The sequence below is a fragment of the Mycobacterium sp. PS03-16 genome, assembly GCF_004570325.1.
Classification (GTDB): domain Bacteria; phylum Actinomycetota; class Actinomycetes; order Mycobacteriales; family Mycobacteriaceae; genus Mycobacterium.
The window spans coordinates 1-56,251 of sequence record NZ_SPQO01000022.1; the positions used below are offsets into that span (position 1 = coordinate 1).

The window sequence follows — 56,251 nt, forward strand, 5'->3', positions numbered from 1 at the left end:
GGCGCGGGCGGCGCGGGGGCCGGCGGCGGAGCGGGACGCGGCGCCGGTGCCGGACGCTCCTCGACTGACGGCGCCGCAGGGGCCGGCTCGGCGGGCGTCTCGACGCGCCGGCTCTTGCGGGTGAACGTCTTCGCCGGTTCGGCGGTGGCACGGGCGCCGTCCGACGCCGGGATCGACATGTCCAGCCGGGTCTCGATGCGCTCGATGCGCTGCAGCAGCGCCGACTCGGTGTCACTGGCCGACGGCAGCAGCAGCCGGGCGCACACCACCTCGAGCAGCAGGCGCGGCGCGGTCGCCCCGCGCATCTCGCCCAGCCCGGCGTGCACCACCTCGGCGTAGCGGGCCAGCGTGGCGGCGCCCAGCCGGTCGGCCTGCTCTCGCATCCGGTCCAGCACGTCGCCCGGCGCGTCGACCACACCGCGGGCCGCGGCGTCGGGCACCGCCTGCAGCACGATCAGGTCGCGGAAGCGTTCGAGCAGGTCGGTGGCGAAGCGGCGCGGGTCGTGGCCGGCGTCGATCACCGATTCGACCGCACCGAACAGGGCGGCGGCGTCCCCGGCGGCCAGCGCGTCGACCGCGTCGTCGATCAGCGCGACGTCGGTGGCGCCCAGCAGGGCCAGCGCCCGCCCGTACTCCACCCGGTTGTCCGCGGCGCCGGCGAGCAGCTGGTCGAGCACCGACAGGGTGTCGCGCGGCGACCCGCCGCCGGCCCGGATGACCAGCGGGTACACCGCGTCGTCCACGGTGACGCCCTCGTCGCCGCAGATCCGCTCCAGCAGCGTGCGCATGGTCTTGGGGGCCAGCAGCCGGAACGGATAGTGGTGGGTGCGCGACCGGATGGTCGGCAGCACCTTCTCCGGTTCGGTGGTGGCGAACACGAAGATCAGGTGGTCGGGCGGCTCCTCGACGATCTTGAGCAGCGCGTTGAATCCGGCCGTGGTGACCATGTGCGCTTCGTCGACGATGAAGATGCGGTAGCGCGACTGCGCGGGGGCGTAGAACGCGCGGTCACGCAGCTCGCGAGTGTCGTCCACACCGCCGTGGCTGGCCGCGTCGAGTTCGACGACGTCGACGTTGCCGGGCCCGTTCGGGGCCAGCGCCACACACGAGTCACACACCCCGCACGGCGCCGGCGTGGGGCCCTGCTCACAGTTCAGCGAGCGGGCCAGGATGCGCGCCGACGACGTCTTCCCGCAGCCGCGCGGGCCGGAGAACAGGTACGCGTGGTTGATGCGGCCTGCGGTCAGCGCGACCGACAGCGGTTCGGTGACGTGCTCCTGGCCGACCACCTCCGCGAAGGTCGCCGGTCGGTACTTGCGGTAGAGCGCCACGGTCAGCAGGCTACCGACGCGGACCGACGGAGTGGGGCCGGTCGCTCCGTCATTCCGCGAGCAGCGCCTCGGTCGCGGCCAGCAGCGCGCACGTGGCCAGACCGTCGATGGCCGCCCGCAGGTCCGGGGTCGAGGGGAACGTCGGCGCGATCCGGATGTTCCTGTCCTCCGGATCTTTTCGATACGGGAACGACGCCCCGGCTTCGGTCACCGCGATTCCGGCGTCCTTGGCCAGCGCGACCGTGCGCCGCGCCGTGCCCGGCCACACGTCCAGGCTGACGAAGTAGCCACCCTTGGGGTCGGTCCACGAGGCGATCTTGGCGTCGCCGAGCCGGTCCTCCAGAATCTCGGCGACCAGGGCGAACTTCGGCGCCAGCAGCTCGCGGTGGCGTTGCATGTGCAGCCGCACCCCGTCGGCGTCGCCGAAGAACTGCAGGTGCCGCAGCTGATTGACCTTGTCCGGGCCGATCGACTTCTTCCCCGCGTGCTGCAGGTACCAGGCGATGTTGCCCAGCGATCCGCCCAGGAAGCTCACGCCGGCGCCGGCGAAGGTGATCTTGCTGGTCGAGGCGAACACCAGCGGCCGGTTCTGGTTTCCCGCGGCGGCGGCCAGGCCCAGCACGTCGACCTGCCGGTCGAAGTCGGGGGTCAACGTGTGCACCGCGTAGGCGTTGTCCCAGAACAAGCGGAAGTCCGTTGCCGCCGTGCGCATCTGCACCAGCCGGCGGACCACCTCCCACGAGTAGGTGACGCCGGTCGGGTTGGCGAAGACCGGCACGCACCACATGCCCTTGATCGCCGGATCCGCGGCCACCAGTTCCTCGATGAGGTCGACGTCGGGGCCGTCCTCGTGCATCGGCACCGCGATCATCTCGATGCCGAGGCTCTCGGTGATCGCGAAGTGGCGGTCGTAGCCGGGGGCCGGGCACAGGAACTTCACGCCGGCGCCGTCGCGCAGCTCGTCGATCCACGGCCGCGGCGAGTCGACGCCACCGTGCAGCAGCGAGAACACCACGGCGTCGTGCATCAGCTCGAGGCTGGCGTTGTTCCCCGCGATCAGGTTGGGCACCGGGATGCCGAGCAGTTCGCCGAAGATCGCGCGCAGCTCGGGCAGGCCGTGCAGACCGCCGTAGTTGCGGACGTCGGTGCCGTCGCCGTCGCGGTAGGAGTCCCGCCCGGGCAGGTCGAGCAGGCCGTTGGACAGATCGAGCTGGGCGGGTGACGGCTTCCCGCGGGTCAGGTCCAGGCGTAGGCCCTGTTCCCGCAGCTCGGCGTAGTTGCGCTGTTGGCGCTCGTGCTCGGCGGTCAGCTCATCGCGGCCGAGGGATTGAAACGACACCGCGGGCCTTTCACTGTGCACGCCGGAAGCAGAAACGTAAGGGGACCCCGCGCACCCGCCAGAGCCCGTTGACCCTTGCTGCCTTCCGGCCCTGGGGGAGTTCACAGGATGGACGCCGCGCGGGGTCCGGGTCGAGTGTAATACCCCGCGATCGGACCCCATCTCGACGGGCGGACAGCGCCCGTCGGCTACCATGGCCCGCGGAGGATTCGCCTAGTGGCCTATGGCGCTCGCCTGGAACGCGGGTTGGGTTAACAGCCCTCGCGGGTTCAAATCCCGCATCCTCCGCACTCGGCCCGGGGGTGCGGTCAGCGACCGACGGTTCTGACCGCACCGCCGGCCCACCGATCTCGAGGAGGAGTATGCGGCGCTCGGTCGCGATCGTCTGGCACGCATCGTTCTCCGTCATCGCTGCTGTTCTGTACTTCTTCTTCGTCCTGCCCCGCTGGTTCGAGCTGATGGGGCAGACGTCGCCGACGCTCGGCACGGTGCTGCGCATCGTCACCGCCGCGCTGATCGGGCTGGCCGCCCTGCCCGTGGTGTTCACGCTGCTGCGCACCCGCCTCCCCGAATTCGGCACGCCGCTGCTGGCCCTGCGCCTGCGCACCACGTCGATCGCGCTGCACGCGCTGGCGGGTGCGCTGATCCTCGGCGCCGCGATCAGCGAGATCTGGCTGGACCTCGACAGCGCGGGCCCCTGGCTGTTCGGGATCTACGGCGCCGCCGCGGCGGTCGCACTGCTCGGCATCTTCGCCTTCTACCTGGCGTTCGTCGCCGAACTGCCGCCTCCGCCGCCCAAGCCGCTCAAGCCCAAGACCGCGACGCGCCGCCGTGGCCGCGGTCAGTCCGCCGCCGAGGCGAAGGCGGAGCAGCAGGACACCCCCGAAGCCGCAGACGAGGCCGACAAGCCTGACGCCGACGACACGGCGACCACGACCGCCGAGGGGTCCGGCACGGCCGACGAGGAGGCGGAGCCCGAGGTCGGCGACGAGCCGTCCGCGCAGGTCGAGGCCACCGACGAGACGGCCGACGACTCCGCCCCCGCCGACTCCGACGAACCGGCCCCCACCCGCGGTCGGTTGCGCAACCGTCGTCCGACCGGCAAGGGCGACGCAACGCGGCGCCGCCGCCTGCGTGGCGGCGTCGCCGTCGAAGACTGAGGTCAGCGGATTCCTTTCGACACCTCGGGCGCTGGTCAGCAAGATGTAAGAGAACCCGAGTTACAAAACTGCGTCGAAGGGCAATTCATGGGCATGCGTCGTACCCGTTGGCTGTCCGTGTGCTCGATCGTGCTGGCCGCCATGCTCGCGCTCGTCATGCCGGTGGCCCCGGCCACCACCGCACACGCGGCACCCGGTGACCCCATCGCCGCCGCGGCGGCCGTCGAACCGTCCGTGGCGCGGATCGACACCGAGATCGACTATCAGAGCGCGATCGGATCCGGAACCGGAATCGTGCTCGACCCGGGCGGTCAGGTGCTGACCAACTACCACGTCGTGCAGGGCGCGGACCGGATGAGCGCCACCGTGGGCGGTCAACGCTTCGCGGCCGAACTGCTCGGCTACGACCGCGGCCGCGACATCGCGGTCATCCAGCTGCTGGGCGCGGGCGGGCTGCCCGTCGCACCGATCGGCGACTCGGCGGCCCTGGTGGCGGGTGAGCCGGTGGTGGCGCTGGGCAACGCCGGCGGCAGCGCGGCGCCGCTGACCCGCGAGGTCGGCAGCGTCACGGCATTCGGGCGCACCGTCAACGCCGAGGACACCCTCACCGGCGCGTCCGACGAACTCACCGGGCTGATCGAGTTCGCCGCGCCCGTGCGCGCCGGCGACTCCGGCGGACCGGTGGTCAACGGCGCCGGACAGGTCGTCGGCATCACGGTCGCCGCGTCCGTCAGCTATCGCATGGGGCCCGGCGGGAAGGGCTTCGCGATCCCGATCAACGACGCGATCGCGATCGCGAACCAGATCCGGTCGCGGATTCCGTCCGACACCGTCCACATCGGTCCGCCGGCCCTGCTCGGCGTCGGTGTGCGCACCGCCCCGAGCGACGTGCCCGGCGTCATCATTCAGGAGGTGCTGCGCGGCGGTCCCGCCGAGGCGGCCGGACTGGCCGACGGCGACGTGCTGATCGCGGTGGACGGCACCCGGCTGGACTCCGCCACCGCGCTGACGTACACGCTGGACCGTCACTACCCCGGCGACGTCGTCGACGTCACCTGGATCGACCGGGCCGGCCAGCAGCGCACCGGCAAGGCCACGCTCGCCCCCGGACCGTGACGCTCAGATCCCGCGGAGCCGCCGCTCGAGGCCGCTGATCGCGAGGTCGAGCTCGAAGTCGAACTGCCCGTCGTCGGCGGAGGGCGCAGTGGCCAGCACCCGCCGCAGCGCCGGATACCGCCCGGCCGGCGACCGCTCGAGCGCGTCGCGCGTTGCCGCCTGATGGATGTCCCGCACCGGGTTGCGCAGCGCGTGCTGGGCGGCGGATTCGGCGATGTCGGCGACGGCGGTGACGCCGCGACGGGCGTCCTCGACGCCGAACCCGGCGGCGAGCAGTGCGTGCAGCACCCGCTCGGCGATGTCGAGCACCGCGACGGCACCCACCCCGTGGAACGGGGTGTTCTCGACGGCGACACCGACCTGGACGAGGCCGTCGCGGAACGCGTGGGCGTAGGCGCGCAGCACGGCACGCCAGTCGCCGTCCTCGGGTAGCTCCACGCGGCGCAGCTCGTCTTCGAAGCGGGCGGCGACCACCAGCGTGAGCAGGCCCTGACGGTCCCCCACGTAGTAGTGCAGCGCTTTGCGGCTCACGCCGAGCGCATCGGCGACGGCCTGCATGGTCAGGCCGCGCCCCGCGGTCGCCCGCGCGGCGGCCACGATCTCATCGCGGCTGATCCGCGGCGGCCGGCCCCGCGGCCTGCGCTGCGCCTGCGCCCGCGCCGGCCCGATGTCCACGCACCGCAGCCTACGGGGCGCGGATCGCTTTTTCGCCGATCGGTAAAAAACCCCCCGCCCGCGGGGCGGCGCGCCTATGTTGAGCGAGTGCCAAACACCTCGTATCGGGTCGTCCAGTGGACGACCGGCAACGTCGGCAAGAGCTCGGTGACCGCGATCGCCCGCCACCCGCACCTCGAGCTGGTCGGCTGCTTCGCGTGGTCGGCCGACAAGGTCGGCCGCGATGCCGGCGAGCTGGCCGGCATCGAGCCGATCGGCGTCGCCGCCACCGACGACGTCGACGCGCTCCTCGCGCTGAAGCCCGACGTCGTGGTCTACAACCCGATGTGGATCAACGTCGACGAACTGGTCCGCATCCTGGACGCCGGCGTCAACGTGGTGGCCTCCGCCTCGTTCATCACCGGCCACAACCTGGGCGACGGCCGCGCGCGCCTCGTCGAGGCGTGCGAGAGGGGTGGGGCGACGCTGTTCGGCTCCGGCGTCTCCCCGGGCTTCGCCGAGCTGCTGGCCATCGTCGCGGCCACCGCGTGCGACCGCGTCGACAAGATCACGATCGCCGAGTCGGCCGACACCACGCTCTATGACTCCCCCGACACCGAACGTCCCGTCGGGTTCGGCACCGCCATCGACGATCCGAACCTCGCGCCGATGGCCGCCAAGGGCACCGAGGTGTTCGCCGAAGCGGTGCAGTTGGTCGCCGACTCCCTCGGCATCGAGCTCGACGAGATCGTCTGCGAGCCGGAGTACGCGCAGACCACCGAGGACCTGCCGATGGCATCGTGGACGATCCCGGCCGGGCACGTCGCGGGAGTGGCCGCCAGCTGGCAGGGCCGCATCGGCGGGCGCACGATCATCGACATCAACGTGCGATGGAAGAAGGGGCAGACACTCGAGCCGGACTGGCCGCTCGACGGGGACGGCTGGAAGATCACCGTCGACGGCCGGCCGACGGTCAACATGGCTGTCGGCTTCCTGCCGCCGCAGGACATGATCGAGAACGCCAAGACGCTCGAGGACTTCTTCGTCCTCGGCCACATCATGACCGCGATGCCGCCGATCCACGCCATCCCGGCCGTGGTGGCCGCCGCGCCGGGCATCGCCACCTACGCCGACCTGCCGCTGCCGCAGGCGCGCGGCGTGGTGCCGCTCGGCTGAGGGCGAACCTCAGTCGTCGCCCCGCGGGGGCGGATCGACCGCCACCCCGCTGGACTGGTGCTCCGGTCCGGCGTCCGGGTGTTCGGCCGGCACCCGTTCGCGGAAACGGCTGGCTTCACTGGGCCCCTTCGGCCGCGCGCGGCCGTCCTCACTGCGGTACGGCCCGGGCTTCGGCCGCGGCGTCCCACCCGGTAACGCCAAGCGGAAGATGGTGCGGTGCACGGTGAACCACTGCTTGCCGAACCGTCCGGAGTTGTAGGGCAGCTCGTACCGCTCGCAGATGTCCTTGACCTTCGGCGCGATCTCCGAGTAGCGACTGCTGGGCATGTCCGGATAGAGGTGGTGCTCCACCTGGTAGCCGAGGTTGCCGCTGACGAGGTGGAACAGGGGGCTGCCCTCGATGTTGGCGGCGCCGATCAACTGGCGGACATACCAGCCGCCGCGGCTTTCGTTCTCCACCTCCTCCTCGCTGAACGTGTACGTCTGGTCGGGGAAGTGGCCGCAGAAGATGATGGCGTGGGCCCACACGTTGCGGATCAGGTTGGCCAGCGCGTCGGCGCCCAGGGTCCGCAGATAGGTGCTCTCGACGCCGGGCAGCACCTTGTCCAGGAAGGACGCCGCCGCGCCGGTGCGCCCCTTGCCCGGTAGCCGGCGCAGCCGACGGCCGATGCGGGAGTGCGCCGGTTGATCGATCCGGCCGCCCAACGCCAGCTTCGCCAGAGCGAACGCTCCCGCGCTGACCAGCGGCCACCCGAGATAGTCCTTGACGATCTGCTGGCGGGCCTTGCCGGCGATGCTCTTGAAGTCGTCCCTGAGGTCGGCCATCGTCTTCTGCCCGCGCCACAGCGCCTCGACGTCCGTGTCGTGCAGGGCCACGCCCCACTCGAACAGGATCATCAGCAGGAAGTTGTACAGCGGCTGGCCCAGGTTGGCGCGACGCCACTTCTGGTTGGGGTCGATGCGCATGATCTCGTAGCCGAGATCCTTGTCCTTGCCGCGGATGTTGGTGAAGGTGTGGTGGATGTAGTTGTGCGAGTGCTTCCACGCTTCCGCGCTCGACGCGGTGTCCCAGTCCCAGACCGACGAATGAATGTCGGGATCGTTCATCCAGTCCCACTGGCCGTGCAGGATGTTGTGGCCGAGTTCCATGTTCTCCAGGATCTTGGCCATGCTCAGGCACGCCGTCCCCAGCACCCAGCAGGTGCGTGAGCGCGAGGCCAACAGGAGCACCCGCCCGGCCACCACGATCTGGCGTTGAGCGGTGATGACGTTCTTGATGTACCGGCGGTCGCGATCGCCGAGTTCGGCGAAGACCTCGTCGTGGATCGCGTCGAACTCCTTGGCGAGCTTCTCCAGTTCCTGTTCGCTGAGCCGGGCGAGCGGGCTTGTGATCGATGCGGTCACGGCGGTCCTTTCGGTAGGTCAGAGGTCCAGTTCGAGGTCACCCTCGGCGGTGTGGATGCAGATCCGCACGTCCTGGCCGGTCGGCTCGGTGACCTCACCGGAGCGCAGGTCCCGCACCCGCCCCGATTTCACGGTGCCGACGCAGGTGTGGCAGATGCCGATCCGGCAGCCGAAGGCGAGGTTGAGGCCGGCCTGCTCACCGGCTTCCAGAATCGGTGTGCCACCGTCACATTCGACGGTGGTGTCGCTACCCAGGAACGTCACCTGGCCGCCCTCACCGGCGGCGGCGTCGGCGTCGATCTTGGGCTGGAACCGCTCGTAGTGCAGTCGTTCGCAGTCGCCGTGGCGCTCCCAGTGTTCGATGAGCGCGTCGAGGAGTTCGCCCGGCCCCGAGCAGAACGCTTCGCGCTCACGCCAGTCCGGGCACAGCTCGTCGAGCTGCTCGGGCGACATCCGGCCCCGCTCACTGGTGAGCCGGACGTCCAGCCGCATGCGCTCGGTGCGGCGCTCGAGATCTTCCAGGTCGGACAGGAACATGACCTGCTCGCGGTTGCGGTCGGAATGCAGCACCACCACGTCGTCGAGCCGGCCGCGGTGATCGAGGCTGCGCAGCATGCTGATGATCGGCGTGATGCCACTGCCGGCGCTGACGAACAGCAATTTGTCCGGCAGCGGGTCGGGCAGCGTGAAGACGCCTTCGATCTCGCCGAGCCGCACCAGCTCGCCCGGCTGGATCTTCTGGGTCAGGTACGGCGACACCACGCCGCTGGGCACCTTCTTCGGCGTGACGCTGATCAGGCCGTCCGGCGGCTCGGGATCCGAGGTCAGGGAGTAGGCACGCCAGTGATATCGGCCGTCGATGACCAACCCGAGCCGGATGTACTGTCCGGGTTTGTGCCCCGGCCAATCGTAGGCCGGCCGGATCAGCACACTCACCGCCTCGGAGCCCTGCGGCTCGATCCGCTCCACCCGCCCGCGCAACTCCTTGGTGGTCCACATCGGGTTGACCAGTTCCAGGTAGTCGTCGGGTCGCAACGGTTTGAACAGATGCCGGACCGCGCGCAGGAACATCCGGCGTCCGCGCGGCACCGCAGGCTCAGCGCCGCGTTCGGCCATCCTGCTCCCCTTTCTCGACGGCGGAGCTGTGACCGGGGCCACACCGCGCCACGCGTTGTGTTACCGATCTTGGGCGGCCTGAAACCTGGGTAGACCCTCGCTATAGCGATGTGTCAGCGAGGAACATCTATCGGTATGCCACGACGCAGGTCCCGGCGGGCGGATGCGGTGCCCTCGGAGGTCATCCAAGCCACCTTGCGATCGGCCGAGCGCCTGGGCCGAGATGTCGCCGATGTGCCCATCGTCGTCATCGCGCATGCGCTCGGCGTGTCCCGCAGCACGCTACTGCGGCAACTCGGCGGCTCCCGCCGGACACTGGACGATGCGGTGCGAGACATCGGGGTCGATCCGGGTGGGCGCCCACCGGTCCGCTTGCGCGCCGTCGAGGCCGCCGCGGAGATGATCGGCGTCCGCGGTGTCGCGTCGGCGACGCTGGAGGCCATCGCCGCCGAGGCCGACTGCTCGGTGCCCAGCCTGTACGCGACGTTCGGGGGGCGCGAGGGCCTCCTGCGCGCGGTCTATGACCGCTACCTCCCGACCATCGATGTCGAGGCACTCGTCGGCGGGGCACCGGACGGCGCGCTCACCGAGACCGTCGGCGCGGTCTATCGCACGCTGGCGCAGCTGTGCTCCCAGGAACCGCGGGTGCTCCCCGCGGTGCTCGCCGAAACCCTCGCCCGCCCGGCCGGCCCCGGGGCCGGCATCCTCACCGAATACGGTGCGGTGCGCACGATCGCCGTCCTGCGCCAGTGGCTGGACGGCGAAGTCGCCGCGGGGCGCATCCGCGACCTGCCCCGCACCCTGCTGATCCAGCAGCTGATCAGCCCGATCCTCGTCCATGCCGTCATGCGGCCCGGGCTTTCGGAGTTCCCACGGGTCGACCTGCCCGACCTGCCGACGGCTTGCGACCTCCTGGCCGAGGCGTTCGTCCGCGCAGTCGCCACACCCGAGCAGCCGCGCTGAGCGGTCAGACGCGGTTGCCGTCGTCGTCCCAGTGCGCGGCGACCTTCTTGGACGGCTGCACCCGCGGCGGCTCCCCCGGCATCTTGGGATAGTTCGGCGGGTACGGCAGGTCGCCGAGCCCGCGTTCCTCGTCGGCGGCCACCATGTCGAGCAGCATCTGCAGCGACTGGGCGTTCGCGTCGATGTCCGCCCACGGGTCGGTACGGCCGGCGACGAGGCCGGGCACGGTGCCGATCGTGTAGTCGTCGGGGTCGGCGTCGGCCAGTTCGCCCCAGGTCAGCGGCGTCGACACGGTGGCGATCGGGGTCTTGCGCACCGAGTACGCCGAGGCGAACGTGCGGTCACGGGCGTTCTGGTTGTAGTCGATGAACACCCGCTGCCCGCGCTCCTCCTTCCACCACGATGTGGTGACCGCGTCGGGCGCCCGGCGCTCCACCTCACGGGCCAGCGCGATCCCGGCCCGGCGCACCGCGATGAAATCCCAGTCCGTCGCGATGCGCAGGAAGATGTGCACCCCGCGCCCACCCGAGGTCTTCGGATAGCCGACCAGCCCCAATTCGTCGAGCAGCGGTTTGAGCACGTCGACGGCGATCGCCGCGGCCTCGGCGAACCCGGTACCCGGCTGTGGGTCCAGGTCGATGCGCAGCTCGTCGGGGTGCTCGACGTCCGGGCAGCGCACCTGCCACGGGTGCAGCGTCACCGTGCCCATCTGCGCGGCCCAGGCCAGTGCCGACGGATGCGTGACCTTCAGCGCGTCGGCGGTGCGTCCCGAGGGGAACGTCACCTCGCAGGTCTCGAGGTAGTCGGGGTGCTTCTGCGGCACCCGCTTCTGGTAGATCTCCTCGCCCTCGATCCCGTCGGGGAAGCGCTGCAGATGCACCGGCCGGTCGCGCAGCACCGCGACCATCGGCCCGGCGACGGACAGGTAGTACTCGACCAGTGTGCGTTTGGTGCCTTTGGCGCCGAGCTTCGGGAAGTACACCTTGTCGGGGTTGGTCAGCCGGACCTTGACCCCGTCGACGTCGAGTTCCTCTGCGGGGGTGGCCATGTCAGGATCCCTCCAGGACGTCGTAGAGGTCGTAGTTGAGCGGGACGTCGAGCTGGTCGAACGTGCAGCTGCGCGGTTCCCGGTCGGGCCGCCACCGCCGGAACTTCACCGCGTGCCGAAAACGCCTGCCGTCCTCGGTGTTTCCCTCCATCTGGTCGTAGGCCACCTCGCACACCTTCTCGGGCCGCACGGGAATCCAGCGCTTGTCGGCCGCGGAGTTCCAGCGGCTCGGATCACCCTCGCGCATCTCGTCGCCTTCCCGCAGCGGTTCCAGGTCGGCGAGCATCTTGAGCCGGTCGCGGGCCGTGAACGACGCTGCGCCGCCGACCATCTGCAGTTCGCCGTCGCTGCGGTAGAGGCCGAGCAGCACCGAGCCGACGCCCTCGCCGCTCTTGTGGATCCGGTAGCCGATCGCCACACAGTCCGCGTCGCGGGCGTGTTTGACCTTCACCATCTCGCGCTTCCCCGGCAGGTACGGCCCGTCGAGCCGTTTGGCGATCACCCCGTCGAGGCCGGCGCCCTCGAACGTGTCGAGCCACTGCGCACCCAGAGCGGGATCCTCGGTGGTGCGGGTGACGTGGCACCACGTCTGCTCGGTGATCGCCTCGGCGAGCGCCTCGCGCCGCACCCGGAACGGTTCGTTGAGCAGCGACCGGTCATCGGTGGCCAGCGCGTCGAAACCGATGAAGTGCGACGGGGTCTGCGCGGCGAGCATCTTGATGCGGCTCGCGGCCGGATGCACGCGCTGGCTGAGCGACTCCCAGTCCAGGCGGATGCGCCCGCCGATCTCGCGAGGCACCACGATCTCGCCGTCGAGGACGCACCGCGGCGCGATCTCGTCGCGGAGCGCGTCGAGCAGTTCGGGGAAGTAGCGGCCGAGGTCCTTGCCGTTGCGCGACTGCAGCATGACGTCGTCGCCGTCGCGGAACACCAGCGCCCGGAAGCCGTCCCACTTCGGTTCGAATGACCACACCCCCGCGTCGTCGGGCACCTTCGCCTGCGCCTTGGCCAGCATCGGTTCCACGGGTGGCTGCACGGGGAGTCGCATGAGTTCCATACTCACGTAGACCGCTGACCCCCGGCAATGTCGCCGTAGTTGTCGTGCAGACGCCACCATTCATAGACGGGGCCTTGCGGTCGGCCGGCGGGGACGTCCTGCCAGTCTTCCTGGCGACCCAGTGGCGTGATGTCGAGGAACGACCACACCGGCCCGATCTCTTCGATGCCGCGTCCGTTGACGAAGTAGGAGCGATGGACGCGATTGTCGTCGTCGCGGACAAAGACGTTGAGCCCGAACATCTCCTCGACGCCGAAGTCCTCGGAGAATTCGTCCCCCACCAGGGTGAAGAACGGGAGTTCCGCCCAACCCGTCCGAGCCTTGAGCTGGGTGACGCGCTCCTGCGTGGCCGCGGTGACGAAGACCAGAGTCGTGTCGCGAGCAGCGAGATGTGCCGGGTGGATCACGGTGTCGGCGAACAGCGAACAGCCGGAGCAGGCCCCGTCCGGCCAGTTCTCGACGTCGGGGGCATAGAAGAACCGGTAGACGATGAGTTGGCGCCGCCCGGCGAACAAGCCCACCAGGTCCACCTCACCGTCTGGGCCGATGAATCGGTAGTCGCTCCGCACGCGGGTCATCGGCAGCCGCCGGCGTTTGGCGGCAAGCGCATCTCGCGCCTTCATCAGGGCCTTCTCTTCGGCCAACAACTCGGCTCGGGCGGCCTGCCAGTCCTCAGGCGGCACGACGTCGGGCAGCACGAGCTGCTTCGGCCCCCTCGACGGTGGCGCAATGGCGGGACCTTCCTGGTTCGTCATGCTTGCTCCCATCTCTTCTCGGCCTTACCCGGTTAGACCTCCGGCACCGGGCGATGTCATCGCTGGAACAATCACAGGGGTGTCGATCTCCGCGCTGCACGACCCCGGTTGGCGGACCTTCGCCAGCGACAACTACGCCGGCGTGCATCCCGAGGTGCTCGCCGCGATCGCCGCGGCCAACGGCGGCCACCAGCCCGCCTACGGGCAGGACCACTACACCGCCCGCCTGCGGGAGGTCATCGGCGAGCACTTCGGCACACGGGCCGAGGTGTTCCCCGTCCTCAACGGCACCGGGGCCAACGTCATCTCCCTGACCAGCGTGCTGCCGCGCTGGGGTGCGGTCGTCACCGCGGAGACCGCGCACATCCACACCGACGAGGCCGGCGCGCCCGAACGGATGACCGGCATCAAACTGCTGACGGTGCCCACCCCCGACGGCAAGCTCACCCCTGACCTGATCGCCCGGCAGGCGTGGGGCTGGGGTGACGAGCACCGCGCCCAGCCCCTGGCCGTCAGCATCACCCAGACCACCGAGCTGGGCACCCTCTACACCGCCGACGAGGTGGCCGCGATCTGCCGGTACGCCCACGACCACGGCATGGCCGTGCACATGGACGGGTCCCGGCTGTGGAACGCCGCCGCGGCCCTGGACGCGCCGTTCCGGGCGTTCACCACCGACGCCGGCCTGGACGTGCTGAGCCTCGGCGGCACCAAGAACGGCCTGCTCGGCACCGAGGCCGTGGTGGTGCTGGACCCCGACCGCGCCACCGGCCTGACCTACCTGCGCAAGCTCACCATGCAGCTGACCAGCAAGATGCGGTTCGCCTCGGCGCAACTGCTCGCGCTGTTCGACGACGATCTCGGGCTGCGCAGCGCCGCCCACGCCAACGCGATGACCCGGCGACTGCGCACCGCGCTCGAGGCCGGTATCACCGACGGCACGCTGCCCGGGCTGGCGCTCACCCAGGCCGGCCCGGCGAACGCGACCTTCGCGACGCTGCCCGTCGAGGCGACCGACCGGATCCGCGAGCAGGTGCGTTTCTACGACTGGGATCGCGCCCGCGGCGAGGTCCGGTGGATGACGGCGTGGGACACCACCGAGGACGACGTCGACCGGTTCGTCGCCGTCATCGCCGAAGAGCTCTCCCGCTGATGGAGCTGCCGGTCACCCCGCCGGTATCGCCGATGCTGGCCAAGTCGGTCCGCACCATCCCCGCGGACGCCAGCTACGAGCCGAAATGGGACGGCTTCCGGTCGATCTGCTTCCGCGACCGCGACGAGGTCGAGTTCGGTAGCCGCAACGAACGGCCGCTCACCCGCTACTTCCCCGAACTGGTCGCAGCGGCCCTGGCCGAACTGCCCGAGCGGTGCGTGATCGACGGGGAGGTCGTCGTCGCCACCGGGGACGGCCTCGACTTCGAGTCGCTACAGCAGCGCATCCATCCGGCCCAGTCCCGGGTGCGGCTGCTCTCGACGCAGACCCCGGCCGCGTTCATCGCCTTCGACCTGCTCGCCCTCGGCGGCGACGACTACACCGCCCGGCCGTTTCACGAGCGCCGCGCGGCCCTGGTCGACGCGTTGGCCAGCGCGGGACCGTCCTTCCACGTCACCCCGGCGACCACCGACCTCGCCACCGCGCAGCGCTGGTTCGACGAGTTCGAGGGCGCCGGGCTCGACGGGGTGATCGCCAAACCGCTGGCGCTCACCTACCAACCGGACAAGCGGGTGATGTTCAAGGTCAAGCACGAGCGCACCGCCGACTGCGTGGTGGCCGGCTACCGCCTGCACAAGTCCGGTGACGACGCGATCGGCTCGCTGCTGCTGGGCCTGTACAAGGCGGACGGTCAGCTCGCCTCGGTCGGCGTCATCGGCGCCTTCCCGATGGCCCGGCGCCGCGACCTGTTCTCCGAATTGCAACCGCTGATCACGTCTTTCGACGAGCATCCGTGGAATTGGGCGGCGCACCTGGCCGATGACCGGACACCGCGGCGCAACGAGGGCTCCCGGTGGAACGCGGGTAAGGATCTGTCGTTCGTCCCGCTGCGGCCGGAGCTCGTCGTCGAGGTGCGCTACGACCACATGGAAGGCGAACGGTTCCGCCACACCGCGCAGTTCAACCGCTGGCGGCCCGACCGCGATCCTCGGTCCTGCACCTACGAGCAGCTCGACCAGCCGGTCACCTTCGCGCTGCGCGACATCATTCCGGGGCTCTGACGGCACTCGGCGAATTTCGAGGAACGGCGCCCTCACGGCGAGTTCGCCAGGACGCAGCCGCACGGGTGCCTCGCGGTTGCTGGTCACGCCGCTCGATGCTCGGCATCTCCCCCGCCTATTGACGCCCCTGTCAGCGACTCTTCGGCGCGGTGCGGTGTGGGGCAAAGTCGCGCGACACCACGGCAGCCCCCTGGACGGAGGCGTTGAGTTATTTGCCAACGACCACACTTTCGCGCGAGGAACGTTGCGCACGAAAGTACTTGCAAGTCCTTGACCTGCAATGTCGCGACAAGGGGCGACTCCGGTGCCCATAGTGTGACGGTCGCCGGTATCGGCGACGGGCAGCGCGGCTCGGGGGGATCCATGGCGTCAGACACTGCAACTCCGCAATCCAGCAGGCGCGCGGCCGCCACCGGCGCGTACGCCAGTGGGGTCGCACGCGTCGGCGCGCTGGCCTTCGCGCTCGGCCTCGGCGGGACCTTCGCCAGCTCCCCCGGCCTCGCGTGGGCCGACGACGGCTCCCCCACGCCCGCCAGCGCGGCGTCCGGGGCCGCCGATACCGAGGCCGCCGATCGGGACGACGCCGGCGATGATGCCGCGAACGACGCCGGGGACGGCGAGGCGCAGGAGCCGGTCGCCGAAGAGGAACCGGTCGACGAGCCGGCCGACGAGCCCGTCGAGGAACCGGTCGACGAGCCGCTCGACGTCGAGGAGCCCGTCGAGGAACCGGTCGACGAGCCGCTCGACGTCGAGGAGCCCGTCGAGGAGCCGGCCGCCCCCGCCGGCTCCGACGCGCCCGGGCCCGTCACCCCGCCCGCGACGGTGACCGAACAGCCGCAGGAGGAACCCGAGGCCGACGAACCGGCACCGGACGCCGCCACCGAGGACGCGGCAATCGAGGGCGCCGCGCTGACCGTCGCGGTCGAGGAGACCGAACCGGACACCACATCGACGCGCACCGCCGAGGATCTCGTCACCGCACTCACCGTGCCGGCCGCACCGTTCACCGGGCTCTCACCGCGAGGCGCGTTGCGGGACCTCCAGACCCAGGTGACCACGTGCATGTGCCACCTCGCCCGGCGGGTGGTCGAGACGGTGGCCGCCGTCGTCACCGCGGTGGCCGGCGCCTTCGGCATCGTCCCCGGCACACCGGGCGCCACCTCGGGTGAGCCGGCGGCGCCGGCCGATTCGCCGGCAATGTGGGGACTGCTGGCCTGGGTCCGCCGCCAGGTCGACGACTTCCTCGCCACGCCCCAGGTGAGGGCGTTCATCGCCACCGTGTCCGCGGAGACCCAGCGCATCTGGTTCCGCCTCACGACCTGCGGGCAGACGCTGGCCATCGAGGACGGCTTCGAACGCACGACCGTCGTCTCCGGACTCAACGCGCCGACCGACTTCCGCTTCACCCCGGACGGCACCCAGATCTGGATCACCGAGAAGGGCGGCGCGATCCGGGTAGTCGACGACGGTGTGCTGCGACCCGATCCGCTGGTCGTGCTGCCGACGCTGGCCGACGTGGGCGAACGCGGGCTGTCGGGCATCGAGTTCCACCCGGACTTCGACGGGCAGAACGGGTACGTCTACGTCGCCTACACGAATCTGCGCAACCACGACGTGCTGACGCGGCTGACCATCACCGACGGCGAGTACGCCGGTGAGACCGTCCTCGTCGAGTCGACGCTGCCGACCGGGCAGATCCACCACGGCGGCGAGATCAAGTTCGGCCCCGACGGACTGCTGTACTGGTCGGTCGGCGACAACGGCAGGAGCACCAACGCTCAGGATCTGACCAACATCCACGGCAAGGTGCTGCGCATGGATCCGATGACCGGCGCGGCACCGGATCCCCGGTTCCACGATCCCAATCCGACCTTCGACCAACCGGGTGCGATCGAGCAGATCTACGCCTACGGGCTGCGCAACCCGTACCGCTTCACGTTCACCCCGGACGGTCAGATGCTGCTCGCCGACGTGGGCGAAAGAAGCTGGGAGGAGATCAATCTCATCACTTCCGGTGGCAACTACGGATGGCCGGGCGCCGAGGGCGACTGCACCGTCAACTGTGACGGGTTCATCGATCCGGTCTATGCCTATCCGCACACGCCGGAGCCGATCCGTCAAGGCGCGATCACCGCGGTCACGTTGTTCACCAGCGACAACTTCGGTTCGGAGTACGAGAACACCGTCTTCGTCGCCGACTACTCGCTCAAATGGATTCGGGTGCTGCGGTTCAACGAGGACTACTCCGCGGTCATCGGCGAGGATTCGTTCGACAACAACGCGGGCACCACCGTGCGCCTGGCCGAGGGACCGGACGGCGACCTGTACCAGTTGACGATCTATCCTGGTGTGCTGTCGCGCATCAGCGTCTCCGACGGCAACCGCGCGCCGACCGCGGTGGCCACGGCCACCCCGGCCAACGGCCTGTCCCCGCTGACCGTCCAGTTCTCCTCGGCGGGCTCCATCGACCCGGAGCGCGAAACCCTGACCTATCACTGGGATTTCGGCGACGGCACCAGCTCCACCGAACAGAACCCCACCAAGACCTACGCGACGGCCGAGTCGACCACCTACACCGTCACGCTGACCGTCAGCGACGGCGACAAGACCGGCAAGACCACCACTGCCGTCACGGTCGGAAACCGGGCGCCGGTGATCGCCCAGATCCGTACCGACGCCGAAGGCGGTCGCTACGACGCCGGCGACACCATCAGCTTCAACGCCGTCGTCACCGACCCGGACGCCGATCCGCTCAGCTACCGGTGGCGCGTGATCTTCCACCACGCCGACCACATCCACCCGTACCTGGAGAACGTCACCACCGAGTCGGGCAGCGTCCTCATCACCCGGGACCCGCACAACGGTGCCGACACCTACTACGAGATCGAGCTGACCGTCACCGACCGGGGCGGATTGTCGACCACGGAGTCGGTCGAGGTGCGGCCCAACCTCGTCGACCTCACCTTTGAGGCCACCCCGGGCAACGCCGTCTTCACCGTTGACGGCCGCCCGGTCACCGGTACGGTCACCGAGAAGGCCGTGGTGGGTGTGGCGCGCGAACTCGGCGCCCCGGCGTCACAGATCGTCGACGGGCAGGAACTCGTCTTCGCCGGATGGTCCGACGGCGGGGAGCGGACGCACACGATCATCACGCCCGGAACCGCCGCCACCTACAGCGTCGACTACGCACCCCGCACCGCCGTGTTCGAGATCGTGTCCGCCTTGGTGTGACAGCTAGATTGCGGACGTGACCCGCACCCCCGCGGGCCGGTTCGCCCCGAGCCCGTCGGCCGATCTGCACATCGGCAACCTGCGCACCGCCGTGCTGGCGTGGCTGTTCGCCCGCTCGACCGGCCGCCGGTTCCTGATGCGCGTCGAGGACCTCGACTACCGCACCGACTCCGACATCGCCGCCCGCCAGCTGCGGGACCTGGCCGCGCTCGGCCTGACCTGGGACGACGGGACCGACTACCAGTCCGGGCACCGGGACCGCTACGACGCCGTGATCTCGGGCCTGGTCGACGCCGGCCTGGTCTACGAGTGCTTCTGCAGCCGCAAGGACATCCTGCAGGCGCCGCGCGCGCCGCACGCCCCGCAGGGCGCCTACCCCGGCATCTGCCGCGAGCTGACCCCCGCCGAACGCGACGCCCGCCGCGCCGAGACCGGCCGCCCGCCCGCGCTGCGGCTGCGCACCGACGTCCTCACCCACACCGTCACCGATGTGCTGCACGGCAGCTACACCGGCATCGTCGACGACTTCGTGGTCCGCCGCGGCGACGGCGTGCCCGCCTACAACCTGGCCGTCGTGGTCGACGATGCGGCCGCCGGCATCGACCAGGTGGTGCGCGGGGACGACCTGCTGAGCTCGTCGCCACGGCAGGCGTATCTGGCCCGGCTGCTCGGCCACCCGGAGCCGGTGTACGCCCACGTGCCGCTGGTGCTCAACGAGGACGGTGCCCGGCTGGCCAAACGCGACGGCGCCGTGACGCTGGCCGAGATCGGCGTCGAGCATGCCGTCGCACAGATCGCCGAGTCCCTGGGCTGGCGGGCGGCCACGCTCGACGACATGGTGGCGCGGTTCGATCCCGCAAGGCTGCCACGCCAGCCGTGGATCTACCGCCCCCAGCCGCCGAGTGGCCACTCGATACCGTCCCGGTGAGCGGAAGTCTTCTGCCACCCCCGTGACAGTTGCTAGCGTCCGTCGGTGAGGTTTCTGCGAATCGTCGCGCTGCTGCTGGCGATGCTGACCGTGGCCGCGTGCGGATCCGCCGCCGACCGATCCGACGAACCCATCAAGGCGGCCGGGGTGCTGCGGGTGGGCACCGAAGGTGTGTACGCCCCGTTCAGCTACCACGACGCGGCGACCGGGCAGCTGGTCGGCTACGACGTCGACGTGGCCCGCGCTGTGGCCGACAAGATCGGCGTGCCGGTCGAATTCGTCGAGACGCCGTGGGACTCGATCTTCGCCGCGCTCGAGGCCAACCGGTTCGACGTGGTCGCCAACGAGGTGACCATCACACCCGAACGGCAAGCCAAATACGATCTGTCCGAACCGTACTCGGTCGGCGAGGGCGTCATCGTCACCCGGGCCGACGACAATTCGATCACCAGCCTGCAGGATCTGGCGGGTAAGGTCGCCGCCGAGAACGCCACCAGCAACTGGTCACAGGTCGCGCGCGACGCAGGCGCCCGGGTCGAGGCGGTGGAGGGGTTCACCCAGGCGATCACCCTGCTCAGCCAGGGCCGGGTCGACGTCGTGGTCAACGACAGCATCGCGGTGTACGCCTACCTCGCCGAGACCGGGGACACGTCGGTCAAGATCTCGGGAACGGTCGGCGAGAAGAGTGAACAGGGCTTCGCCGCCCGCAAGGACAGCGGCATGCTGCCCGAACTGAACCGGGCGCTCGAGGAGCTGCGCGCCGACGGCACCCTGGCCGAGATCTCGCAGCGCTACCTCAACGCCAACGCCTCCGGTGCGCCGGCTCCGGCGGAGACTGCCGCTCCCAGATCCACGTGGCAGCTGATCGCCGACAACCTCTGGCCGCTGGCGCGCGCCGCGCTGACCATGACGATTCCGCTGACCGTGATCAGCTTCGCGATCGGGCTGGTGCTGGCGCTGGCCGTCGCGCTGGCGCGGCTGTCGTCGAATGTGGTGCTCAGCAACGTCGCCCGGTTCTACATCTCGGTGATCCGCGGGACGCCGCTGCTGGTGCAGCTGTTCATCGTGTTCTTCGCACTGCCGGAGTTCGGCGTGCGCATCGACCCGTTCCCCGCGGCCGTGATCGCGTTTTCGCTCAACGTCGGCGGGTACGCGGCCGAGATCATCCGCTCGGCGATCCTGTCGATCCCCAAGGGGCAGTGGGAGGCCGCCGAGACCATCGGGATGGGCTATCCGACCTCGCTGCGGCGCATCGTGTTGCCGCAGGCCGCGCGGGTGGCCGTGCCGCCGTTGTCGAACACACTCATCTCACTGGTCAAGGACACCTCGTTGGCGTCGACGATCCTGGTCACCGAACTGCTGCGCCAGGCGCAGATCGTGGCCGCGCCGACGTTCGAGTTCTTCGCGCTCTACGGCACGGCCGCGGTGTACTACTGGGTGATCTGCCTGGTGTTGTCGTTCGGCCAGGGCCGCATCGAACGCCGACTGGAAAGGTACGTGGCGAGATGACCGAAGACCGCGTTGTCGCCGACGGTCTGCACAAGTCGTTCGGCGACAATGAAGTGCTCAAAGGCGTGTCGTTCCGCGTCGTGGCCGGGTCGGTGACCACGATCATCGGACCGTCCGGATCGGGGAAGACGACGCTGCTGCGCGCGCTCAACGCCCTCGACGTCCCCGACTCCGGGACGGTGTGCATCGGCGACGTGTCGATCGACTTCTCGAAACCGGTGCCGAAGGACCAGTTACGGCGCTACCGGGCCCAGAGCGGCTTCGTGTTCCAGTCGCACAACCTGTTCCCGCACAAGACGGTGCTGCAGAACGTCACCGAGGGCCCGATCGTCGTGCAGAAACAGCCGAGGGAGCAGGCGGAGGCCGCCGCCCTGGAGCTGCTCGGCCAGGTGGGCCTCGCCGACAAACGTGACCAGTATCCGTACCAGCTCTCCGGCGGTCAGCAGCAGCGCGTCGGGATCGCCCGGGCGCTCGCGCTGCGGCCGAAAGTCGTGCTGTTCGACGAGCCGACCTCGGCGCTGGACCCCGAACTGGTCGGCGAAGTGCTCTCGGTGATCCGGGATCTCGCGCAGGAGGGGTGGACGCTGATCGTCGTCACTCACGAGATCCAGTTCGCCCGGCAGGTGTCGAACCAGGTGCTGTTCACCGACCGCGGGGTGATCCTCGAACAGGGCCCACCCGAGGCGGTGCTCGGCAACCCGACCGAGGAGCGCACCCGGGCGTTCCTGCAGCGCATCCTCAACCCACTGTAGACGTCGGCTTCATGGCGCGAGCAGTCGCAAAAGTGCCCGAAAACACGCGGTAGACAGGCACTTTACGTCTGCTCGGCGGGTAACTCCTTGACTCCCCAGGGTGAGCCGTAGGCCGTCAGCAGCTCGAGGAACGGCACCGCGTCGAACGCCTCCGGGCCGAGCACCCCGACCCCGCTCCACGTTCCGCCGGCCAGGAGTTCCAGCGCGACAACGGGGTTGATCGCCGTCTGCCACACCACGCACTGGTGGCCGTACTCGCCCATCGACCATTCGTTGTCGACGACGTGGTACAGGTACGTCGAACGCGGGTCACCGTCCTTACCGGTGCCGGTGACCCACAACCCCGCACACGTCTTACCCGTCATCATCGGGCCGAGCGTGGCGGGGTTGGGCAGGCAGGCGGCCACCACGTCGCGGGGACTGACCTGCACCCCACCGACGGTCACCTTGTTCGTGCGGTCCAGCCCGAGCTTGTGCAGCGTCTTGAGGACGTCGATGAACTCCTCGCCGAGCCCGTACTTGAAGGTGGCGCGCCTGCACTTCACCCAGCGCGGCATCAACAGCACCTCTTCGTGCTCGACGTTGACGCACTCGACCGGTCCGATGCCGTCGGGGAAGTCGAAAACCTCCGGCTCGCTGAACGGTTCGGTGACGAACCAGCCGCGGTCGGCCTCCCAGATCACCGGCGGATTCAGGCATTCCTCGATGCTGGTCCAGATCGAGAACGACGGCGCGAACTCGTACCCCGCCACGGTCAGGTTCGATCCGTCGCGGGTGCCGAGTTCGTCGATCTCGGAGAACAGATGATCGGCGGCGTACCGGGCGAACACGTCGGACAGGCCGGGCTCCACGCCGATGCCGACCAGCGCCAGCCGGCCCGCGTCGGTCCACCGCTGTTCGGCGGCGAACTGCTCGTCGCCGAGTTTCACGCCGGTCAGCGCGTAGGGCTGCTCGGGATGGCGCTGCGACAGGCTCATCGCCATGTCGAGATAGTCGGCGCCGCCGGCCAGCGCGCCGTCGAAGATCGGCATCACGAATCGCGGGTCCACCGCATTCATGACGTGGGTGATCCGGTGTTCGCGCACCAGCGCGGCGACGGCATCGGCCGAGGAGGCATCGACGCGCGCGGCGGTGAACCGCGGGTCCCCCACCGCGCCGGCGGACTCGCGCGCCCGCGCCTCGTCGTAGTCGCAGACCACGATCTGCTCGAAGAAGTCCCGGCGCGCGGCGATCGCGCAGAACGCCGATCCGACACCGCCCGCACCGACCAACAGGATTCGCATGCCCGCACCCTAATACGGATTCCGCCGTATCAGCGGGTGTTCACGACGGTTCCCGCATCCAAAGCGCTATATGGCGACGTAAAGCGTCTCCATCCCGCGCAGCGTGAGGTTCGGCTTGTAGACCGGGTCGCCGGCCAGCCGGGCCGACGGGAAGCGCTCGGTCAGCTTCGCCAGCGCGACTGCGGCTTCCAGCCGCGCCAACGGCGCCCCGAGGCAGAAGTGCGGGCCCTTGCCGAAGCCGAGGTGGCGGATTCCGGCGCGGTCGGGGTCGAAGACATCCGGTCGCTCGAACGCCGCGCCGTCGCGGTGTGCGGCCGCGAGCAGCAACAGCGTGCTGTCCCCCTTCGGCACGGTCACATTTCCAATGGCCATGTCCTCGGCGGCGATCCGGCCGACCAGCTGCACCGGTGGGTCGTAGCGCAGCGTCTCCTCGGCCACCGCGGCCACGCGCTGCGGGTCGCCCGCCACCGCCGCCCACTGGCCGGGATTGCGCAGCAGCGCCAGGATCGCGTTGGCGATCAGGTTGACCGTGGTCTCGTGTCCCGCCACCAGCAGCAGATTGCAGGTGGCGACGATCTCGTCCTCGGTGAGCTGGTCACCGGATTCCTCGGCGGCGATCAGGCCGGAGATCAGGTCGTCGCGTGGCTCGGACCGCCTGCGGTCGATGAGCCCGCGCAGGTAGTCGCGCAGCCACAGCCCGGCCTGCAACCGCTCGTCGTATCCGTCGGCCGCCTGACCGGTGACGGTGATGAACGGGTCCAGCGACTGCGCCAGCAGCGCCGAGGCCCGGCTGAACTGCGGCTCGTCCTCCAACGGGACGCCGAGCAGGCGGCAGATCACCGCCACCGGAAGCGGATACGCCAGATCGGCGATGGCCTCGAACTCGCCCTTGGCCGCCACCGCGTCGAGCAGACCGTCCACCAGCGCGACGATCTCGGGCTCGAGCGCCTTGACCACCTTCGGCACGAACGCCTTGCTGACCAGCCGGCGCAGTCGGGTGTGGTCGGGCGGATCGAGGAACAGGAAACCCGGTGAGCCCAGCGGGCGGGCCACCGCACCGGACGCGATCTCCCGTTGCGCGACAGTGGATTTGAGCCGGTCGCTGGCCGCGGCGGGGTGGCGCAGCACCTCGTCGCAGTCGGCGAACGACGAGAACACCACGAGGTTCGCCTCGGGCACCGCGATCGGGCCGGCGGCGCGGAAGTCCGCGTACAGCGGGTAGGGGTCGGCGCGGTTCGACGGGTCGAGCAGGCGGCCCAGCAGCGCGTGGGTGTCCGCGGTCGTCGTCATGGCCCTATTGTGCACGCGTCGAAGAACCCTGCAGGTCAGGAGCCGTAATAGCGACCCAGGACCTCCTCGCGCAGCGCATCGAAGTCACCGGCGAGCATCGACTCGCGGATCCGGTCGACCAGCCGGACGACGAACCGCTCGTTGTGGATGGTGGCCAGCGTGGCGGACAGCATCTCCTTGGCCTTGAACAGGTGATGCAGGTAGGCGCGGGTGTAGTGCGCGCAGGTGTAGCAGTCGCATTCGGGATCCAGCGGCGTGTAGTCCCGCCGGTAGCGGGCCCCGGTGATGTTGTAGCGCCCGGTTGCCGAGTACACCGCCGCATTGCGCGCCACCCGCGACGGCGACACGCAGTCGAAGGTGTCGGCGCCCGCCGCGACCGCGGCGAACAGATCGTCGGGTTCGCTGATCCCGAGCAGGTGGCGCGGTTTGTCGGCGGGCAGTTCGCTGCTCACCCACCCGACGATCGTCGCCAGGTTCTGCTTCTCCAACGCACCACCGATGCCGTAGCCGTCGAAGCTCAACCCCTCGGCCGGCCCTGCGTGACAACCGATCTCGGCCAGCCCGCGGGCGGCCTGGCGGCGCAGGTCTTCGTACTGTGCGCCCTGTACGACCCCGAACAGCGCCTGCGGTGGTTTGCCGGCGCGCTCGATCTCGAGCCTGCGGTGCTCGACCAGGCAGCGCACCGCCCATTCGTGGGTGCGCCGCACCGACTGTTCCTGGTAGGCCCGGGTGTTGACCAGCGTGGTCAGCTCGTCGAACGCGAAGATGATGTCGGCGCCCAGCTGATGCTGGATGCCGATCGAGACCTCCGGGGTGAAGCGGTGGATGCTGCCGTTGAGGTGGGAGCGGAAGGTCACGCCGTCGTTGTCGACGTGAGCGAGCCGCTCCTTGCCCGCGGCGATGACGTCGTCGGCCTGCACCCGCTCGGTGTCCATGGCCAGCACCTTCTTGAAACCCACCCCCAGCGACATCACCTGAAAGCCGCCGCTGTCGGTGAACGTGGGTCCGGGCCAGTTCATGAAGGCGCCGAGCCCGCCCGCAGCGTCGACGATGTCCGGCCCGGGCTGCAGGAAGAGATGGTAGGCGTTGGCCAGCACAGCTTGAGCGCCAAGCTCTTTCATCGTCTCGGGCAGCACCGCCTTGACGGTGGCCTGGGTGCCGACCGGGATGAACGCCGGGGTGTGGATGTCGCCGTGCGGGGTGTGGATCACCCCGACCCGGCCGAGGCGGTCGGGCAGTTCGGCCTCGACGGTGAAGTAGTCGCCGGTCACGTCGCCCTAACGGCGCAGGAAATCGACGATCGCGGTGGCGAGGTCCTCGCCCGCATCCTCCTGCAGGAAGTGCGCGGCCTCGGCGATCACCGGATGGTCGATCCCCTGTGCGCCCCGCATCTGGCGGCGCAGGATCGGACCCATCGCCCCGGTGATCGGATCGCTGTCGCTGAAGGCGACGAGCATCGGAGTCTCACTCTGCGACAACACTTCCCACGCCGACCGGTTCGCGGCGGACGCCGGGTCGTCCGGGCTCGTCGGCACCAGACCGGGCATCGCCCGGGGTCCCGCGCAGAAGGAGTCGTCGGGAAAAGGCGCGTCGTAGCCGGCGCGCACCTCGGGCGGCATCGGCCGGCGGCAGCCGCCCTCGACGAACCGTCCGACGTCGACGTTGGGCGCCTTCTGGATCGCCTCGCGGAACTTCCACCAGATATCGGGCATGGGGACGTCGCCGGTCGGCAGACCGGTGTTGGCGACCACGATGCCCGTGAAGCGGCCGGGATGTTCGGCGGCCAGCCGCAATCCGATCAACCCGCCCCAGTCCTGCCCCACCAGCGTCACCCGCTGTAGATCCAGTACGTCGAATGCGAGCGCGCGCATCCACTCGACGTGCCGGGCGTAGGTGTGGTCCTCGATGCGGGTGGGTTTGTCGGAGCGGCCGAACCCGACCAGGTCGGGGCACACCACGCGGTGACCCGCGGCGGCCAGGATCGGGATCATCTTGCGGTACAGGAATGACCACGACGGTTCGCCGTGCAGCATCAGCACCGGGTCCGCGTCGGCCGGACCGGCCTCGATCCACGCCACTCGCAGCCGGCCACCCTCGTCGTCGTCGATTTCGCCGTAGTGCGGCTGGTAGTCGAAGTCGGGCAGGTCCGCGAACCGGTCGTCGGGCGTGCGCAAGGTCTGCATGAGGGCGAACCTACCGGGTGCGCCGGCACGGTTTTCCATCAAACCCGTGAGCACCGCGAGGCCGCCCACCATACTGCTTCCCGACGGTCCGACCGCGTGGACGGACCGCGACGACAAAAGGAGAACTGTGGTGAAGCGTGGTTTCCTGGTGAGTGTGGGCGGTGCGGCGATCGTCATCGCCGGCCTGGCGGGCTGTTCCTCGGACAGCGGATCGTCCGAATCCACCACCTCTGCGGAGTCGAGTGACACCGCCACCGCGAGCGTGTCGGCCAGCGCGACGTCGGCGCCCGGCGGGGCGAAGGTCACGATCGACGGGCAGGACCAGGACATCCAGGGGACCGTCGCGTGCACCGCGATGGGCGGCAACCTCAACATCGCGATCGGCCAGGCCACCACCGGCATCGGCGCGGTGGTCACCGAGGGTGACGAGCCGACGGTGCAGTCGGTCGGGCTGGGCAACGTCAACGGCGTGACGCTGGGATTCCAGCAGGGCACCGGCCAGGGCAACGCCGAGGTCGAGAAGGACGACAAGACCTACAACATCAAGGGCAACGCCACCGGCGTGGACATGGCCAACCCGCTGCAGCCGGTCACCAAGCCGTTCGAGATCGAGGTCACCTGCCCCTGACGGCACATCGACACAGCGGCGGCGGCGTCTTCGGACGCCGCCGCCGTCTGCGTCTATCGAGGCCGAACCCGAGTGCAGTACTGTCCGAGGAGTCGGCGCGACGGGGCGCCAAGACACCTGGGAGAAAGATCTTGGCAAAGCACAGCAGGCCACGCCGCAGCCGTAGCGCGTTCGCGCGTGCCGCACTCGCCACGACCGGGATGTCGGTGGCGCTCACACTGAGCCAGGCGGCCACCGCGACCGCCGCGACGATTCCCACCGCGGACACCGTGGTCGGCGTCGGCGGCTTCCGCAATCCCACCAGTGACCGCATTCCGCGCAAGTTCGAGGGTGAGCTGGTCCCACCCGGTCAGCGATTCGTCGGTGTGCGGTATCCGGCGCAACTCCCCGTCGATCCGAGCGTCGCGGAAGGTCAGCAGCCGCTGCGGGACGCGGTGGCGCTCGCCCTCGACGACGGCACCGTCCTGGTGGCCGGCTACTCGGAGGGCTCACTGGTCGCCGAGCGCTACAAGCGTGCGCTGGTCGCCGCCGGGTCGCCCGACCGCGACGACATCCGATTCCTCTTCATCGCCGCACCGATCGTCCCCAACGGCGGGATCTACGCCCGCTTCCCCGGCCTGCGCATCCTGGGCTTCACCAGCACCGGTGCGGCGGCGCCGTCGCCGTACGACGAAACCTTCGTCACCCTCGAATACGACCTGATCGGCGACTTCCCCGCCTACGCCAACCCGTTGTCGCTCGCGAACGCGGTGGCCGGGCTGGTGTACGTCCACGGCGACCAGGGACCAGACAACGTCGACCTGCAGACCGCCCCACAGTCGGTGAAGGTGGTCGACACCGAAGCCGGCGGCCGGGACACCTACATCCTGATCCACGCCGCGCACCTGCCGCTGCTGCGGCCCGTGCGCGACGTCTCGGCCGTGTTGCGGACCACCGCACTCACCGAACCGCTGCTGGCCGCCGTCGAACCGACCCTGCGCCTGCTGGTCGACATGGGCTACACCGACCGCGACTACCGCAACGCCGACGAGCCGACGCCGTTCTCGTTGTTCACGCCGCCCGAGCGGATCGTCGAGACCGTCACCGAGCTGCCCCGCGCGCTGCGGGAGAGCGCCGACGGCTTCGTCGACGCGGTCACCCCACCCGGCCGGCAGCAGCGCGACCACGAGACTCCGGCCGGCGGCCGGGCGCTGTCCACGGGCGAGGACGACGCCGAGGTGTCGTCCGAACCCGACGAGCCGGCGGAGCCGAAGCGCTCCGCGCCGCAGCGCGGACGCCACAGCGCGCCGGAGGACGACGAGCCGGACGTCGCGGACCTCACGAGCGACTCCACCGACACCGCACCCGAGGACGCTGACGACACCGCCGGCGACGACACCGCCGGCGACGACACCGCCGGCGACGACACCGCCGGCGACGACGCCGCGGAGACCGCCGACGACCCGTCCCCGGCAACCGCCGCCTGAGCCAGGCGTTCCTCGCCGCCTGGCGCGGTCGGCTGTGAGATAGTTTGCCCGTCCTCGCCCGCCGCACGGGAGTACCGCCATGGCCAGACACCGCGCATCCCGCCGGACGCTGCTGAGTACCGTCGCGGCCGCCGGACTCACGACCGTCCTGGCGCTGGGCCCGTCCGTGGACGCCGCCACGGCCGCCCCGCGCGACATCGTGGTCGGCGTCGGCGGCGCCAACAACCCGACCAGCGACCGGGTTCGGGACAAGTTCCGCGGCGACCTCGTCGGCGCACTCGAGGACGACGGCTACACGTTCGAGGGGCTGCGCTACCCGGCCGCACTGCCGCTGGGGCCCAGCATCCGCGACGGGGTGCCGAAACTGCACGCCGTGATCGACAGCGCCGCCGGCGGGCGCGTCGTCGTCGTCGGGTATTCCGAGGGCGCGCTGGTCGCCGAACAGGTCCGGCGCGACCTGGCGAGGGATCCGCACCGCCCGCCGACCGACCGGATCGAATTCGCGCTCATCGGTTCCCCCTTCGTTCCCAACGGCGGGATCTACGCCCGCTTCCCCGATCTGCGCATACCGGGGCTGACCAACATGGGGCCGACGCAGCCGTCGCCGTACGCGACCACGTTCTACTCCATGGAATACGACCTCGTCGCCGACTTTCCCGCCTACGGCAATCCGCTGACGTTCGCCAACGCCGTCGTCGGGTTCCTGTACTTCCACGGCGACCACGGTCCCGACGCCGTCGACCTCGACACCCATCCGACGTCGGTGCTGGTGGTCGACAACGCCGCAGGCGGAACCGACACCTATGTGCTGATCCGCGCCCGTCATCTGCCGCTGCTGCAACCGATCCGGGACATCGCCGCCGCCACCGGAAGCACCGTGCTGACCGAACCGGTGCTGGGCGCGATCGAACCCACCCTGCGCCTGCTCGTCGACATGGGCTACACCGACCGTCACTACCGCACCATCGGCTCCGACGACGACCCCGCCTACCAGCACGCCGACGAACCGACCCGGTTCTCCCTGGCAACGCCGCACGACCGCATCAGGGAGACGATGGCCGCGCTTCCCGAGGCCCTGCGCGACGGCGCCGAGAACTTCGTCGACGCCATCACCCCGCCGGCGCGGAAGGTCAAGAAACCGGCCGAGGGCACCGACGACGACGCGCTGACCGACGACCGGGAAGCCGAGTCCGACGCCACGTCGCGGCGCACGCCGAAGCCCGGGAAAGACGAGGAATCCGAACCGATTTCAGAGGATCAAGACGAGGTCGCGGGCGACGAGGGCAGCACCGACACCGACACCGACGTTTCGGCCGGCACGTCCGAGGCGGACGCACCCGCCGCCGCCTGACGTCCGTCAGGCGCGCTGTGCGGCGCCCACCCGCTCGGCGGCCGACAGGTGCACCAGCCCGGAGGCCACCGCGAACCGCGGCCCGTGCACCCCGCCGATGTCGGCGCGGCCGACCACCACCCGTGCGGGTCGCAGCGATTCGCCGACCGTGCGCAGCAGTTCGTCGTCGAGCGCACCGCCGCCGGCCAGGACCAGCGCACGCGGCGGCCGGTCCAGCGCCGCCAGGCAGCGCGCGATGTTGGCCGCCACGGTCTCCTGTTTGATCGCCAGCCGCAGGCTGCGCCACTCCTCGGCGGCCAGCCGGTGGGAGAACGGCACCAGCCCGGCACTGCCGCGGGTGCACAGCCGCCCGATCGCCTCGGCCGCCGCGGGACGGTCGAGGAACACCCGGCGGCCGTCCTCCTCGTGGGCGACGTGCGGCCCCTCGACGCGCAGCGCCGGGGTCCGCTTGACCCGCTCGGCCAGCGCGCGGGGGATGTTGAGCACGGCGGCCACCGCGGTGGTGATCGCCTCACCCGCCCCCGCGGCGGTGACCGTGCGGCCCTCGGCGATCAGATCGACGGTGCCGCCGCCGATGTCGCAGACCACCGCACCGGGCGGCAGACCCGGCGTGGTCAGCGCACCGCGCGCCGCGGCGGCGGGTTCGGTGGCGATGGTGCGGGCGGGGCGGCCCGTCAACTCGGACAGCGTTGCGGCCGCGTCGGTCAGCGCGTCGGTGGCCAGCAGCGCGACCACGGTGCCGCGGGCGTCAGCGACCCCGCGCCGCAGCCACGCACCGTTGTCGATCGCCGCGAGATCGGTGAAGTACGCGTCGTCGACCGCGAGGCCGTCGCCGGTGGCGGCCAGCGCCCGCAGCCGCACCCGTACCGCGCAGCCCGGCGGTTCGAGGCGCAGCAGACCGTAGGCCGCGGCCGGTGCGTGCCGCACCACCTCACCGCCGACCCGGCAGTCCACGAAGTCGTCGTCCACCGTGGGCGGATCCGGTGGCACTGTGCGGGCGGTGACCGCGATCGCCGGGGCGTCGGCGAGTTCCCGGGTGAACTCGGCGACGTCGGGCAACCGGTCGTGGCCGAGCCGCAGCGCCGCCGACAGCGCGATCGGATCGGCCATCGCGCGGTAGGCCCGGCCCTCGGCCACCACCTCGACCGCGACGAGCGCACCCCGCGCCAGCCCGTCGAGATCCACCTCGTCGACCACGGGCACGTCGATCGGGATGCGGTTGCGGATCAGCACCGCATCGTCCTGGACGGCGAGCACACCGGCGATCCGCCAGCCGCGCCGCACAGCCTCACCTATCGCGTCGGCGGCCACCTCGAAATCCGTTGCGCCGTCCACGCTCACGATCACCGGTCCGTCGTCGACGGGACCGGACAGGTCGGCCAGCGGGACGTGCCTGCCGACACCGAATCCGGTGCCCGCCGGGGTGGAGGCGTCCGCGCGGCGCAGGCTGCGCACCGGGGCGCGCGGGGAGGTGGCCGGTGGCATCGGCGCGGTGGCCGTGTCGACCGGACGGATCGTGGCGAGCACCACCTCGTCGACGTCGGCCTGCGCGTCGACCTCGAGGCGGTGCAACAGCGCCGCCGCGCCCTCGAGCGACTCCCTCGACCCCTTGCGCCCGCGCGTCGGCGCCTGCCCGTGGGTCAGCGCCTCGACCGCCCCGTCGTGGATGCGCGCCAGCACGATCTCGGTGGTGTGGTTGCCGACGTCCACTCCGGCGACCACCGCGGCGCCGCGGGTCACCGAAGCAGGCCCCGGCGGGCGTAGACGTCGGCCGCCTGGCGCACGAGTTCCGCGCAGCGGGATGCGCCGCGGGTCTCCAGCGAGGTGCGCAGCGTCTCGAGTTCCGCGGCGGTGGAGCGGTGCGGGCGCAGCGCCTCGTACAGACCCATCACCTCCTCGTCGTCGATGACGGCGAGTTCGGCTGCGCGCAGGAAGTTCTCGGCCAGCTGCGGGTTGCCGTGCTCCTCGGCGACGACGGCCTGGTAGGCCAGCGTGGCGGGATCCATCCGCAGATCGGCCAACGTCAGCTTGCCGTCGACGGCGGACTGCACGGTGAACTTGTCGGTGCCAGCGGTCATGCGCGCTTCGCCTCCACGGTGATCGGGGCCTGTCCGGGTTCGCAGGCCTGGCGTTCGAGGGCCACCAGCGCGACGGCGCGCGCGTGGTAGCGGGCGGAGATGGATTCGTCGGTGCCGCCGGTGAAGATCGGCACCGGGGCCATCCCCTTGGCGTGCCGGGCGGCGTTGCGGCCCAGCTCGCGGTACATGCGGCCGGTCAGCAGCGGGGCCACGCTGAACAGTTCGAGGTTGGCCAGCGGCGCCAGGTCGCGGCGGTGGATCAGCGCGGTGCCCTTGCCCTGCAACCCGATTCCGATCCCGGATCCGGACAGCCGGGCCGCGGTCAGCCCGATCAGCCCGACGTCGATGGTCGAGCGGACCCGCACCAGCCGCGGCACGCAGCCCTCCTCCTCCAGACCGGCCGAGATCTGGCGCAGCACCTCCCCGACGGTCAGGCCGCACAGCGTCAGCCACACCGAACGGCCCAGCGCGGGCGACAGTCCGATGCAGACCTCCCGCGGATCGCTGCCCTGGCGGGCCGGTTCCACGTCGGTGACGATGAGGTGACCCTCGTGCTCGGCCTGGTCGGCGGTCAGCTCCGCCGCGGTGCGCGCCTGGCGGATACCGTCGATCTCGGCGCGGCGCGCCTCGGTCAGCGCGTAGCCGGTGCCGGGGCCGGAGTAGTCGTTCGGATCGGTGATCTTCGACAGCACCCGGAACTGGTCGTCGAAGATCGCCGAGGTCTGTAATTGGTCGCCGCGCAACCGCTCCCGCGTCAGCCGCATGATCGCCTCGGCCTCCTCGGCGTAGCCGGTGCGGTGCAGCGAGGCGATCACGTCGAACACGGTCAGCTGTTTGGCCTCGATCGCGACGGCCGCCTCGGCGACGGCCTTCGGATCACCGGCGGGCAGGTCGCGCGACCCGTTGGCCACCACCACGGCGTCGATGCGGTCGTCGTCGAAGTCGGCCAGGCCGAGGTCGCGGTAGACCGCCTGCACCGCGGTCGCGGCATGCCGGCGGACTCTGGCCAGGTGTTCGGGCGACACCGTGCGCAGCCCGCCGTCGGCGCCCCAGTCCCGTTGCAGCACGAGGAAGTCGTCCATGTCGTCGGCGTTGAAGTTCGACAGCGCGAACGCGTTGTCGTACCGCGGGATCGATCCGAAGCCGGAGAAGATGAAGTCGGCGCCGGCCAGCAGCACGGGCAGGGTGTGGGCGCTGCGGCGGATGTCGGATTCGGAGATCAGGTTGTCGTTGCCCGCACACGATTCCAGGTCGCGCATCATCACCATGAGGTTCTCGGCGAGCAGTTCCTTCATGCCCTCGGGGACCGACGCCACCACGCCGACGCCGTCGATGCCGCCGTTCTGCACGCCCTGGCTGCCCAGCGCGCGGGCCAGTGAGACGCACCGCGATTCGAGGTAGAGGATCGAGCACTTCTCGGCGGCGCCCATCAGCACCTCGGCGCCGCCGCCACTGGTGACCCGCATCTTGAGCCCGCGCGACGCGTAGGCCGACGTCAGGATCGCCTTGGAGAACGGCGTGTCGTCCCCGTCGACGAACACCTGCTCCGTGCCGTAGATCGAGATGGTCTCGGCGTAACTGGTCAGCCCGCGCAGCCCCAGCCGCAGCTCCATGGCCTCTTCGATCGAGCACTGCGCCATCGCCCCCGGAATGCCCACCTGGCTGCCGATCAGCAGCGCGATCGCATTCGACGGGGCGTCGCCGAACACCGGCACCGTCGTCTCCACCTCGCGGAACCCGTAGGCGACGGCGCTGGCCGCGTCCGCGGCGATCAGCAGCGGGTCGTCGAGTTGGTTGGTGACGTGGGCCTGGTTGCTCGGCGTGCGGCGGGCGCGCATCTTGCTCATCGCCATCTGCATCTCGACCGGCGTCATCACCGCGACCACCCGGGCCAGCTTCGCCGGGGTGGTGCCGCCGATCAGCCGCACCACCTCGGTACGCGGCACCCCCGGATCCACCGCGAGGCGGGCCAGCTCGACGTCGGAGCACGCCATCGCCTCATCGGCGACCGACAGGTCGATGCCGTAGCGGGCGATGAACTCGTCGATCACGTCGAAGTCGGCGGCGGCTTTGCCGTCCATCTCCGCGACCACCCCGTCCGCGACCACCAGCGACGGCGCCGGATCGTGCGGGCTGTGCATCGCAGCGAGTCCGAGGTCGGGATCGACGACACTGAATCCGTCGAGATTGACCGGTTTCGCGTCCAGAATCCGCATTCGACCCTGGTCGAGGTCGTTGTTTTCCGCCATGGCGAAGATCCTGCCGTGTCGACCCCCGCGGCGCCACGGCGTTCGCGCATCCGGCTGACACCATGTCTTCATGACGCGACGACTCCTCGCGCCGGTGTTGGCGTGCGTGCTGTTGCTGGCGATGGCGGGCTGTTCGTCCGCCGAACCTTCGGACGCCTTCCGGGCCTTCGCCGACGCCGTGCAGCGGCGGGACGCGGCGGCCGCCGCCCAGCAGACCGACGACCCCGCCGCGGCCGAACCGGTCATCGCGGCGATGTTCGCGGGTATGGGCAAGGACGCCGCGGTACGCGTGGACACCGCACCGATCGAAGGCGAGGAGGCCGGCGAGACGCTGACCTACCACTGGACCCTGGCCCCCGGCCGCGAGTTCGAGTACGAGGTCACCGGCGCCGCAGCGGCCCAGGACGACGCGTGGCGGCTGCAGTGGTCCCCGGCGCTGCTGCACCCGGACCTCGCGCCGGGCCTGAAATTCCAGTACAGCCAGGACAGCGATCTGCAGACCCCGGTGCTCGACCGGACCGGCCAGCCGCTGATGATGTGGCAGACCGTCGGCCTGGTGACGCTCGAGCGGGCGCGGCTGGACTCGGCGGCCGCGCTGGCCGCGGTGCTCGCGCCGATCGAGCCGACGATCACCGCCCAGACCATCGCCGCCCAGTTCGACGGGAACGACAACCCGGTGATCACGGTGATCCGGTTGCGGGAAGCCGACCTGAACCCGGTGCGTGAACAGCTGCTCGCCATCGCCGGCGTGGGAATCACCGAACAGGGCGACCTGCTCACCGCCGACCGGGCGCTGTCGTCCCCGGCGATGGCCGATCTGCCGGAGATGTGGCACGACCGCATCACGAGGAACGCCGGCTGGTCGGTGTACCTGGTCGACGGCACCGGGGCGCCGGCCCAGCAGCTGACCGCCACCCCGCCGAAGCCGACCGACCCGCTGCGCACCACCCTCGACCTACGCCTGCAGCTGCTGGCGCAGAGCGCCGTGGCCGCCGAGCCACGGCCCTCGGTGCTGGTGGCGATGTCGCCGTCGGACGGCGGCATCCTGGCCGCGGCGCAGAACGCGGCCGCCGACGCCCAGGGCGCGATCGCGTTCTCCGGGCTCTATCCGCCGGGGTCGACGTTCAAGACGATCACCACCGCGGCGGCGCTGGAGGCCGGGCTGGTCACCCCGGATTCGCCGGTGACGTGCCCGGGCCGGCTCACCATCGAGAACCGCACGATCCCCAACGACGACGACTTCGACCTCGGTACCGTGCCGATGACCACGGCGTTCGCCCGCTCCTGCAACACCACGATGGGGGCGCTGGCCGACCGGTTACCTCCCGATGCGCTCCCCACGACCGCGCGGGCCTTCGGCATCGGCGTCGACTATGTGATACCCGGCCTGACCACCGTCACCGGCCGGGTTCCGGAGGCCGAGACGGCGGCGCTGCGGGTGGAGAACGGGATCGGGCAGGGCACCGTGACGGTCAGCCCGTTCGGTCTGGCGCTCGCCGAGGCCAGCCTGGCGCACGGAGCGACGGTGACGCCGACGCTCGTGCAGGGCGCGACCACCGAAGCCGACACCCCATCCGAACCGCTGCCCGCCGACGTCACCGCCGCGCTGCGCGCGATGATGCGCGCCACGGTCACCGAGGGCACCGCGTCGGCGCTGGCCGACATCCCGGGCCTGGGCGGTAAGACCGGCACCGCGGAGTTCGGCGACAACACTCATTCGCACGGCTGGTTCGCCGGCATCGCGGGCGACATCGCGTTCGCGACACTGGTGGTGGGCGGCGACTCGTCGGCGCCGGCGATCACCGTGTCCGGCGAGTTCCTGCGCCCGGCGGTGACGGGCTGATCGGGGGCGTCACGCGTCGGCGCGGCGCGACCCCGGGCGCGTCACGCGTCCAGACTGAAGCCACGCAGAGAAAGTGCGAGAGCGGCCCTGCGTAGCTTCAGTCTCGGCGTCAGCGACGCTGCCACTCGAGCTGCGGTGACGGGCTGATCGGGGCGAACCCGTCCGCCGGCGGTACAGCGGAATCTAAGCTGTGCTCATGAAGTTGGTGGCTGCACTCGCCCTGGCCGGTGGCGCGCTCGCGGCTCCGCTGCTCATCGCCGCCCCGGCCGCGGCGGACCGGTGTGACGACGCGGGGTGTGTGCCCTACGTCGACCGCAACATCAATCCCGCCGATGCCTGTGTGCCCGGCGGCAGCCGGTACCTGTTCGGCATGGACGCCTCGGGCAACAACTACCTGTGCACCACGCAGAGCCGGTGGGTCAGCCAGCCGCCGCTGGTCGGTGTGCGTACCAACAGTGCGCCGTGTGACGGCAGCCCCGGCGTCGCGCAGTCACCGGACGGTCTGGTGCTGGTGTGCAAGAACGGTGGCTGGCGGCCGGACTTCACGGCCTTCTACTACTGAGCCGCTACAGGCCGGCCAGGTCGTCGGGGACGTCGACCGCGTACCGGTGCAGGACGTCGAGCGGCACCACGTCGAGAGTGCGCTCATGGGTCGCGGCCAGCACCACGGGCGCGGCGTAGCCGTCGCGGTGCGCGCGCAGCCAGTTCGCCGCCGTCACACACCAGCGGTCGCCCGGCGCCAGCCCGGGGAACCGGTACTCCGGGCGCGGCGTGGACAGGTCGTTGCCGATGGAGCGCTGATGGTCGAGGAACTCCGCGGTCATCACCGCGCAGATGGTGTGGGCGCCCAGATCCTCCGGGCCGGTGGAACAGCAGCCGTCGCGGTAGAAGCCGGTCAGTGGGTCGGTGCCGCACTCCTGCAGGGGGCCACCGAGGACGTTGCGATCAGGCACTCCGCCAGTATCGCGCCAGCCGGGCTCCGAGCCGGGTACATCGCTCGGGCGTTGCTCCCGCGAGATCGACACCATGGTGGTGGATTGCGAGGTTCGCAAGGCGAACGACAGCCGTGGTGTCGATCTCGCCGTAGGACCGTTGCAGCGAAGGGTCCGGAAAGAGTCCGCACGCAAAAAACCGCCCTTATCTGCATAGACAGGCGGGCGGTTTATGGCGGTGGCGGAGGGATTTGAACCCTCGGACGGGGGTTACCCGTCACACGCTTTCGAGGCGTGCTCCTTAGGCCGCTCGGACACGCCACCGTGTGGCAGCTTACCGAACCGGCGGCGCAGCCCCTAATCGCGCCGGTGGCCCGCGAAGAAGCCTTCGAGCAGCGCCGCGCACTCGGCCGCCAGCACCCCGCCGCGGACCTCGGGGCGGTGGTTGAGCCTGCGGTCGCGCACCACATCCCACAGCGATCCGACGGCCCCGGTCTTCGGTTCCCACGCCCCGAACACCAGCCGGCTCACCCGCGCGAGCACCAGCGCCCCGGCGCACATCGTGCACGGCTCCACCGTCACCGCCAGCGTCGTGCCCTCCAGCCGCCACCCGTCGTGCACCACCGCGGTGGCCGCCCGCAGCGCCAGCACCTCGGCGTGCGCGGTCGGATCGCCCAGCGCCTCGCGGGCATTGGCGGCGCGGGCCAGCTCGGTGCCGTCGGCGGCGAACACCACCGCGCCGATCGGCACGTCGGCCGGCCCGGCCAGCGCGGCGGCGTCGAGTGCGGCGCGGATCAGCTGCTCGTCGGAGGTCACCGATTGAGACGGTCGAGCACCGCGGAGAGTTCGTCGGCGAACCCCATCTCGCGGGCGATGCGGCCGAGCTGTTCGTCGGCGTACAGATCCGTCTCGTCGAGGATCACGCTGAGCACGGCTTCGGGCAGCCCGATGTCGGAGAGCAGGCCGAGGTCGCCCTCCTCGAACGGATCGACGTCGTCGAGGTCGTCGGGTTCGATGTCGGCGTCGAGCTGTTCGAGCACCTCGGCGGCGATGTCGTAGTCGAGTGCGGCGGTGGCGTCCGAGAGCAGCAGCCGGGTTCCCGACGGCGCGGGCCGGATGATCACGAAGAATTCGTCGTCGATGTCGAGCAGCCCGAACACGGCTCCGGCGCTGCGGATCTCACACAGCTCCTTCTGCGCGACGGCCAGGCTGTCGAGCGCGGCCCGGCGCATCGGCGCGCACCGCCACCGGCCCTCCTCGCGGACCACGGCCACGCCGAACCCGTCGGGCGTGTCCTGCGCCGGCGCGCTCTGTGCTCCCATGCCGCAGTACGGTAGTCCTCCACCAGCGGCTTTGACCAGGTGTGCCGATCCGGCCCGGCCGGGGTGTGCCAACCTGGAACGGTGACGAAGCCTCCGGTGTGCGTGCTGGGTCTGGGCCTCATCGGCGGGTCGGTGATGCGTGCGCTCGCCCCGACCGGACGTGAGGTGTTCGGCTACAACCGGTCGGTCGAGGGAGCGGCGGCGGCCCGGTTCGACGGGTTCGACGCGAGCGAACACCTCGACCAGGTGCTGCGCCGGGCCGCGGCCGCCGAGGCGCTGATCGTGCTGGCGGTCCCGATGCCCGCCCTGGGGTTGCTGCTCGGCCACATCCGCGACACCGCGCCGCACTGCGCGCTGACCGACGTGACCAGTGTCAAAGGTGCTGTGCTGCAGGAGGTCGAGGCGTTCGGCCTGCGGGACCGGTTCGTCGGTGGGCATCCCATGGCCGGAACCGCACACTCCGGCTGGGCGGCCGGCGATGCCCGCCTGTTCACCGGCGCCCCCTGGGTCATCAGCGTCGACGACGGCGTCGACCCGCAGGTGTGGGCACAGGTGATGGATCTGGCGCTGGACTGCCACGCCGTGGTCGTGCCCGCCCGCTCCGACGAACACGACGCCGCCGCGGCCACCATCTCGCACCTGCCGCACCTGCTGGCCGAGGCGCTGGCCGCCACCGCGGGCGAGGTGCCGCTGGCGTTCGCGCTCGCCGCCGGCTCGTTCCGGGACGGCACCCGGGTGGCCGCCAGCGCGCCCGACCTGGTGCGCGCGATGTGCGAGGCCAATTCCACGCAGCTCTTACCCGCGCTGGACCACGCGCTGGCGCTGCTCGCCACCGCCCGCGACGCGCTCGCCCGGCACGGATCGGTGGCCGACCTGGTCGAGCAGGGGCACGCCGCGCGGATCCGCTACGACAGCTTCAGCCGCCCGCAGATCATCACCACGGTGATCGGCGCCGACAACTGGCGTGAGGAACTGGCCGCCGCCGGCCGCGCCGGCGGGGTGATCAGAACCGCTCTGCCAGTCCGGGGTAGTCGAGGATGAAGCCGTTGGGGTCCACCGACAGCGTGGTGTCGGCGACCGGGGACTCCAGCTTGATGCCGTCCGGCGCGCTGCTGTAGGTGACGGTGGCCTGCTCGACGGAGAAGTCGGGGATGCGCACGTAGACCACCGGCAGCGTGACCGTATCGCTGCGCTCGTGGATGCCGGTGCGCCGGATCGGCAGCGCGTTGAAGAACGGGCTGAGCACCACGTCGACGTCGAGGGCCCCCTCGAACGACGACCGCGTGATCTGGTTCTGGTGGTCCTGCACCAGCCACATGTTCTCTTCGTCGCGGGCGATCGAATACTGGCGTTCCCGCTCGGCCAGCGTGACCGTCAACGACAGCCGCTTGGTGCCGCCGCTCTCGTCGGTCACCAGGTCATACGACGCGGAGAACGCCGGATGGGCATCGGTGGCCGCGGCGACGATCCGGCCGTAGGCCTTGATCCGCCGGCCCGCCACCTGGACCCGCGCCGATTCCATCTGCGCACAGTCGTGCGCACGCCAGGTCAACACCGTCGGCCAGGTGGTTGCATTCGCATCAGAGCGGCCTGCTTCACTCACGTCTCTACCGTATGCGACGAGCGCGTCCGTTCGTAGTCCGCTCCCGAAGTCCGCGCGGATATGCCCCGCCCACCCGACTCCAGGGCCACCTCGTCGGACAGGAACGGCTGGGGCATCCGGCCGCTCAGCCGGAACCGGCCGGTCCCGGGCACCGACGCCCACACCGCCAGCGCCAGCAGGCCGTCGAGGATCAGCGCGAGCGCCGTCACCATCAGCGCCCCCACCAGCGCGAGGTAGAACTCGCGGACCTTGATCCCGTCGATCAGGTACCGGCCCAGCCCGCCGAGGCTGGCGTAGGCGGCGACGGTCGCGGTGGCCACGATCTGCAGGGTGGCGGTCCGCAGCCCGCCCAGGATCAGCGGCGCGGCGTTGGGCACCTCGACGCGCAGCAGCACCCGCAGCTCGGTCATGCCCATCGACCGGGCGGCGTCGACGACGGTCGGGTCGACGTTCGCGATGCCGGAGTAGGTGCCGGCCAGCAGCGGTGGGATGCCCAGCAGCATCAGCGCCACGGTCGGCGGGATCAGGCCCAGACCCCACAGCAGCACACCCAGGAGCAGGATGCCCAGCGTCGGCAGCGCGCGCAGCGCGTTCACCCCCGTGACGACCAGGAAGGTGCCCTTGCGCGTGTGGCCGATCACCATCCCGAGCGGAACGGCGATCAGCGCCGAGAACACCACCGCGATCGCCGTGTACTCGAGGTGTTCGACGATGCGGGCGGTCAGGCCGGCCGGGCCGGACCAGTTGGCGGCGGTGAAGATGTAGGACAGCGCATCGGAGAGGAAGTTCACGCGGCCGCCCCCGCCTTCTGCCGGGGCGCGCCGGCGCCCGACGCTCCGATCCACGGCGTCAGGGCCCGGCCGATCAGCATGATGATCGTGTCGATCACGACCGCCAGCACGAAGATCGCGATGATGCCGGCGACGATCTGATCGCTCTTGTTGGCCTGGTACCCCTCGGTGAACCAGGTGCCCAGCCCGCCGATGCCGATCACCGAACCGACCGACACCATCGAGATGTTGGTCACCGCCACCACGCGCAGGCTGGCGATCAGCACCGGAACCGCCAGCGGCAGTTCCACTTTCAGCATCCGCATCAGCGGTGTGTAGCCGACGGCGGTGGCGGCGTCGAGCACCGCGGGCGACACCGCGTCCAGCGCCTCGGGTACCGCACGGACGAGCAGCGCCACGGTGTAGAGGGTGAGCGCGACGATGACGTTCGCCTCGTCGAGGATGCGGGTCGGGATGACCAGCGGCAGCACGACGAACAGTGCCAGCGACGGGATCGTGAAGACGATGCTCGCGGTGATCGTGGTGAGCCGCCGCAGGGCGGTGGTCCGCTGCACCAGCGCGCCGACGGGTACCGCGATCAGCAGGCCGAGCACGATCGGGATCAGCGACAGCCGCAGGTGGATGACCGTCAGCGTCCAGAGGTCGTCGAGGTGGGTCAGCAGGTACTGCACGCGCTCACCCGATCCCGGCGCCGCGCCGCTGACTGTCCAGCGCGGCGAGCACGTCGTCGGCCCGCACCCCGCCGATCACCTGCCCGGCCTCGTCGACGGCCACGCCCAGCCCCGACGGCGACGACAGCGCGGCATCGAGCGCCAGCCGCAGCGTCCCGTCCGGGCGGAACAGCGAACCGCCCGCGGTGGTGCTGTCGTACAGCGAGCTGCCGCCGCGGTGCAGGTCGACTCCGGCGGCGTCGATCCAGGCGTACGGCGTGCCGTCCGGCCGGGTGACCAGCACCCAGTCGCCGGCGGCCAGCCGCAGCCCGTCGATCTCGGGTTCGCCGACGTGGCGTACGTCGTGCAGCGGCAGCCCGGTGGCATGGCGGAACTGCAGCCCGCGGTAGCCGCGGTCGGCGCCGACGAAGCCGGCGACCGCGTCGTTGGCCGGGTTGGACAGCAGCCGGGCGGGCGCGTCGTACTGCAGCAGCACGCCACCGCGGCCGAATACCGCCACCTTGTCGCCGAGCTTGATCGCCTCGTCGATGTCGTGGGTGACGAACACGATGGTCTTGCGCAGGTCGCTCTGCAGCCGCACGATCTCGCTCTGCAGCTCCTCGCGGACCACCGGGTCGACGGCGCTGAATGGTTCGTCCATCAACAGGATCGGCGGATCGGCGGCCAGCGCGCGGGCCACGCCGACGCGCTGCTGCTGACCGCCGGACAGTTGGGCGGGATACCGGTCGGCCAGCTTCGGATCGAGCCCGACGCGCTCCATCACGCCCAGCGCGGCCTTGCGGGCGCTGCGCCGGGACTCACCGCGCAGCACCGGCACGGTGGCGACGTTGTCGACGACGCGCAGGTGCGGCATCAGCCCCGCGCTCTGGATTACGTAGCCGATGCCGAGCCGCAGCTTGACCGGGTCGACCGTGGTGACGTCGTCGCCGTCCACGGTGAGCGTGCCCGATGTCGGCTCGATCATCCGGTTGATCATCCGCATCGAGGTGGTCTTACCGCAGCCGGACGGGCCGACGAACACGGTGAGCGTGCCCTCGGGCACGTCGAGCGACAGGTCGTCGACCGCGACGGTGCCGTCCGGGTAGCGCTTGGTGACGCTGGAGAACGTGATCATGTCGGGGCGCCTACTTTCCGACCGGCTGGTCGAAACCGTTGTCGGCGATCCACGTCCGGGCGGCCTCGTCGGGATCGACGCCCTGATTGCCCTCGACGGCCGAGTTCAGTTCGATCAACCCCTCGGTGGTGAGCTTCGCGCTGACGGCGTCGAGCACGGTCTTGAGTTCATCGGACTTCTTCTGCGACGCGACCAGCGGCACCACATTCGCCGCCAGGAAGTTGTTCTTCGGATCCTCCAGGACGACGAGGTTGTTCTGCTCGATCGCCGGGGACGTGCTGAAGATGTTCGCCGCGGTGACCGTGCCGTCGGTCAGCGCCCGCACCGTCGCCGGGCCGCCGCCGTCGCTGATCGCGATGAAGTTCGACGGCGCGACGTCCAACCCGTACTTCGCTTTGAGGCCGGGCAGCCCCTCGGTGCGGTTGAGGAACTCCGACGGGCCGCCGAACTTCACCTCCGCCGAGTGGGTGGCCAGGTCGGCGATGGTCTTGAGGTTCCACCGCTGTGCGGTCTCGGCGCTGACGGCGACGGTGTCCTTGTCCTCGGCCGGCGACGGATACAGGATCGACAGATCCCCGGGCAGCGCCCGCAGCAGGCCGAGGACCACCGCGTCGGGGGTGGTGACCTCGGTGTCCTTGTCGAAGTACTGCAACAGGTTTCCGGTGTACTCGGGGATCAGGTCGATCGAGTGGTCCTGCACGGCGGGGATGTACGTCTCGCGGCTGCCGATCCCGAACTGCCTGCTGATCTGGAATTCGTTGGCCTCCAGCGCCTGGGCGTAGATCTCGGCGATGATCTTCGATTCGGTGAAGTCGGCCGAGCCGACGATGATCGATTTCAGGTCACCGGAGATCTCACCCCCGCCGAGTGGATTGGAGCTGCCGCAGCCGGCCAGCGCGAGCGCGCACACCGCCATCGCAGCGGCCCATCGGGTGGCGAAGCGGGCGAGACCCCGCTTCCGCGTGGTCGCCATTCGGGAATCCTCTCGGCGTAGTGGTCCTTGCGGAGAGTAGCGGCAGCACCGGCGCGGTGCCGCGTTACCGGGGGTTTCGTCACCTCGCGGAAAGGGCAATGATGAAGCCATGAGCACCGATCCGTACGGGACGTCAGCGAGCGATCAGGGGCCGCTGGACCCGCCCAACCCCGGGCCGCCGGTGCCCGGAGACTACGAGGTCGCGGACCGCTCCCCCAACCCGCCGCCGCCCGCCAAGGAAGTCAAGTTCACCCGCGCCGGGGCGCTGTGGACATCGGTGATCGCCGGCTTCCTGATCCTGATCATCCTGCTGGTGTTCATCGCGCAGAACACCGAGTCGGCGCAGTTCGCGTTCCTCGGCTGGCAGTGGAGCCTGCCGCTGGGCGTGGCGATCCTTCTCGCCGCGGTGTGTGGCGGCCTGATCGCGGTGCTGGCCGGCGCCGCGCGGATCTTCCAGCTGCGCCGCGCGGCGAAGAAGAACTACAAGGCCGCGCTGCGCTGAGCCCGCGCTGACACGGCTCAGTCCAGCGCCTCGAGGCCCGCGGCGATCAGCGGCGCCACGGCGTCGTCGACCGGATCGGTGGTGCCGCCCATCCTGGCGCGGAACGCGATGCCGGCGGCGATGATCGCCAGCTTGAAGTAGGCCAGCGCCATGTAGAAGTCCCAGTGCGCCAGCGGCTGCCCGGACGCCACCGAGTAGCGGTGCGCCATCTCGTCGCCGGTCGGCAGCAGCTCTGAGGTCCACGCCGCGTCGCTGTGCACGAGGTTGAACATCGGGTGGCGGTACACGCACATCAGCGCCGCGTCGCTGAGTGGATCGCCTAGCGTCGACATCTCCCAGTCCAGCACCGCGCGCACCGTGGTGGCGTCGGTCGCATCGAGGATCGTGTTGTCGATGCGGTAGTCGCCGTGCACGATCGACGCGCGGCTCTCCTGCGGCACCCGCTCGCCGAGGGCGGCGTGCAGGCGGCGGACGTCGCCGTCGCGGGTGTCGTCGTCGTGGCGGACGTGGTCCCACTGCGAGCCCCAGCGGCGGACCTGGCGTTCGAGGTAGCCGGCCGGCTTGCCGAAGTCGCCCAGCCCGACGGCGCCGGGGTCGACGGCGTGCAGTTGCGCCAGCACCGTGATCAGCGCGTCCACGCAGCCGTCGAGGGTGGCGGGGTCGCCGAGGCCTTCCAGTTCGTCGGCGCGGCGGATCACCCGGCCCTCGACGTGTTCGACCATCTGGAACGGCGCTCCGAGCACGCTGTCGTCGTTGCGCATGGTGACCGCGCGGGCCACCGGGACGGCGGTGCCGGCCAGCGCCGCCACCACCCGGTACTCGCGGGCCATGTCGTGCGCCGACGGGGTGAGGCCGTGCAGCGGCGGGCGGCGCAGCACCCATTTCGAGGCGTCGTCGAAGACCAGGAACGTCAGGTTGGAGCGCCCGCCCGCGATCAGTTCCGCGCGCAGCTCACCGCTGCGGGCGATGCCTTCCGCCGTCAGATGGCGGTCCAGCGCGTCGAGGTCGAGCCCGTCGAGGGAGGAGGACATCATGCGATGTGTCTACCACCCGGTTGGCCGGGCCGGTGCGGGTGCTACCACCGCTGGTTGCGCGGCAGCAGGTCCCATACATGTTCGGTGCCGTTGACCGACGCCACCGACAGCTGCCCGGCCCGCGACGACCACAGCAGCCGCGTCACCGACGCATAGTCGACGTGGAACGACAGCAGTCGTTCGGTGCGCAGGACGCGGTGCAGCAACGCATTGATCACCCCGCCGTGGCTGAACACCGCGACGGTGTCCTCGCGGTCGGCGGACGCCACGACGTCGTCGACGGCCGCGAAGATACGGGCCGTGAACGCGTCCACGTCCACCCCGCTGGGCAACTGACCGTTGATCAGCCGCTCGAGTTCGGCCGGGTTCTCCTTGGCGATCTGTTCGATCGGGATGTAGTGCGGCAGATCGCGGTCGTACTCGGCGAGCCGCTCGTCGACCTCGACGCCCAGGTTCAGCGCGTCGGCCACCGGTTGCGCGGTCTGCACCGCCCGCCGCTGCGGGCTGCTCACCAGGCGGGTGATCGGGAAGCGGGCCAACGCGTCGGGCAGCCGCTTGGCCTGCTCGACACCGTCCTCGGACAGATCCGGGTCGGAGCCCTGCCCGGGTTGGCTGCGCAGCGGCAGCGCATGTCTGACCAGAAGCAATTGCACCGTGACACCATAGGGGCCCATGGGTTACGCCGACGATCTGTTCGACCTCACCGGCCGCGTCGTGCTGGTCACCGGGGGCAGCCGCGGGTTGGGCCGCGAGATCGCGTTCGCGGCGGCGCGGTGCGGCGCCGACGTGGCGATCGCCAGCCGGTCGGCCGAGGCGTGCGCCGCGACGGCCGCGGAGATCGCGGAGGCGACCGGCCGCACGGCGTTCCCGTACGCCGTGCACGTCGGGCGGTGGGATCAGCTCGACGGTCTGGTGGACGCCGTCTACGAGCGGTTCGGCCGGGTCGACGTGCTGGTGAACAACGCCGGGATGTCGCCGCTGTACGACTCGCTGACCTCGGTGTCGGAGAAGCTGTTCGACGCGGTGGTCAACCTCAACCTCAAGGGTCCGTTCCGGTTGTCGGCGCTCATCGGTGAGCGGATGGTCGCCGCGGGCCGCGGCTCGATCATCAACGTCAGCTCCAGCGGATCGCTGCGCCCGGACGCGCACATGCTGCCCTACGCCGCGGCCAAGGCCGGCCTCAACGCGATGACCGAGGGGCTGGCCTCGGCGTTCGGGCCGACGGTGCGGGTCAACACGTTGATGCCGGGACCGTTCCTGACCGACATCAGCAAGGCGTGGGACTTCGGGGGCGTCGAGAAGCCGTTCGGTCACCTGTCGCTGCAACGCGCCGGTCAGCCGCCCGAGATCATCGGCGCCGCACTGTTTCTCATGTCCGACGCGTCGAGCTTCACGACCGGATCGATCGTAAGGGCCGACGGCGGCGTGTAGCAGGCCACTACGGCGTGACGATGGTGAAGTTCGGGTCGGGCTTGTCGAGCACCGACAGCAGCGACGCCAGCACCCCGGTATCGCCGGTGACCTCCAGTCCCGGCGAGTCGTTGTCCCCGGCCGCCAGGCCGAGCAGACGCAGCTTGTTCGCCAACCGCACGGTCACCTGGGCCGTCGACTCGTCGGCGGCCACGGTGCGGTAGACGAGCACGCCGTTGCGCAGCGTGACGCGGTAGTTCACGCCGACGTCGGTCAGCGAGACGTCGATGGCCAGGTCGAGGTCCCAGGCCCGAGGGCCGTCGACGCTGATGGCCAGCACGTCGAACATCTGCTCCGGCGACAGCTGCGCCAGCATGGTCGGCGAGCCGACCTGACCGGCCGTGCCGAAGGTGCCCTGCCGAAGCTCGGTGGCCCCGGACAGGAAGAAGTTGCGCCACGTCGCGTTCTCCGCGCCGTACGCGAGCTGCTCGAGGGTGTCGGAGTACAGCTCCCGGCCGGCGGTGTGATGCTCGTCGGTGAACATCAGATGATCGAGCAACGTTGCGGCCCAACGGAAGTCCCCGTCGCCGTAGGCCTGGCGGGCCAGCTCGACGACGCGGTCGGCGCCGCCCATCGCCGCCACGTAGCGCGGGCCGATGGCCTCGGGCGGATGCGGCCACAGCCGGGCCGGGTTGCCGTCGAACCACCCCATGTAGCGCTGGTAGATCGCCTTGACGTTGTGGTTGACCGACCCGTAGTAGCCGTGGGTGTGCCACGCCCTGGCCAACGCCGGCGGCATCTGGAAGTTCTCGGCGATCTCGATGCCGGTGTGGCCCTGGTTGAGCTGCCGCAGCGTCTGGTCGTGCAGGTAGGCATACAGATCCCGTTGCAGGGACAGGTATTGCACGATGTTCTCCCGGCCCCACGTCGGCCAGTGATGCGATGCGAACACCACGTCGGCCCGGTCGGCGAACGTGTCGATGGCCTCGGTGAGGTAGCCCGCCCAGCCGTGCGGGTCGCGCACCAGCGCGCCGCGCAGTGTCAGCAGGTTGTGCAGGTTGTGGGTGGCGTTCTCGGCCATGCACAGCGCGCGGTATCGCGGGAAGTAGAAGTGCATCTCAGCGGGAGCCTCGGTGCCCGGCGCCATCTGGAATTCGATCTCCAGCCCGTCGACGGTGTGACGCTCGCCGGTGGACCGGATGTCGACGGTCGGCACGATCATCGACACCTCGCCGGTGGAGGTCATCTGCCCCAGCCCGCATCCCACCTGCCCCTGCGGCCCGCGCGCGAGCAACGTCCCGTACATGTAGGTGCCCCGGCGCAGCATCGCGGTGCCGGCGTAGACGTTCTCCTGCACCGCATGCTCGACGAACCCTTCGGGCGCGATGACCGCCACCGTGCCCGCGTCGACCTCGGCCTGATTCGTCACCCCGAGGACGCCGCCGAAGTGGTCGCCGTGGCTGTGGGTGTAGATGACAGCGACCACGGGGCGGTCACCGCGGTGGTCCCGGTACAGCGCCAGCGCCGCCGCCGCGACCTCGGTGGAGATCAACGGGTCGATGACGATGACCCCGGTGTCACCCTCGATGAAGCTGATGTTGGACAGGTCGAGGCCACGGACCTGGTAGATGCCCTCCACCACCTCGTAGAGGCCCTGTTTGGCGGCCAGCGTGGACTGCCGCCACAGGCTGGGATGCACCGTCGGCGGCGCGTCTGCGGTGAGGAACGAGTACTGGTCGTTGTCCCACACCACGCGGCCGTCGGCGGCGGTGACCACGCACGGCTGCAGGGCGGCGATGAAGCCGCGGTCGGCGTCGTCGAAGTCGGTGGTGTCGTCGAACGGAAGCGTGGTCAGGTGCTCGCGGTGGGCGGCCACGATGCTCGCGGTGGGTGCCTTCTGCTCCATGCCGCCGACCCTGCCACCATGATCGGCCCGGCGCTGCGAAACGCGGCGGTGTTCACCGGTGCATCGTCTGCGCGATGCGGCTGATCTCGTCGCCGCCGTATCCGGCCGCCACCGCGGCGTCGACATAACCGCGCAGCGCCTCGAGTGTGGCCGCGTCGACGCCCGCGGCACGGGAGGCCTCGATCAGGTGCGGCAGCGATGCGGCCACCGACGACACCGGCGCACTGGCGTCCCCGTGCCGGTCGGCGCCGATGCGCTCGGCGACCTCGTCGGCGATGGGCGGCAGGATGCCGAGGATGCCGTGCACGTGCGGCAGCAGTTCGGCCGGCGTCACGTCGTGCGCGCGGGCGACGTTCAGCGCGTGCAGCATTCCGCTCATCGCCGTCCAGAACAGGTCGAGCAGCGCCACATCGAACACCGCGGCCCGCCCGGGGTCGGCACCGAGATAGGTGGTGGCGCCGAGGATCTCGAGGATGTCGCGGTGGGCGTCGTAGAGGTCGCGGGGTCCGGCGAACAGCAGGCTGGCCTCACGGGTGCCGATGGTGTCGGTCGGCGTCATGATCGCACCGTCGAGGTAGCGGCCACCCAGTCCGTCGACCAGCGCAGCGGTGGCCCGGGCGGCCTCGGGGGTGGCCGCGGTCAGTCCGATGACCACTCGCCCGCGCACAGCGTCACCCGCCGCCGCGACCAGGGCGTCGAGCACACCCTGATCGACGACGTTGATCAGGGTCAGGTCACCGGCGGCGACGGCCGCGGCCGGGCTGTCCGCCCACTGCGCACCGCGGGCCCGCACACGCTCGGCCCTGGCGGGGGTGCGGTTCCACACCGTGACCGGACACCCGGCGTCGAGCAGCGCCCCGACCAGCGCCTGCCCCATCGGGCCGAGTCCGAGGACGCTGATCACGCCGCCCGCCCCGGCCGGCGGATGCCCTCGATGGCACGCGCGAAACCCTCGGCACCGTGGCCGGCGTCGATCTGCCGGTGGATGAGCCGCTGCACCGCGTCGACGACCTCGGTGCCGAGCCCGGCGGCGCGACTGGCCTCGACGATCTCGCTGATGTCGGAGAAGTCCAGGCTCTGCTGGCCGGGCAGCGTGTAGTCACCGCCGTCGATGATCTCGGCGTACTCGGCGAGAGCCGGCAGCACCGCGGTCAGCCAGGCGGTCGCGCGCCCGGCGAACTCCTTGGCGGACATGCCCGCTGTGCCGGCCAGCGCGGCGCCGTGGAAAAAGCCCGCGAACATGACGTACATCGCCGAGAGCAGCGCCAGATCGTGCAGCGACGCCAAACCCGCGTCGTCACCGAAATACTCCGTACGCCCCCAGGTTTCGAGCAGTGCGTGGTGACGCTCGAAGACGGTGCGCGAACCGCTGTAGTAGATCAGGGATCCCGGCGCACCGATCATCGCGGGGACGGCCATGATGCCGCCGTCGAGGTAGTCGGCGCCGTGGCCGGTGGCCCAGCGGCTCAGCTCCCGGGCCCCGTCGGGCGTCGTGGTGGTCAGGTTGATCAGCTGCCTTCCGGCCAGCCGCCCGGCGACCGGGTCGAGCACCTCGCGCACCGATCGCGCATCGAACAGGCACACGACGATGGCGTCGCCGGCGTCGACCGCCTCGGCGACCGTGGCGGCCACGTCGGTGGTGGCGGACGCCAGCGCGGCCGCCCGGGCGGGGGTGCGGTTCCAGACGACGCTGCGGTGCCCGGCGGCCGCGGCGGCGCCGACGAGCGCCGATCCCATGGCGCCGAGGCCGAGGAAAGTGACGGTGGTGGAGGTGGTCATGCCGCTATCGTCGAATCAGCGCGGAGTTTCCGACAAGTACCCACTATTTAGTGCGGTACTCACCAAGAGGTAAGTAATGAACGCCAACAGGGGGTTCCGATGAGTCAGCTCGGCGAGTACACCTGCGGCCTGGACGCGGCGATGGCCGTGGTGGACGGCAAGTGGAAACCACTGATCCTGTGGGAGCTCCAGGACGGGCCGAAACGCTTCAATGCCCTGCACCGCAGCCTGGCCGGGGTGTCGCAGAAGATGCTCACCCAGCACCTCAAGGAGTTGCAGCGCCACGGCGTCGTGCACCGCGAGAGCTTCCACGAGGTGCCGCCGCGGGTGGAGTACTCGATGACACCCGCGGGCCGCGAACTGCTCGACGCGCTTGAACCGCTCGGCGAGTGGGCGACCCGCCACATCGACCTGATCTGCGCGGCGAAGACCGGTTGACCTAGTCCCTGTGGTCCCGCCATTCGCGTTCGAACGGCAGCCGCCACGCGTTGGGTGCGATCAGCTGGTGGATGGCGTTGGGACCCCACGTGCCGGGTTGGTACAGCTTCACCGGCGGCGGGTCCTCGAGCAGCGGAGCCGAACGGTCCCACAGTGATTCGATGCCTTCGGCCGTGGTGAACAGGGTGTGGTCACCGCGCATCGCGTCGAGGATCAGACGTTCGTAGGCCTCGAGTACGTCGCCGACGCGTCCGGTCTCCTGCGTCGAGAACTGCATGGACAGCTTGTCGAGCTTCATTCCGGGCCCCGGCCGCTTGCCGTAGAACGACAGCGACACCTTGGAGTTGTCGGCCAGGTCGAACGTCAGATGGTCCGGACCCTGCGACCCGACGCCCGAACCGGGCGGGAACATCGAGCGCGGCGCCTCTTTGAACGCGATCGAGATGATCCGCTGCCCCTCGGCCATCCTCTTGCCGGTGCGCAGATAGACCGGCACGCCGGCCCAGCGCCAGTTGTCGATGCCGACCTGCAGCGCGATGAACGTCTCGGTCTCCGAATCCGGTGCCACCCCGTCCTCCTGGCGGTAGCCGACGTACTGGCCGCGGATGACCTTCTTCGGGTCGACGGGCAGCATCGACCGGAAGACCTTGTTCTTCTCCTCGCTGATCGCCCTGGGCTCCAGGGCGGTCGGCGGCTCCATCACGACGAACGCCATGACCTGGAACAGGTGGGTGACCACCATGTCCTTGAAGGCGCCGGTGCTCTCGTAGAAGTTGGCCCGCTGATCGAGCCCCAGCTTCTCCGGGATGTCGATCTGGATGTGATCGATGAAATTGCGGTTCCAGATCGGCTCGAACAATCCGTTGGCGAACCGGAACGCCAGGATGTTCTGCGCCGCCTCCTTGCCGAGGAAGTGGTCGATGCGGAAGATCTGCGATTCGTCGAAGGTGTCGTGGACGAAGGCGTTGAGTGCGCAGGCGCTGGCCAGGTCGGTGCCGAACGGTTTCTCCATCACCACCCGCGAGCGGTCGACGAGGCCGGAATCCCTCAGCATGGTGATCACGGCCTTGGCCGCGTTGGGCGGCACCGACAGGTAGTGCAGCCGCCGGGTATCTGGGCCGAGTTCGGCCTCGGCCGCCTTCACCGCCGCGGCGAGCGGCTCGGGCCCTGCGCTCTGCGGCACGTAGGAGATCCGGCAGGCGAAGCCCTCCCACTCCTCGTCGGTCAACGTATGGCTGCCGAACGCGTCGACGGCCTCGCGTGCCAGTGCCCGGAACTCGTCGCCGCTGAGATCTTCGAGTGACGTGCCGACCACCCGGATCTTCGGCGCCAGCGAGGACTGGACGAGATACGCCATACCGGGCAGCAGTTTGCGTTTCGCCAGATCGCCGGTCGCCCCGAACAGCACGATGACGTGCGGATCGAGTTTCTCCTCGTCGATACGGTGCGGGCGCGAACCGGGCGCCGGATACGCGATGGACTGCGGAGTGCTGACGGCCACCTTGGCGATGATGTCACCATGCCGGCCGGAGTGCAGCGACTTGTCAGCCCTGCCGGTCGGCCAGCCAGCGTTCGGCGCGTCGGCGCGACGCCCGCGACAACCAGGCGTCCTGGATCAACTCGGTCAGTTCCTCGAGCCCGATGCGGCTGATGTCCTTGCCGCGCACCAAAACCGAAAGGTGACCGTCGAACCGGTCGGTGGTGAAGAACGGGGAGTGGGGGTCCTGGACCAAAGCCAGTTTGTCGGCCTCGGATTCCACCCACACCATGATGACGTCAGGGTAGCGCTCACCGGTGTCCGGATCCGCGGCGTCCGGTTGGGGGGTGCGGAAGAACACGAACGACTTGCCGCCGACCTGATAGATCGCGTTGCCCTTCGGGCCCTCGATGCGCTTGGTGTGCGGCATCGCGGCCGCGATCTCGTGGACGTCGGCGACCCTGGCGGGACGGTCAGCCACGCCGCTCCACGTTGCGCAAGACGACCTCGCCCAGCACCCCGTCGGCGACCGTCGCCGTCATGTACGTGCAGTACGGCTGGCGGCGCCGGTCCGTCGGCGAACCCGGGTTGAGTAGCCGCAGCCCTGTCGCCGCGGTGGTGTCCCACGGGATGTGGCTGTGTCCGAACACGAGCACGTCGGTGTCCGGGTACAGCTTGGCCATCCGGGCGTCACGCCCACCCGAGGCGCCGGTCTCGTGCACGACGGTGAACCGCACCCCACCCAGGGTGACATCCGCGCGTTCGGGCAGGCGACGGCGCAACTCCTCCCCGTCGTTGTTGCCCCAGCACGCGACCAGCCGTCTCGAGCGCTCGTCGAGCACGTCGAGCAGACGCGGCTCGACCCAGTCACCGGCGTGGATCACCACGTCGGCGCGCGCCACCTCGTCCCACACCACCGCGGGCAGGTCGCGCGCCCGTTTGGGCACATGGGTGTCGGCGAGGAGGAGCAGCCGCATCGGTTACCCCTGGACCGGCGACTGCAGCAATTCGGCCATCTTCGGGATCACGGTCTGCAGCGCTTTGAACGGCCGCAGCATCACCTTGAACGAGGTGATCTCCTCGGCGTCGTTCCACTCGATCATGTCGATGCCGTTGACGTGGATCCCGTCGAGGTCGGCGACGAACTCCAGCACCGCCGAACGGTTGGCGTACCAGTGGTTGACGTAGCGAAAACCCTGGCCACCGAGTACCTTCGCGGCCGCGTTCAGATAGGCGGCGGTGGTCTCGCGGCCTTCCTGCGGGGTGAACACCGCCGGCGAGTAGAACACCGCATCGGGCGCCAGCAGCGCCGTCACATCGCCGCCGTGGTCACCATCGATGAGGTCGAGCCAGCGCTGGATCACCGGGGGTGTCGTCATACCGTGCGAGATTACGCGGAGTTTGGCGGGCGGACGCGAGGGTAATCACGCCTCTCGTCGGGCCGCAACGTTCAGCAGGAGTCCCCATGAGAGTTCGTCAGTTCGGTCGCGTCGTCGGCGCGGTGGCCGTGACCACCTGGGCCGCGATGGTGGGCGTGGCCGCCCCGTCGGCGTCCGCCCAGACATGCCCGGACGTGGAGATCGTCTTCGCCCGCGGCAGCGGTGAGGCGCCGGGTGTCGGCGGCGTCGGGCAGTCGTTCGTCGACGCCGTGCGCGCGCAGGCGGGCCCGCGGACCGTGAACGTGTACTCGGTGAACTATGCGGCGTCCAACAACTTCGACGCCCGCGACGATTTGGCCAGGACCGTCGTCGATGGGATCCGCGACGCCGGGAACCGCGTGCAGACCATCGCCACGACGTGCCCGAACACCGACATCGTGCTGGGCGGGTTCTCCCAGGGGGCCGTGGTCGCCGGGTTCGTGACCTCCTCGACGGTGCCCGATGCCGTGCCGGCCGCCTATCGCAACGCCGTTCCCCAGCCGCTCGCGGCGGAGGTCGCCGAGCACGTCACGGCGGTCACCCTGTTCGGGCTGCCGTCTCCGCAGTGGCTTGGCACATTCGGCGCCCCGCCGGTGGTCATCGGCCCCCTGTACGCGCCGAAGACGCTGCAGCTGTGCGCTGAGGGTGACACGATCTGCAACGGCGCTCCGGGCGGGCAGCCGAGCATCGCGCACGCGCTCTACGGGGTCAACGGGCTGACGCAGCAGGCCGCGACGTACGCGGTGGAGCGGCTGTGACCCGCTAGACCGATTCGGCGTTCGGCGTGCCGGAATCGTCGCGCAGCGGTCGTCCGCGGCTCCGGTACAGCGCCGTGTCGGCGCAGGCGTACAGCTCGGCGATGCCGGCGTCGGCCGACGTACCGGTGGCGGTGCCCATGCTGACCTGCGGGGTGTGCCGCCGGATGCTGTCGAGGAACGCCTCGACAACTTCCTGCCGCTCCCCGGCGAGGCAGGCGGCGAATTCGTCACCGCCGAGTCTCGCCACCACCGCGTGCCGGGGTGCGGCCTGTTCCCAGTGCCGCGCGTACTCCGCGATGCGCCGGTCGCCCGCCTGGTGGCCGTAGGTGTCGTTGAGAGTCTTGAGCCCGTCGATGTCGAGGGCGACCACGGTGACCGGGACGGGTCTGCCCCGGTGCCGCGCCAGCACGTCGGTGGTGCCGATCTCCCAGCCCGCCCGGTTGAGCAGACCGGTGAGCGGGTCGGTGCACGCCGCGGTGAACATCGCCCGCATCAGCACCCCGAACGACTCGGCGGCCCCGACGATCGCGACGATGATCGTCAGGACCGTGAGCACGCCCACGTGCGGGGCGGGGGCCACCACGACGGCCACCGAGCAGGCCGCGGTGAGCACGGCGATCAACGGCCACGCCTGACGCGGCGGGTGGAACGCCCGCAGGTACATCGCGAGGAAGACCGGAGCGAACAGGCAGACGTACTCGGCGGTGATGGTGACGTGGAACGCCATGACGATCGGCGTGGCCGCGACGGCCGCCACGGTGGCCGGCATCAGCTGCCACGGCCGTACCGCAAGGGACACCAGCGCCGAGACCCCGAGGACCACCGCGATGATCCCGCCGACCGGATTGCCGTAGGCGATATCGGTGCGGACCGGGAACAGCGTGAACGTCACCCCGTAGGCGTAGAGAAACGTGGTGGCGCCCAGATAGATTCGCAGCAGCCGCAGGCGCTGCGCGCCGAACACCCAAGTGTCGGCGCCGGCCAGCGAGCTCAGGCGGTACATGACCTCACCCCAGAGTCCCCCGACGGTGGGTTGGGCGCGCCCGAAGGGATTCGAACCCCTAACCTTCTGATCCGTAGTCAGATGCTCTATCCGTTGAGCTACGGGCGCTTGCGTGTTCAGTTGTGTCGTGGCTGACGGGTCAGCCGCGGCGGAGGCGAGAGGATTTGAACCTCCGGTCCCCGGTAAGGGGGACAACTCATTAGCAGTGAGTCCCATTCGGCCGCTCTGGCACGCCTCCTGACGATTATCCGCCGAGGGCACAGAGTACACACCGGCCGCCCATGGAAGCAAAGCCGGTTGAAGGCCGGCCCTATGCTGGTCAGGTGACTGCCCGCCTCCGGCCCGAATTGGCCGACATTCCGGCCTACACGCCGGGCAAGACCGTCCCGGGCGCCATCAAGATCGCGAGCAACGAGACCGTCGACGGTCCCCTGCCCAGTGTGCGCGCCGCCATCGAGATCGCGACCGAGCACCTCAACCGGTATCCCGACAACGGCTACCTCGAGCTGCGCGAACACCTGGCCAAGCACCTCGACGGGACCCTCGGGGCGGGAGCGTTCACCCCCGAGCAGATCTCGGTCGGCTGCGGCTCGGTCAGCCTGTGTCAGCAGCTCATCCAGATCACCTCCTCGGTGGGCGACGAGGTGCTGTTCGCCTGGCGCAGCTTCGAGATCTACCCGCTTCAGGTGCGCACCGCGGGCGCCACCCCGGTGCAGGTGCCGCTGCGCGACCACACCCATGACCTTGACGCGATGCTGGCCGCGATCACCGATCGCACCCGCTTGATCTTCGTCTGCAACCCCAACAACCCGACCAGTACCGTGGTCGACCCGCGGGCGCTGGCCGAGTTCGTCGCCGCGGTGCCGCCGGACATCTTGATCGTGATCGACGAGGCCTACGTCGAGTACATCCGCGACGGCCTGCTGCCCGACAGCTTCGGCCTGGTTCGAGCGCACCCCAATGTGGTGGTGCTGCGCACGTTTTCGAAGGCCTACG

Annotated in this window: 54 protein-coding genes, 4 tRNA genes and 1 other RNA gene (1 of these 59 cut by a window edge); 22 read left to right on the forward strand and 37 right to left on the reverse strand. The window is 70.3% G+C overall.

Annotation, left to right across the window (positions count from 1 at the left end):
• The 3 genes from E4P42_RS18025 to ffs all read right to left on the reverse strand — a co-directional run.
• On the reverse strand, window positions 1–1,331 hold a 1,331-nt coding region (locus E4P42_RS18025; protein ID WP_135127452.1), incomplete at its 3' end, for a DNA polymerase III subunits gamma/tau.
• Between the two features lie 49 nt (window positions 1,332–1,380).
• Entirely contained in the window at window positions 1,381–2,670 is a 1,290-nt protein-coding gene (locus E4P42_RS18030) for an aminotransferase class I/II-fold pyridoxal phosphate-dependent enzyme (RefSeq protein WP_135127453.1), read from the reverse strand.
• A gap of 36 nt (window positions 2,671–2,706) precedes the next feature.
• Window positions 2,707–2,801, reverse strand: an RNA gene (gene ffs / locus E4P42_RS18035) — signal recognition particle sRNA small type.
• 71 nt (window positions 2,802–2,872) lie between these two features.
• Between ffs and E4P42_RS18040 the strand changes: the two genes are divergently transcribed.
• The 3 genes from E4P42_RS18040 (at window position 2,873) to E4P42_RS18050 (ending at window position 4,946) form a co-directional block, all read left to right on the forward strand.
• A tRNA-Ser gene (locus tag E4P42_RS18040) sits at window positions 2,873–2,958 on the forward strand.
• 74 nt (window positions 2,959–3,032) lie between these two features.
• Complete coding sequence (locus E4P42_RS18045) at window positions 3,033–3,830, forward strand: hypothetical protein (protein WP_135127454.1); 798 nt, start codon at window positions 3,033–3,035, stop codon at window positions 3,828–3,830.
• A gap of 87 nt (window positions 3,831–3,917) precedes the next feature.
• Window positions 3,918–4,946 (forward strand): S1C family serine protease, encoded by a 1,029-nt coding sequence (locus tag E4P42_RS18050; protein ID WP_135127455.1) that lies wholly within the window; start codon window positions 3,918–3,920, stop codon window positions 4,944–4,946.
• A gap of 3 nt (window positions 4,947–4,949) precedes the next feature.
• Here E4P42_RS18050 and E4P42_RS18055 read toward each other — a convergent pair whose 3' ends face one another.
• Window positions 4,950–5,621 (reverse strand): TetR/AcrR family transcriptional regulator, encoded by a 672-nt coding sequence (locus E4P42_RS18055; protein ID WP_245234087.1) that lies wholly within the window; start codon window positions 5,619–5,621, stop codon window positions 4,950–4,952.
• 87 nt (window positions 5,622–5,708) lie between these two features.
• Here E4P42_RS18055 and E4P42_RS18060 point away from each other — a divergent pair, with 87 nt between their 5' ends.
• Window positions 5,709–6,776, forward strand: coding sequence for a dihydrodipicolinate reductase (locus tag E4P42_RS18060; protein WP_135127456.1), 1,068 nt, complete (start codon window positions 5,709–5,711; stop codon window positions 6,774–6,776).
• Window positions 6,777–6,785: 9 nt separating this feature from the next.
• Here the strand turns inward: E4P42_RS18060 and E4P42_RS18065 are convergent, their stop codons facing one another.
• A complete protein-coding gene (locus E4P42_RS18065) occupies window positions 6,786–8,180 on the reverse strand; it encodes an acyl-CoA desaturase (RefSeq protein ID WP_135127457.1) in 1,395 nt (464 codons plus the stop codon).
• An 18-nt stretch (window positions 8,181–8,198) separates the two neighbouring features.
• Entirely contained in the window at window positions 8,199–9,296 is a 1,098-nt protein-coding gene (locus E4P42_RS18070) for a ferredoxin reductase (protein ID WP_135127458.1), read from the reverse strand.
• Window positions 9,297–9,464: 168 nt separating this feature from the next.
• Here E4P42_RS18070 and E4P42_RS18075 point away from each other — a divergent pair, with 168 nt between their 5' ends.
• On the forward strand, window positions 9,465–10,259 hold the full coding sequence (locus E4P42_RS18075) for a TetR/AcrR family transcriptional regulator (protein WP_167759535.1): 795 nt from the start codon (window positions 9,465–9,467) through the stop codon (window positions 10,257–10,259).
• Between the two features lie 4 nt (window positions 10,260–10,263).
• Here E4P42_RS18075 and ligD read toward each other — a convergent pair whose 3' ends face one another.
• From ligD to E4P42_RS18090, 3 genes are read right to left on the reverse strand one after another with little or no spacing between them, the layout of a single operon-like run.
• Window positions 10,264–11,307, reverse strand: a complete 1,044-nt coding sequence (gene ligD / locus E4P42_RS18080; RefSeq protein ID WP_135127460.1) for a non-homologous end-joining DNA ligase — start codon at window positions 11,305–11,307, stop codon at window positions 10,264–10,266.
• Between the two features lies 1 nt (window position 11,308).
• Window positions 11,309–12,364 (reverse strand): ATP-dependent DNA ligase, encoded by a 1,056-nt coding sequence (locus tag E4P42_RS18085; protein ID WP_167759536.1) that lies wholly within the window; start codon window positions 12,362–12,364, stop codon window positions 11,309–11,311.
• Between the two features lie 2 nt (window positions 12,365–12,366).
• Window positions 12,367–13,062, reverse strand: a complete 696-nt coding sequence (locus E4P42_RS18090) for a DUF899 family protein (RefSeq protein WP_245234088.1) — start codon at window positions 13,060–13,062, stop codon at window positions 12,367–12,369.
• A gap of 136 nt (window positions 13,063–13,198) precedes the next feature.
• Between E4P42_RS18090 and E4P42_RS18095 the strand changes: the two genes are divergently transcribed.
• The 6 genes from E4P42_RS18095 to E4P42_RS18120 all read left to right on the forward strand — a co-directional run bounded on the left by E4P42_RS18095 (window position 13,199) and on the right by E4P42_RS18120 (window position 21,753).
• On the forward strand, window positions 13,199–14,272 hold the full coding sequence (locus E4P42_RS18095; protein WP_135127463.1) for a low specificity L-threonine aldolase: 1,074 nt from the start codon (window positions 13,199–13,201) through the stop codon (window positions 14,270–14,272).
• Entirely contained in the window at window positions 14,272–15,333 is a 1,062-nt protein-coding gene (locus E4P42_RS18100) for an ATP-dependent DNA ligase (protein WP_135127464.1), read from the forward strand. Before E4P42_RS18095 ends, E4P42_RS18100 begins: the two co-directional genes overlap by 1 nt.
• Window positions 15,334–15,696: 363 nt before the next feature.
• Window positions 15,697–18,564: a sorbosone dehydrogenase family protein gene (locus E4P42_RS27450; RefSeq protein ID WP_135127465.1), complete on the forward strand. Its 2,868-nt coding sequence runs from the start codon at window positions 15,697–15,699 to the stop codon at window positions 18,562–18,564.
• Window positions 18,565–18,580: 16 nt separating this feature from the next.
• Window positions 18,581–19,492: a tRNA glutamyl-Q(34) synthetase GluQRS gene (gluQRS, locus tag E4P42_RS18110; RefSeq protein ID WP_135127466.1), complete on the forward strand. Its 912-nt coding sequence runs from the start codon at window positions 18,581–18,583 to the stop codon at window positions 19,490–19,492.
• 81 nt (window positions 19,493–19,573) lie between these two features.
• A complete protein-coding gene (locus E4P42_RS18115) occupies window positions 19,574–21,001 on the forward strand; it encodes an ABC transporter permease subunit (RefSeq protein WP_135127522.1) in 1,428 nt (475 codons plus the stop codon).
• Window positions 20,998–21,753, forward strand: coding sequence for an amino acid ABC transporter ATP-binding protein (locus E4P42_RS18120; protein WP_135127467.1), 756 nt, complete (start codon window positions 20,998–21,000; stop codon window positions 21,751–21,753). The genes E4P42_RS18115 and E4P42_RS18120 overlap by 4 nt, the downstream gene beginning before the upstream one ends.
• A 62-nt stretch (window positions 21,754–21,815) precedes the next feature.
• On the opposite strand, the gene E4P42_RS18125 is transcribed toward E4P42_RS18120, so the two are convergent.
• The 4 genes from E4P42_RS18125 to E4P42_RS18140 form a co-directional block, all read right to left on the reverse strand.
• Window positions 21,816–23,036, reverse strand: coding sequence for a saccharopine dehydrogenase family protein (locus E4P42_RS18125; RefSeq protein WP_135127468.1), 1,221 nt, complete (start codon window positions 23,034–23,036; stop codon window positions 21,816–21,818).
• Window positions 23,037–23,102: 66 nt separating this feature from the next.
• Complete coding sequence (locus E4P42_RS18130) at window positions 23,103–24,326, reverse strand: cytochrome P450 (RefSeq protein WP_135127469.1); 1,224 nt, start codon at window positions 24,324–24,326, stop codon at window positions 23,103–23,105.
• A gap of 35 nt (window positions 24,327–24,361) precedes the next feature.
• Complete coding sequence (gene tgt / locus E4P42_RS18135; protein WP_135127470.1) at window positions 24,362–25,597, reverse strand: tRNA guanosine(34) transglycosylase Tgt; 1,236 nt, start codon at window positions 25,595–25,597, stop codon at window positions 24,362–24,364.
• 6 nt (window positions 25,598–25,603) lie between these two features.
• Window positions 25,604–26,509 (reverse strand): haloalkane dehalogenase, encoded by a 906-nt coding sequence (locus tag E4P42_RS18140; protein WP_135127471.1) that lies wholly within the window; start codon window positions 26,507–26,509, stop codon window positions 25,604–25,606.
• A 130-nt stretch (window positions 26,510–26,639) separates the two neighbouring features.
• Between E4P42_RS18140 and E4P42_RS18145 the strand changes: the two genes are divergently transcribed.
• The 3 genes from E4P42_RS18145 (at window position 26,640) to E4P42_RS18155 (ending at window position 29,954) form a co-directional block, all read left to right on the forward strand.
• Window positions 26,640–27,137, forward strand: coding sequence for a lipoprotein LpqH (locus E4P42_RS18145; RefSeq protein ID WP_167759533.1), 498 nt, complete (start codon window positions 26,640–26,642; stop codon window positions 27,135–27,137).
• Between the two features lie 131 nt (window positions 27,138–27,268).
• Window positions 27,269–28,603: a PE-PPE domain-containing protein gene (locus tag E4P42_RS18150; RefSeq protein WP_245234089.1), complete on the forward strand. Its 1,335-nt coding sequence runs from the start codon at window positions 27,269–27,271 to the stop codon at window positions 28,601–28,603.
• A gap of 79 nt (window positions 28,604–28,682) precedes the next feature.
• On the forward strand, window positions 28,683–29,954 hold the full coding sequence (locus tag E4P42_RS18155; protein WP_135127472.1) for a PE-PPE domain-containing protein: 1,272 nt from the start codon (window positions 28,683–28,685) through the stop codon (window positions 29,952–29,954).
• 6 nt (window positions 29,955–29,960) lie between these two features.
• Here E4P42_RS18155 and E4P42_RS18160 read toward each other — a convergent pair whose 3' ends face one another.
• The 3 genes from E4P42_RS18160 to E4P42_RS18170 are packed head-to-tail and all read right to left on the reverse strand — an operon-like array spanning window position 29,961 to window position 34,248.
• The gene (locus E4P42_RS18160; protein ID WP_135127473.1) at window positions 29,961–31,694 is read right to left on the reverse strand and encodes a diol dehydratase reactivase ATPase-like domain-containing protein; all 1,734 of its coding nucleotides are present in this window, start codon (window positions 31,692–31,694) and stop codon (window positions 29,961–29,963) included.
• Window positions 31,691–32,032: a diol dehydratase small subunit gene (locus tag E4P42_RS18165; RefSeq protein WP_135127474.1), complete on the reverse strand. Its 342-nt coding sequence runs from the start codon at window positions 32,030–32,032 to the stop codon at window positions 31,691–31,693. The genes E4P42_RS18160 and E4P42_RS18165 overlap by 4 nt, the downstream gene beginning before the upstream one ends.
• On the reverse strand, window positions 32,029–34,248 hold the full coding sequence (locus E4P42_RS18170; RefSeq protein WP_167759537.1) for a propanediol/glycerol family dehydratase large subunit: 2,220 nt from the start codon (window positions 34,246–34,248) through the stop codon (window positions 32,029–32,031). The genes E4P42_RS18165 and E4P42_RS18170 overlap by 4 nt, the downstream gene beginning before the upstream one ends.
• Window positions 34,249–34,351: 103 nt before the next feature.
• Between E4P42_RS18170 and E4P42_RS18175 the strand changes: the two genes are divergently transcribed.
• Entirely contained in the window at window positions 34,352–36,124 is a 1,773-nt protein-coding gene (locus E4P42_RS18175; protein ID WP_135127476.1) for a penicillin-binding transpeptidase domain-containing protein, read from the forward strand.
• 196 nt (window positions 36,125–36,320) lie between these two features.
• Complete coding sequence (locus E4P42_RS18180) at window positions 36,321–36,686, forward strand: hypothetical protein (RefSeq protein WP_135127477.1); 366 nt, start codon at window positions 36,321–36,323, stop codon at window positions 36,684–36,686.
• Window positions 36,687–36,690: 4 nt separating this feature from the next.
• Here E4P42_RS18180 and E4P42_RS18185 read toward each other — a convergent pair whose 3' ends face one another.
• The 4 genes from E4P42_RS18185 to E4P42_RS18200 form a co-directional block, all read right to left on the reverse strand.
• Window positions 36,691–37,077, reverse strand: a complete 387-nt coding sequence (locus E4P42_RS18185) for a DUF2237 family protein (protein WP_135127478.1) — start codon at window positions 37,075–37,077, stop codon at window positions 36,691–36,693.
• A gap of 212 nt (window positions 37,078–37,289) precedes the next feature.
• A tRNA-Ser gene (locus E4P42_RS18190) sits at window positions 37,290–37,380 on the reverse strand.
• A 33-nt stretch (window positions 37,381–37,413) separates the two neighbouring features.
• Entirely contained in the window at window positions 37,414–37,872 is a 459-nt protein-coding gene (locus tag E4P42_RS18195) for a nucleoside deaminase (protein WP_135127479.1), read from the reverse strand.
• Window positions 37,869–38,378, reverse strand: coding sequence for a tRNA adenosine deaminase-associated protein (locus tag E4P42_RS18200; RefSeq protein ID WP_135127480.1), 510 nt, complete (start codon window positions 38,376–38,378; stop codon window positions 37,869–37,871). Before E4P42_RS18200 ends, E4P42_RS18195 begins: the two co-directional genes overlap by 4 nt.
• A 96-nt stretch (window positions 38,379–38,474) precedes the next feature.
• Here E4P42_RS18200 and E4P42_RS18205 point away from each other — a divergent pair, with 96 nt between their 5' ends.
• The gene (locus E4P42_RS18205; RefSeq protein WP_135127525.1) at window positions 38,475–39,419 is read left to right on the forward strand and encodes a prephenate dehydrogenase; all 945 of its coding nucleotides are present in this window, start codon (window positions 38,475–38,477) and stop codon (window positions 39,417–39,419) included.
• Here the strand turns inward: E4P42_RS18205 and E4P42_RS18210 are convergent.
• From E4P42_RS18210 to E4P42_RS18230, 5 genes are read right to left on the reverse strand one after another with little or no spacing between them, the layout of a single operon-like run.
• Entirely contained in the window at window positions 39,382–39,981 is a 600-nt protein-coding gene (locus tag E4P42_RS18210) for a putative glycolipid-binding domain-containing protein (RefSeq protein ID WP_135127481.1), read from the reverse strand. The genes E4P42_RS18205 and E4P42_RS18210 overlap by 38 nt on opposite strands.
• Complete coding sequence (locus tag E4P42_RS18215) at window positions 39,978–40,772, reverse strand: ABC transporter permease (protein WP_135127482.1); 795 nt, start codon at window positions 40,770–40,772, stop codon at window positions 39,978–39,980. Before E4P42_RS18215 ends, E4P42_RS18210 begins: the two co-directional genes overlap by 4 nt.
• Entirely contained in the window at window positions 40,769–41,443 is a 675-nt protein-coding gene (locus E4P42_RS18220) for an ABC transporter permease (protein ID WP_135127483.1), read from the reverse strand. The genes E4P42_RS18215 and E4P42_RS18220 overlap by 4 nt, the downstream gene beginning before the upstream one ends.
• 4 nt (window positions 41,444–41,447) lie before the next feature.
• Window positions 41,448–42,557: an ABC transporter ATP-binding protein gene (locus E4P42_RS18225; protein ID WP_135127484.1), complete on the reverse strand. Its 1,110-nt coding sequence runs from the start codon at window positions 42,555–42,557 to the stop codon at window positions 41,448–41,450.
• Window positions 42,558–42,567: 10 nt separating this feature from the next.
• Window positions 42,568–43,530 carry an ABC transporter substrate-binding protein gene (locus tag E4P42_RS18230; protein ID WP_135127485.1) on the reverse strand — a complete coding sequence of 321 codons (963 nt, stop codon included), beginning with the start codon at window positions 43,528–43,530 and terminating at the stop codon, window positions 42,568–42,570.
• 109 nt (window positions 43,531–43,639) lie between these two features.
• Between E4P42_RS18230 and E4P42_RS18235 the strand changes: the two genes are divergently transcribed.
• On the forward strand, window positions 43,640–44,032 hold the full coding sequence (locus tag E4P42_RS18235; protein WP_135127486.1) for a lipopolysaccharide assembly LapA domain-containing protein: 393 nt from the start codon (window positions 43,640–43,642) through the stop codon (window positions 44,030–44,032).
• 17 nt (window positions 44,033–44,049) lie between these two features.
• On the opposite strand, the gene E4P42_RS18240 is transcribed toward E4P42_RS18235, so the two are convergent.
• Complete coding sequence (locus E4P42_RS18240) at window positions 44,050–45,066, reverse strand: phosphotransferase family protein (RefSeq protein ID WP_135127487.1); 1,017 nt, start codon at window positions 45,064–45,066, stop codon at window positions 44,050–44,052.
• Window positions 45,067–45,107: 41 nt separating this feature from the next.
• Window positions 45,108–45,719 (reverse strand): histidine phosphatase family protein, encoded by a 612-nt coding sequence (locus tag E4P42_RS18245; RefSeq protein ID WP_135127488.1) that lies wholly within the window; start codon window positions 45,717–45,719, stop codon window positions 45,108–45,110.
• Window positions 45,720–45,738: 19 nt separating this feature from the next.
• On the opposite strand from E4P42_RS18245, the gene E4P42_RS18250 reads away from it, so the two are divergent.
• Complete coding sequence (locus E4P42_RS18250; RefSeq protein ID WP_135127489.1) at window positions 45,739–46,497, forward strand: SDR family NAD(P)-dependent oxidoreductase; 759 nt, start codon at window positions 45,739–45,741, stop codon at window positions 46,495–46,497.
• Between the two features lie 7 nt (window positions 46,498–46,504).
• Here the strand turns inward: E4P42_RS18250 and E4P42_RS18255 are convergent, their stop codons facing one another.
• The 3 genes from E4P42_RS18255 to E4P42_RS18265 are packed head-to-tail and all read right to left on the reverse strand — an operon-like array spanning window position 46,505 to window position 50,161.
• The gene (locus E4P42_RS18255) at window positions 46,505–48,382 is read right to left on the reverse strand and encodes an alkyl/aryl-sulfatase (RefSeq protein WP_135127490.1); all 1,878 of its coding nucleotides are present in this window, start codon (window positions 48,380–48,382) and stop codon (window positions 46,505–46,507) included.
• 52 nt (window positions 48,383–48,434) lie between these two features.
• Window positions 48,435–49,286 (reverse strand): NAD(P)-dependent oxidoreductase, encoded by an 852-nt coding sequence (locus E4P42_RS18260; protein WP_135127491.1) that lies wholly within the window; start codon window positions 49,284–49,286, stop codon window positions 48,435–48,437.
• On the reverse strand, window positions 49,283–50,161 hold the full coding sequence (locus tag E4P42_RS18265) for an NAD(P)-dependent oxidoreductase (RefSeq protein ID WP_135127492.1): 879 nt from the start codon (window positions 50,159–50,161) through the stop codon (window positions 49,283–49,285). Before E4P42_RS18265 ends, E4P42_RS18260 begins: the two co-directional genes overlap by 4 nt.
• A 99-nt stretch (window positions 50,162–50,260) precedes the next feature.
• Here E4P42_RS18265 and E4P42_RS18270 point away from each other — a divergent pair, with 99 nt between their 5' ends.
• Window positions 50,261–50,599, forward strand: a complete 339-nt coding sequence (locus E4P42_RS18270) for a helix-turn-helix domain-containing protein (protein ID WP_135127493.1) — start codon at window positions 50,261–50,263, stop codon at window positions 50,597–50,599.
• A 1-nt stretch (window position 50,600) separates the two neighbouring features.
• On the opposite strand, the gene zwf is transcribed toward E4P42_RS18270, so the two are convergent.
• From zwf to E4P42_RS18290, 4 genes are read right to left on the reverse strand one after another with little or no spacing between them, the layout of a single operon-like run.
• The gene (gene zwf, locus E4P42_RS18275; RefSeq protein ID WP_135127494.1) at window positions 50,601–52,100 is read right to left on the reverse strand and encodes a glucose-6-phosphate dehydrogenase; all 1,500 of its coding nucleotides are present in this window, start codon (window positions 52,098–52,100) and stop codon (window positions 50,601–50,603) included.
• Window positions 52,101–52,143: 43 nt separating this feature from the next.
• On the reverse strand, window positions 52,144–52,557 hold the full coding sequence (locus E4P42_RS18280) for an MmcQ/YjbR family DNA-binding protein (protein WP_135127495.1): 414 nt from the start codon (window positions 52,555–52,557) through the stop codon (window positions 52,144–52,146).
• The gene (locus tag E4P42_RS18285) at window positions 52,550–53,053 is read right to left on the reverse strand and encodes a metallophosphoesterase (RefSeq protein WP_135127496.1); all 504 of its coding nucleotides are present in this window, start codon (window positions 53,051–53,053) and stop codon (window positions 52,550–52,552) included. Before E4P42_RS18285 ends, E4P42_RS18280 begins: the two co-directional genes overlap by 8 nt.
• A gap of 3 nt (window positions 53,054–53,056) precedes the next feature.
• Window positions 53,057–53,455, reverse strand: a complete 399-nt coding sequence (locus tag E4P42_RS18290; RefSeq protein WP_135127497.1) for a nuclear transport factor 2 family protein — start codon at window positions 53,453–53,455, stop codon at window positions 53,057–53,059.
• 86 nt (window positions 53,456–53,541) lie between these two features.
• Here E4P42_RS18290 and E4P42_RS18295 point away from each other — a divergent pair, with 86 nt between their 5' ends.
• On the forward strand, window positions 53,542–54,252 hold the full coding sequence (locus E4P42_RS18295) for a cutinase family protein (protein ID WP_135127498.1): 711 nt from the start codon (window positions 53,542–53,544) through the stop codon (window positions 54,250–54,252).
• A 4-nt stretch (window positions 54,253–54,256) separates the two neighbouring features.
• Here E4P42_RS18295 and E4P42_RS18300 read toward each other — a convergent pair whose 3' ends face one another.
• The 3 genes from E4P42_RS18300 to E4P42_RS18310 form a co-directional block, all read right to left on the reverse strand.
• Window positions 54,257–55,255 carry a GGDEF domain-containing protein gene (locus tag E4P42_RS18300; protein ID WP_135127499.1) on the reverse strand — a complete coding sequence of 333 codons (999 nt, stop codon included), beginning with the start codon at window positions 55,253–55,255 and terminating at the stop codon, window positions 54,257–54,259.
• A 35-nt stretch (window positions 55,256–55,290) separates the two neighbouring features.
• Window positions 55,291–55,363 (reverse strand) — tRNA-Arg (locus E4P42_RS18305).
• Between the two features lie 41 nt (window positions 55,364–55,404).
• Window positions 55,405–55,493 (reverse strand) — tRNA-Ser (locus E4P42_RS18310).
• Window positions 55,494–55,578: 85 nt separating this feature from the next.
• On the opposite strand from E4P42_RS18310, the gene hisC reads away from it, so the two are divergent.
• On the forward strand, window positions 55,579–56,251 hold the 5' portion of the coding sequence (gene hisC / locus E4P42_RS18315) for a histidinol-phosphate transaminase (RefSeq protein ID WP_135127500.1). Its footprint extends 404 nt past the window's final position; only the first 673 of its 1,077 coding nucleotides appear in the window; it begins with the start codon at window positions 55,579–55,581; its stop codon lies beyond the right edge, outside the window.

Coding starts and splice junctions, on each gene's coding strand:
- E4P42_RS18045 (WP_135127454.1), top strand. CDS start 3,033: ATGCGGCGCTCGGTCGCGATCGTCTGGCACGCATCGTTCTCCGTCATC.
- E4P42_RS18050 (WP_135127455.1), top strand. CDS start 3,918: ATGGGCATGCGTCGTACCCGTTGGCTGTCCGTGTGCTCGATCGTGCTG.
- E4P42_RS18070 (WP_135127458.1), bottom strand. CDS start 9,296: ATGGCCGAACGCGGCGCTGAGCCTGCGGTGCCGCGCGGACGCCGGATG.
- ligD (WP_135127460.1), bottom strand. CDS start 11,307: ATGGCCACCCCCGCAGAGGAACTCGACGTCGACGGGGTCAAGGTCCGG.
- E4P42_RS18085 (WP_167759536.1), bottom strand. CDS start 12,364: ATGGAACTCATGCGACTCCCCGTGCAGCCACCCGTGGAACCGATGCTG.
- E4P42_RS18100 (WP_135127464.1), top strand. CDS start 14,272: ATGGAGCTGCCGGTCACCCCGCCGGTATCGCCGATGCTGGCCAAGTCG.
- E4P42_RS27450 (WP_135127465.1), top strand. CDS start 15,697: ATGGCGTCAGACACTGCAACTCCGCAATCCAGCAGGCGCGCGGCCGCC.
- E4P42_RS18115 (WP_135127522.1), top strand. CDS start 19,574: ATGCTGACCGTGGCCGCGTGCGGATCCGCCGCCGACCGATCCGACGAA.
- E4P42_RS18120 (WP_135127467.1), top strand. CDS start 20,998: ATGACCGAAGACCGCGTTGTCGCCGACGGTCTGCACAAGTCGTTCGGC.
- E4P42_RS18125 (WP_135127468.1), bottom strand. CDS start 23,036: ATGCGAATCCTGTTGGTCGGTGCGGGCGGTGTCGGATCGGCGTTCTGC.
- E4P42_RS18130 (WP_135127469.1), bottom strand. CDS start 24,326: ATGACGACGACCGCGGACACCCACGCGCTGCTGGGCCGCCTGCTCGAC.
- E4P42_RS18140 (WP_135127471.1), bottom strand. CDS start 26,509: ATGCAGACCTTGCGCACGCCCGACGACCGGTTCGCGGACCTGCCCGAC.
- E4P42_RS18155 (WP_135127472.1), top strand. CDS start 28,683: ATGGCCAGACACCGCGCATCCCGCCGGACGCTGCTGAGTACCGTCGCG.
- E4P42_RS18165 (WP_135127474.1), bottom strand. CDS start 32,032: ATGACCGCTGGCACCGACAAGTTCACCGTGCAGTCCGCCGTCGACGGC.
- E4P42_RS18170 (WP_167759537.1), bottom strand. CDS start 34,248: ATGCGGATTCTGGACGCGAAACCGGTCAATCTCGACGGATTCAGTGTC.
- E4P42_RS18175 (WP_135127476.1), top strand. CDS start 34,352: ATGACGCGACGACTCCTCGCGCCGGTGTTGGCGTGCGTGCTGTTGCTG.
- E4P42_RS18180 (WP_135127477.1), top strand. CDS start 36,321: ATGAAGTTGGTGGCTGCACTCGCCCTGGCCGGTGGCGCGCTCGCGGCT.
- E4P42_RS18200 (WP_135127480.1), bottom strand. CDS start 38,378: ATGGGAGCACAGAGCGCGCCGGCGCAGGACACGCCCGACGGGTTCGGC.
- E4P42_RS18225 (WP_135127484.1), bottom strand. CDS start 42,557: ATGATCACGTTCTCCAGCGTCACCAAGCGCTACCCGGACGGCACCGTC.
- E4P42_RS18230 (WP_135127485.1), bottom strand. CDS start 43,530: ATGGCGACCACGCGGAAGCGGGGTCTCGCCCGCTTCGCCACCCGATGG.
- E4P42_RS18235 (WP_135127486.1), top strand. CDS start 43,640: ATGAGCACCGATCCGTACGGGACGTCAGCGAGCGATCAGGGGCCGCTG.
- E4P42_RS18240 (WP_135127487.1), bottom strand. CDS start 45,066: ATGATGTCCTCCTCCCTCGACGGGCTCGACCTCGACGCGCTGGACCGC.
- E4P42_RS18250 (WP_135127489.1), top strand. CDS start 45,739: ATGGGTTACGCCGACGATCTGTTCGACCTCACCGGCCGCGTCGTGCTG.
- E4P42_RS18255 (WP_135127490.1), bottom strand. CDS start 48,382: ATGGAGCAGAAGGCACCCACCGCGAGCATCGTGGCCGCCCACCGCGAG.
- E4P42_RS18265 (WP_135127492.1), bottom strand. CDS start 50,161: ATGACCACCTCCACCACCGTCACTTTCCTCGGCCTCGGCGCCATGGGA.
- E4P42_RS18270 (WP_135127493.1), top strand. CDS start 50,261: ATGAGTCAGCTCGGCGAGTACACCTGCGGCCTGGACGCGGCGATGGCC.
- E4P42_RS18285 (WP_135127496.1), bottom strand. CDS start 53,053: ATGCGGCTGCTCCTCCTCGCCGACACCCATGTGCCCAAACGGGCGCGC.
- E4P42_RS18290 (WP_135127497.1), bottom strand. CDS start 53,455: ATGACGACACCCCCGGTGATCCAGCGCTGGCTCGACCTCATCGATGGT.
- E4P42_RS18295 (WP_135127498.1), top strand. CDS start 53,542: ATGAGAGTTCGTCAGTTCGGTCGCGTCGTCGGCGCGGTGGCCGTGACC.
- E4P42_RS18300 (WP_135127499.1), bottom strand. CDS start 55,255: ATGTACCGCCTGAGCTCGCTGGCCGGCGCCGACACTTGGGTGTTCGGC.